This is a genomic window from Pseudomonas sp. 2848, assembly GCF_003253945.1.
Classification (GTDB): domain Bacteria; phylum Pseudomonadota; class Gammaproteobacteria; order Pseudomonadales; family Pseudomonadaceae; genus Aquipseudomonas.
Window position 1 is genome coordinate 165501 of sequence record NZ_QKZD01000009.1, and the last position, 57671, is coordinate 223171.

Here is a 57671-nt window from a genome sequence, read left to right on the forward strand (position 1 = left end):
GACTGCCCGACACCACCCGGACCTGCCGGTGGTGTCGTTCGACGACGCGCGCCAGGCCCTGGGCCTGCGCCACGGCCAGAACGAAGGCGCCGCCGCGCACTACGCCATCGACCGGGCCAAGGCGCTGCTGCGCGAGCGCAGGCCCTTCGTGTGGAACTCGACGCACTTGTCGGCGCAAATGCGCAGCCGGACGCTGGACTTGCTGTACGGCTACGGGGCGCAGGTGGAGATCGTCTACCTGGAGCGGCCGGAGGAGGAGATCATGCAGCGTAACCAGCGCCGGGATACATCGCTGCGCAATGACGATATACGGCGGATGATGTTCAAGTGGGAGGTGCCGTTGCCGACGGAGGCGCATCGGGTGAGGTATGAGGTGGTGACGGGGTGAGTGGCACCCGATCGATCAGTAGATGGCCACCGGGTTGATGTTGACCTGGGTCGAGCCCTTGTAAAGCGGCTGGCCCAGCACGAACAGGAACTCGAAGGCCTTGTCGCGCACCAGTGCGCGGGTGTCGATCAGCTCCAGGTTGTAGATGCCGCGCTTGGCGAGCATGAACTGATTGACTGGGAACTCCTCGCCAGTGGGGTTCGGGTAGACCTCCGAAGCCCAGGTGTCGCCGCCGAACGCGACGATGCCCTGGTCGGCCAGCCACTCGGCCGCCGGTAGGTCGATACCTGGTTCGGTCGCGAGAAACTGCTGGTTGTCCTTACCGATCAGCTCCAGCCAGCCCGTGTTGAACAGCACCACGTCGCCCTTGCGCAGGGTGATGCCTTGCCGTTTCAGCACCGTCTTGATGTCGTTGACGGTGAACGACGTACCGCCCGGCACGATGGCCTTGCCGTAATACGCGGTCATGTCCAGTACCACGCCACGGGTGACCATCGGCGGCACTTTTTCGACACCGAGCTTGGTCACGCCTTCGACGGTTACGAAGTCGGCGGCCTTGTTGCCGTTGTAGTAGACGTTGTCGATGCCGATATGGCCGATGCCGTTGAGCTGGGTGCCGACGCCGGTCCAGCCGTTGACCAACTCGTCGTTGAAGCTGAACGTGTTCTTGCCCAGGGTCTGGCCGGCCTGTTCGCCGGGCTGGATGTTGTAGAGGTGGAAGCTGCGGTGGCGGAAGGCGGGCAGGTCCTTGCTGACGGGGACGGCGAGGGGGTAGGCCTTGCCGGTTTTGACCAGGCTGATGGCTTGCTTGACCACCTCGGGGGTGAGGAGGTTGGCGGCGCCGATTTCGTCGTTTGGACCGTAGGGGGAGGATTGCCAGTTGGCGGCCAGGGTGGATTGGGTGGTGGCCAAGGCTAGGGTGAGTACCAGGGGTTTGAAATAGTGCAATTTGTGGGCTCCTGAACGGGGAATGGTGTCAGGGGCGGATTTTGGGTGGAGGTGGGGGCGAGAAAAAGTGGTGGGTGGGACAAGGAGTTTTGCGTGTGGGGCAAGGAAGTGGACATTGCTGGAAGCCGTTGCCACTCCAACCAGTGGACGCTTGATGTAAATGTGGCTCATTCGATGGCGGGGCGTGATTGTCGCCAAGATGAAGAGGTCGGCCAGGGGCAACGCTGGCGATTGCGGTGGGCCTGATCCCTTGTCATTTGCAATAGCTTAGGGCAGGGTCGATGCCAAGGACAACTCTGCCAAAGGAGCCACACCATGTCGAAGATATATCCCGCTATCGATCCCGAGGGGCTGGTCGAGTATTCGGTGGTCTACACGGACCGCTCGCTCAACCACATGTCCCAGTCGTTTCAGGGGGTGATGAAGAACATTTCAACCACCCTGAAACAGGTCTACAACGCCCAGGCGGTTGCGGTGATCCCGGGCAGTGGCACGTTCGGCATGGAAGCGGTAGCCCGGCAGTTTGCCACCGGCCAGCAATGCCTGGTGCTACGTAACGGCTGGTTCAGTTATCGCTGGAGCCAGATCCTTGAGATGGGCAATATCCCGGCGGCCACAACGGTGCTCAAAGCCCGGCCGGTTGAAACGGGGCGCCAGGCTGCCTACGCCCCGGCCCCTCTGGAAGAAGTGTTGGCGGCCATTGAGTCGCAGAAACCGCAGATTGTCTTCGCCCCCCACGTTGAAACCTCATCAGGGATCATCCTGCCCGATGAGTACCTGCGGGCCGTGGGCGACGCCGTGCATGCGGTGGGTGGCCTGTTCGTGCTGGACTGCATCGCCTCAGGCGCGATTTGGGTTGATATGGACAAATGCGCGGTCGACCTGCTGATCAGCGCACCGCAGAAAGGCTGGAGCGCCTCACCTTGCTGCGCCCTGGTGATGCTCAGCGCTTTGGCCCTCGAGCGCATTGAATCGACGCAAAGCACCAGCTTTGCCTGCGACTTGAAGAAGTGGCTTCAGATCATGCAGGCCTATGAGCAGGGCGGCCACGCCTACCATGCGACCATGCCCAGCGATGCCCTGGCGCGATTCAACGAAGTGATGAAAGAGATGCAGGCCTACGGTTTCGACAAGGTCTGCGACGAACAGCAGGCCCTGGGTGATCGGGTACGCGCGATGATGACCCGCAAAGGCATCAAGAGCGTGGCCGCAGCAGGCTTTCAGGCCCCTGGCGTGGTGGTGAGCTACACCGATGACGCCGATATCAAGAGTGGTAAGAAGTTTGCCAGCCACGGCCTGCAGATTGCCGCCGGCGTGCCGTTGCAATGCGACGAGCCGGCCGACTTCCAGACCTTCCGCATCGGCCTGTTCGGGCTCGAAAAGCTGCACAATCTCGAGCGCACGGTCAGCACCCTTGAGCAGACGCTGGACGAGGTGATGGTTAACTAAGCGCACGGTTGGAGAACCTGCCATGACAACTCTTTCAGGCAGTCATGGACAACGTCATGGTCCATCGTGCGCTGGCAACGTTGGATGTGCTGGTACTCGCGCTGGTACTGGTCGGTGTTCGGTGCTCAAGGGGCTGCGGAAGTACCTTTCAGCTCACTTGCGCAGTTCACCGAGCACCTGGAAACCATCCATCTGCGGCATGGTGATATCGAGGATGATCAGGTCGGGCAGGCTGCTCCTGGCCAGCAGGGTATATGGCTTGGCAGTGTGCGCGGTGGACATGGTGACGATGCCTGTTCGGACTTGAGCGGCAGGCAGCCTACCCCTGCGTCCCGGCCAACGACGTGCAGCGTTCGCGTAGAAAGGCCTGAAGGACCCTGACCCGTTCACTGACCTGAGCCCTGTGCGGGCACATCAGGTAGACCGGCGCAGGCTCTCCCTGCCAGTCGGCGAACAAGACGCGCAACCTCCCGGCACGCACATCCGTGACGACATCGAGCCATGCCTTGTACACGATCCCGTGCCCGGCAAGCGCCCAGCGCCTGGCAACTTCGCCATCATCGCTGCGATAGTCGCCGCGGACCTTGACCTCGCAGACCTCGTCACCACGGCTGAAACGCCAGACATCGTAGGGACGCCCATGACGCTGGTAGATGATCGCCGAGTGGGCGGCCAGCGTCTGAGGTGATGCAGGCTCCCCCTGACGGGCAAGGTAGGCGGGGCTGGCGCAGGCGACCCGATGATGCGCCTCCAGCACCGGCAAGGCCACCAGGCTTGAATCGACCGGGACGCCGAACCGCAGGGCGACATCCACCGGTTCGCCGAACAGGTTGTTGGGGCGGTCATTGAGCAACAGATGCATCTGCAGGTGTGGGTGCGAGACGCGCAACTCATCCAACCAACCCAGCAGTACACTGCGGCCGAAGTCTGAAGGTGCCGCCAGTTGCAATACTCCGGCCAGACCCTGCTGCCCCCCGCGAATCGCCCGTTCTCCTTCGTCCAATGCTGCCAGGGCAAGCCGCGCAGCCTCCAGATAGCGCTCACCCTCCACAGTCAGGCGCTGCTGGCGCGTGGAGCGGGCGAACAGGCGAACCCCCAGGCGCGACTCCAGGCGCTTGAGCGTGAGGCTGGCTGCCGCAGGGCTGATGTCCAGCTCACGCGCCGCGGCCGAGAGGCTACCGGCTTCGGCGGTTCTGACCAGCACTTTCAACTCAGCCAGCCCATGCATTTGTAAGCATCCCTTAAAAGTCATGTGCCAAAAGCCATATTTATCGCACATTTCCAATAATTGATCATGCAGACACCGACAGAGCGCGACGATGTCGCCCCATGTCTCTCGCTTTCAAGTTCGACCACATATGACTACCAGCACCCCAGCCAAGCCCCCCTCTGACCAGGAGCCTCCCATGTCCAGCCCGCAGCAACTCTTCACCCCATACGAACTCGGCGCCCTCACGCTGCCCAACCGCATCGTCATGGCGCCGATGACCCGCTCACGCAGCACCCAGCCTGGAGACGTGGCCAATGCGATGATGGCGGATTATTACGCCCAACGCGCCAGCGCCGGGCTGATCATCAGCGAGGCGACGCAGATCAGCCCCCAGGGCAAGGGCTACAGCTTCACCCCTGGTATCTACAGCGCCGAGCAAGTGGCAGGCTGGCGACAAGTCACCGATGCCGTGCATGCCAAGGGTGGGCGCATGTTCCTGCAGTTGTGGCATGTAGGACGGATGTCCCACGTCAGCTTCCACGACGATGGCCAGCCGGTGGCACCCTCCGCGCTGCGTGCCGATGCGCAGGTATGGGTGGTCGGTGACGATGGGGTAGGGCGGATGGTCGATGTCAGCGAGCCACGCGCCTTGAACCAGGAGGATATCCAGGCGGTGATCGAAGATTATCGCCTCGCCGCCCGGCATGCGCGCGAAGCCGGGTTCGATGGGGTCGAGATCCACGCCGGCAACGGCTATCTGATCGACCAGTTTTTGCGCACCACCTCGAACCTGCGCAATGACGCGTATGGCGGCAGCCGCGAGAACCGTATCCGTTTCCTGATCGACGTCACCCGTGCCGTCGCCGGGGAGATCGGCGCGCAATGTACCGGTGTACGCCTGGCCCCCTTTATCACCGCCCGTGGCATGAACTGCCCGGACGTGATCCCGACCATTCTTCAGGCTGCCCAGACGCTCGACACCTTGGGTATCGCCTATTTGCACCTGGCTGAAGCGGATTGGGACGACGCACCGCAGATTCCGCAACCCTTCCGGCATCAACTGCGCCGCGAATTCAGCGGTGCGATCATCGTGGCCGGGCGTTATACCCTGGCGAGCGGCCAGGCGCTGCTCGATGCCGGTCTGGTGGACCTGGTTGCCTTCGGCCGTCCCTTCGTCGCCAACCCTGACTTCCCCGCGCGGCTGCAACATGACTGGCCGCTGGCCGAGTTCGAGGGCAGCCGCCTGTTCGGCGGTGACGAAGTGGGTTACAGCGACTATCCCACCTATCAGTGACGTGGCGAACGAAGATAAGCGGTGCGTCGAGCCGGATGATTGTCACTTGTGCAATGAAAGTGTTCATGGGCAGGGCTGATTAATCCCGGGCACTGAGCACGCCAGACTCGACACGCGCAATGCCGGTCTTCAACACGATGTACCGGTGCGATGAGCCGCGTGTTCCAACGGCTCGCTTATTGGCATTACCCCCAATCCGGAGGATTTCATGGGCATCCTTAAACTCGACCATTTCACCATCCGCACCCCGCTCTGGGTAGAAACCGCAGCGTTCTTCGAGCACGTGATCGGCCTGGTGCCAGGGCCCCGGCCGGGGTTTCTTTTCCCGGGTTACTGGATGTATGCCGGTGACCAGCCGCTGTTGCACATCGCCAGTGTCCAGGGCGACCCAAAGGAACTGCAGATGTACCTGGGCGACAAGCCAGGCGGGTATGGATCGGGTTCGCTCGATCATGTGTCGCTGCGTTGCGAGGGATTGGAGCAAGTCCAGGCACGATTGCAATCCCTGGGTATTGCGTTTCGTGAACGCGTCATACCACAAATCGGCGAACACCAACTGTTTCTCGAGGACCCTAACGGCATAACCATCGAGATGATCTTCGACTACGTGCCGGGTAGCCGAATCGTTGGCCAGAGCATGCCGCACCTTGAGATTGAAGCGCCTCACACCGTCAGCCCAGATTGACCGCCGTTGGTTCGACAAGGATCTGCGGCGACCTGCCTCCTGCTTGAGTTTTCCTCGGCATGGCGTCCAGGCGCGCCTTGCGCGTGCTTGACAATAACAACAGCACAAGGACCTCACCATGAACATGCTCGACACGCCCGAATCACGCCTGCAAGCTGCCGGCCTGACTTTGCCCAGCCCGGCACCGGCACTGGGCAACTATGTACCCTGGAGCATTGTCGGCAATACGCTGATGACGTCTGGGCAGTTTCCCTGGGTCGATGGGCAATTGCAGTACCGAGGCCGCCTGGGGCGCGATCTCGACCTCGGCCAAGGCTATGCGGCCTGCCGCTTGGCGGCGTTGAACGCGATCGCACAGCTCAAGGATGCGGTGGGTGAATTGAGCCGGATCCGTCAGATTTACAGGCTCGAAGGCGTGCTCAATGTGGCCGAGGACTTCTACGATCATCCCAAGGCGCTGGATGGTGCTTCGGACCTGTTGGTGGAGGTCTTCAACGAGCGAGCCCGTCACACACGCATGATCTGGTCCAACCCCGTGATGCCCATGGACGGCTTCTGCCTGGTGTACCTGTTCGCTGAAATCGATGCCCAGTGAACGGGAGCCCTGATCATGATCCAGGCCAACAAACTGTTCTTCGCCAGTTGCCTGTTCCCGTTGATCAGTCGCGCTCGAGCCCGGCGAAGCGGCACGACAACCAGGCGTGCAACTGCCTCACCGCAGGCGACAACTGCTTGCGGTGCGGGCACACCAGGCTCAGCGGCATGATCGGCCCGGGGTGATCCTGCAACAGTACGACGAGTCGTCCGGCCAGCACGTCGTCGCTCACATCCAGCCAGGATTTGTAGGTGATCCCTTCGCCGGCCACGGCCCAGCGCCGGGCAATATCGGCATCGTCGCAGAGCAGGGCGCCACGCACCTGGACGGTCTGTGCCCCCAGTTGCCACTTGTCGTAGATCCGGCCCTGCTGCATGTACAGCAGGCACTGGTGTTCGCGCAGGTCTTCGGGGGCCTGCACCGCACCTTGCCGCGCCAGGTACTCGGGCGAGGCCACTAGCACCTTGCGGTTCCAAGGCGCCAGTGGCAGGGCGATATAGTTGGCGTCGGCGTTAAGGCCGTAGCGGATGGCGATATCCACCGGGTCACGGAACAGATCGGCGATCTGGTCGGAGAGAAAGAAGCGCAGGTTCAGCTGCGGGTGTTCGCGACGAAACGCCGTGAGCCAGGGCAGCAGCACGTTACGCCCCAGATCGGAGGGCGCGGCCACCTGCAATGTTCCGCTCAACTGGGCGCTTTCCCGATTCAGGTTGTCCCGCCCGTGTCGGAGGGCTTCCAGGGCCGCCAGGGCAGAAGGCAGGTACTGCTCGCCCTCGGCCGTCAGGCGCAGGCTGCGCGTAGTTCGGGCGAACAGCCGCACATCCAGCTCACGCTCCAGGCGCTTGACCGCCTCGGCCGCCTGGCCGGGCAACAAATCGGCCTCGTGAGCCGCCGCGGTAAAACTGCCCAGCGCGGCGCTGCGAACGAAGATGCCCAGGTCGTCGAGACGGATCATTATCACTCCTGCAATGAAAGTGTTCACGGGCAGGGCCCGTTTTTCCCAAGGACCGGACACGCCAGACTGGATTCACGAATCAAACCATATCCAGTAGCGAGTGCCTATGAAAGCGATCAGTTTCATCCACAACGGCTTGCCTATTGAAGACCCTGCGTCTCTTCAAGACATCTTTATGCCCAGGCCGAACCCAGGGCCAAGGGACCTTCTGGTCGAGGTCAAGGCCGTGTCGGTCAACCCCGTCGACACCAAGGTGCGCGCTGGCACTTTCACCCGTGAGCCGAAAATACTTGGCTGGGACGCGGCCGGGATCGTCCGTGAAGTCGGGCCGCAGGTGACCCTGTTCAAGCCAGGTGACCAGGTGTACTACGCAGGTTCCATCGCCAGGCCCGGCAGCTACAGCGAATATCACCTGGTCGACGAACGTATCGTTGGGCATCAACCACGCAGTCTGGGTGCAGCGCAGGCAGCTGCGCTGCCGCTGACAGCCATCACCGCCTGGGAACTGTTGTTCGATCGCCTGGGTATCGTGGAGGGCGGCGGAGAGGGCGATGCCCTGCTGATCGTCGGCGCCGCCGGCGGCGTCGGTTCGATGCTGGTGCAGTTGGCCCGGCAACTGACCCGCCTGACGGTTATCGGCACGGCCTCCCGCGCCGAGACCGCAGACTGGGTGCGCGAACTGGGCGCCCATCACGTCATCGACCACAGTGCGCCGCTGCAAGGGCAACTGCGTGCCCTGGGGATCGAGTCGGTCAGCCATGTCGCCAGCCTCACCCATACCGATCAGCACTTCGCGCAACTGGTTGAAGTGCTGCGGCCGCAAGGCCGCCTGGGTGTGATCGACGACCCGCAGACCCTCGATGTCATGCCGCTCAAGCGCAAGTCGCTGTCATTGCACTGGGAGTTGATGTTCACCCGCTCGCTGTACGAGACCGACGACATGGTGTGCCAGCACGCGCTGCTTGAGCGCGTGGCCGGGCTGATCGACCAGGGCATCCTGCGCACCACTCTGGGCGAGCATTTCGGAGCCATCAACGCCGCCAACATGCGCCGTGCCCATGCGTTGGTCGAGAGTGGCAAGGCGCGCGGCAAGATCGTTCTGGAAGGCTTCTGAAACCTATTTGACAGACAACGGCGGACCCGCCGATCCGGTCCGCCAGGAGCAAGCATGCTTAAACAAACCGTGTTTCTCTGCGCCGCACTGACGGCAGGTATGTCCTCTGCACAGGTTATCGATGCCAATGCGCTTTCTGCGCATGCGCCCGCAGAGCGGGCATTCGGCAAGCTCGAGCAGGTCCATGCATTCCATGACGCCATGCCGACAGGCGTCACCGTCGCCGAAACCGGGCGCATCTTCGTCAACTATCCGCGCTGGGGCGACAAGGTCCCTTTCACCGTTGGCGAGCTTCGTGACGGCGAGGTCCGGCCTTTTCCGGACCTGTCGTTGAATCAGGAGGACCCGAAGGACCCCGCAAAGGGATTGATAAGCGTGCAGAGCGTGGTGGCCGATGGCCGGGGCCGCGTCTGGCTGCTGGACACTGCGGCACCGGGGTTTCAGACGCCGCGCCCTGGTGGTGCGAAGCTGATCGCGGTCGACCTGGCGAGCAATCGAATCGTCAAGCGGCTGGTGTTCCCGGAAAACGTGATGTTGCCCAGCACCTACGTCAATGACATGCGCTTTGATTTTCGCCATGGCGCCGAAGGCACGGTCTATGTGACCGACTCCTCGCTGCGCGGTCCAGGGGCGATCATCGTGATGGACATCGCCAGCGGGCGTGCCGAGCGCCGTCTCAGTGGTGCCCTCTCGACCTCCGTGGCACCAGGCTTTGTTCCGGTAGTCGAGGGGACACCGCTGATGGCGAGCCAGCCGGACGGCACATCGAAACCATTGTCGGTGGCGTCCGATGGTATCGCCTTGTCAGCCGATGGTCAGACGCTCTACTTCACGCCGCTGTCGAGCCGGCACTTGTATGCCGTGTCCACCGCCTTGTTGCGCGACCCTGCCATCAGCGAGCAACGGCTTGCCGCAGCCGTGGAGGACCTCGGTGAAAAGGGCGCCTCCGATGGGATGGAGGCCGACGCCGAGGGCGCTGTCTATGCCGGCGATTACGAGCATAACGCCATCCGCAAGCGCTGGCCGGACGGGCGCTGGCAGACGCTGGTGCATGATCCGCGACTGCTTTGGCCCGATACCCTGTCGATCGGGCCGGATGGCTACCTGTACTTCATCGCCAACCAACTGCACCGCCAGGCGTTGTTCCAAGGCGGGCGGGACCTGCGGCAGAAACCCTATGCCTTGATGCGCCTGAAGATCAATGCGGCGCCGGCACCGACCCATTGAGCACTTGTTGATCGACAGTGAACCCAACTTGCTCTACCGCTATACCAGCAAGCCACGGGCGACACAGATGTGATCGGTATTTTCACTGCAGCCGTGAAAGTGTTGACGCGCAGTCCAGGTTACTCCGGGCGAGCTGCCCGCAGACACTGACACACACCTCGAGGCAGGCCTTACCGCGCCTGCCTTGGACAACCGACCAGGAGCACGATATGAACCGACAGGATCACCCCCTTGTTTCCCTTGCCATCCTCAAGGCCAGGCAGGGCCAGGCACCGGCACTGAAAGCGGCCTTGCTGGCCTTGATCGAGCCAACCCGAGCGGAGCCCGGCAACCGCGACTACATGCTGTTCGAACGCAGCGACGAGCCCGGGACGTTCTACATGCGCGAGGCGTTCGACCACCAGCAGGCCCTGGACACGCACCTGGCCACCGCACACTTCCAGCGTTTTGCCGAGCAGGCCGACCAGCTGTTGGCGGAGCCCTTGCAACTGATTTTTCTTGACCCGGTTTCATCTGCCGTTGCGCCCCATCCCTGAGGGGGCAGGCAATGCGACCGGTCAAGCGCAGACAATTCATCCAGGCCCTGGCCACTGTGGCTTTGCTGCCAGCGGCATTGGCGCGTGGGCACATGCAAGAGAGAGGGGCAAACATGGTCAGGCTCGGCGTCACCGACTTGTCTTTTCACCATGCAACAGCAGCGGTCGTGGCCCTGGTGTTGCAACGCATGGGCTTCGTGGTGAAGCGTTCCAGCGCGCCTCACGAGCGCAACTTCGAGCGGCTGCGCGAGGGCGCGATCGACATGCTCGCGTCGGCGTGGATACCTTCAAGCCATGGACTTTACAAGGCACAGGTTGAGGAACAGGTAGCAACCCGTGAGCTGGGGCTGCATTACACGCCCTATGCATTATGGGGGGTTCCCGATTATGTACCGGAATCGATGGTCGCGTCGGTAGAGGACCTGCTTGACCCCAGCGTCAGCGCACGCATGCACAAACAGATTCAAGGGATAGGGGCGGGCGCCGGCATTACCCGCTTCTCCCTGAAAATGATGGTCGACTATGACCTGGTGAGTGCCGGGTACAGTTTCCGTACCGGGACCCAGGAGCAATGCGTCGCCGCCTATGAGCAACTGGTGCGTGAGGGCAAGTGGGGAATAGTGCCGCTCTGGCACCCGCAGTTCCTGCATCACAGCTATCGGATCCGCGAGCTCAAGGACCCCAAGGGTTTGCTGGGCAGTGTTGACCGGGCCGTATTGCTCGCACGGGACGACCGGCTATCGGGTTTCAGTGCCGCACAGCTGCAGGTGCTCGACAACATCCGCCTGGACAACACCATCGTGGCCGAGCTCGACCACGCCATCAACCGCTGCGGCGCGAGCCCTGACGAAGCAGCGCGCGCCTGGTTCGAGAAGCACCCGCAGGTGCTGGCTTCGTGGTTACGGCCAGTGTCCTGAATCCAGGGGCGTTGCACGGCTCCTAATCGACGACACGGTTTTGACAGATCGTCCCCTGATACACGGATCATGCGCAACTGGCGTCGGGCCTTTCGGCGAGGCTGCAGAGGAGGGCGCTCAAGACCCGAATGGGGTGGCCGCTGCGCTATCAGCGGTGCATAGGACGGATGTACTAGGCACTGTACGAAAAGTGATGTTGTAAACACCGCCGCCAGCAAGCCAGCGCGACCATCGCAGCGAAGCTTTCCGCTAGCTTGCAATAGCGTGTACCCAGGTGGCGGTGCTCCTTCAACCAACCAAACAGCCGTTCGATAGCGTTCCGCTGCCGATACTTGGGCTTGTCAAAAAGGCGCGGTAGGCCCGGCTTCGGTTTGCGCTTCATGTCACGCAGCGGAATCACCGGCTGCATTCGATAGCGGTCGCAGTATTGCCGCAAGGATTCTGCGTCATAGCCTTTGTCGGCCAGGAGCCAGCGGCAGCGCTTGCGTGGCCTACCTCGATTCAAAGGGATGTGGACACTGTCAAGCAGTCGCTGAGCATGGGAGATGTCGCTGGCATTACCACCAGAGAGCGTGAAGTGGAGTGGGATGCCACGGGCGTCACTGACCATGTGAATTTTCGTCGTCAACCCGCCCCGGCTTCGTCCAAGTGCGTGGTCCGTTGGTTCGTCAGCCCCCCTTTTTTGCCTGCTCCGGCAGAGGCACGGGTGGCCCTCACGGCGGTTGAGTCGATGCACCAGGTGGTTAAGTCAATCTGGCCCTGTGCATTGAGTTTGAGGTGTAGCCGCTTGAGCATCTTGTTGAAGGTTCCTTGGTTTCGCCAGTCTCGAAATCGTTGATAGACCGTCGACCACGGCCCGAATCGTTCAGGCATGTCCCGCCAGGTTGCACCGGAGCACAGCACCCACAACACGCCGTTGAGCATCAAGCGATCGTCAACTCTTGGGCGTCCTGTACGTCGATGTGCGGTGAAGAGGTCTGCGACTATTTCCCATTCTGCGTCGGAAAGTTCGTATCGCTTGGACATGGCAGAATCCTTCGCCTAAAAAGCGAGAACTCTACGGAAAATCAGGCTTCCAGAGGCTCCGGTGAGGTTTCAAAGGTTTTCATACAGAACCTAGGAACGGTACGACATCGATCAACTAAACGGCGGCTTCTTCGCCATGGGTGAGGCCAGTCACTCGGCGGCCCTTGTCAGTGGGGCGCCGTCAGCGGCTGGGACATGGCGCAGGGCGCCTGGTGCATGGCAGACAAATCCGATTGATTTGCCCGCGCGCTCGAACGACTCGGTGCTGCTACTGCTGGTCTTTGGCGCTGTCATGGTGGTCGGGGCTGGGAAGTTTCTCCATTGATGGCTTACTCCTGTCCAGTAAATGGTTGCCAAGCTGGGCCAGGTGTCTTGCTGCGAGTCGCACCTGCAACGACAGTAGCAAAATGGCTTATTGACATCATTGAATTGACTTTGGCCTACTCGTGGCACCTAGTGACCGCCTCAAGCGTGATGTGAAAACGGCCCTCTCATTGCCGACTTCATGCTCAGGGTTTGATCTCAAATGCTAGAAAGGGAGTTCCCGCATGTTCCTGAATGACCAGGAAACAGCTACCGATCTGCTCTATTACGCCCCCATTGCCAAGACGGTTCAGCGCCTGCTGCGCGAGTCGCGGGGCACCCCAGTCACGATTGGTGTGCACGGTGACTGGGGGGCGGGTAAGTCCAGCGTCCTTAAGATGACTCAGCAACTGCTCAACGCTGAGAAGCGCGTCTGCTGCATTTGGTTTAATGGGTGGACGTTCGAAGGCTTTGAGGATGCGAAGACTGTCGTCATCCAGACCATTGTCGATGAACTACAGCGTGCGCGCCCTGGCTCAAAGAAGGTCGCCGACGCCGCGAAGAAGGTCTTGCGGCGCGTCGATTGGTTCAAGCTGGCCAAGCATGCCGGAGGGCTGGGGCTCACCGCCTTGACGGGTATTCCTAGCATTGACCAGCTCAAAGGGGCCGTGGAGTCTATTTCCGCCTTCGTGCAAGCCCCAGGCGAGCACCTGAGCCTGGACAGCCTCACCGGTCTTGCTGAGAAGGCCGGTGGCTTCATCAAGGATGCAGAAAAGGAATCCGAGCAGTTACCCGACCACATGCACAAGTTTCGCGCCGAATTCGAAGAGCTCCTGACAGCCGCAGACATTGACCAGTTGGTGGTTATCGTTGATGACCTTGATCGATGCTTGCCCAAGACTGCCATCGCCACGCTGGAGGCTATTCGGCTCTTCCTCTTCGTCAATCGGACAGCATTCGTAGTCGGCGCCGACGAGGCCATGATCGAGTATGCGGTACGCGAGCATTTCCCTGACCTGCCACAGGGCGCAGGGCCAGTAACCTATGCGCGCAACTACCTGGAAAAACTCATTCAAGTCCCGTTCCGTATTCCAGCTCTGGGCCTTGCTGAAACCCGCAGTTACATCACGCTTCTGCAATTGGAGAGCGTAATCAAAGCCGATGGTGAGCAATTCAAGAAGCTCTTGACCGCGGCTCAGAAGGACATGCTCCGGCCCTGGAAAAGCAGCGGCCTCGACCGCAAAGCCCTGATTGGCGCCTTCGGCGATCCGCTTCCAGATTATGTGCAGGAAGCACTGGATACCAGTGCATTGTTGGCGCGAATCTTGAGCGAGGGTACTCGAGGTAATCCCCGGCAGATCAAACGATTCCTGAACTCGATGTTGCTGCGCCATGCCATCGCCGAGGCTCGAGGGTTTGCTGACGATATCCGACGCCCAACACTTGCGAAAATCATGCTGGCCGAGCGTTTCCACCCCGATTTTTACGAGCAACTCGCCCGGATCGCGAGTTTGGATGCAGATGGAAAGGTTCCCGCTATCGCCGAGATGGAAAAACGGGCCAAGAAGTCTAAAGGGGATGCTTCAGAGTCGGAGGAGGGGAAAGGCTCTGGCAAGCTCAAGGCAGTGGCCAATTCCAGCGAAGTGAACGATTGGGAGAAGAGTGATTGGATCAGCAATTGGATGGCAATCGAGCCCGCACTGACCGACGTTGATCTGCGGCCCTACATCTTTGTGACTCGCGACAAGCGAAGCTCTTTGATGGGGCAGGTCACCGGGAGTCATTTGGAGGCGCTCGTCGAAAAGCTCATGGGTCCGCCAATGCACATCCGCCAAGCAGCAACCAAGAAGGATATTCTGGCGTTAGCTGAGCTTGATGCTGAAAATGTTTTTGACACACTCCGCGACAGGATAATCCAAGCGGATGACTTCTTGAACCAACCCAAAGGCGTCGTGGGGTTGATTGAACTCGTCAAACAGCGCCCCGTGTTACAGAAACGCCTGGTCGAGTTCGTTCGCTCGCTCCCCACTCCAAAACTTGGGATGTGGGCACCCGCCCCATGGTATGAGTGCCTCAGGGATACAAACGCCATCCAGGGAGTTGATGGCATTCTGAGGGGGTGGAGCCAGCAGATCGAAAACGAGAACCTTCAGACAGCAGCCAAGCGTGTACTCGAGCTCAGTGGGAAATCATAAGGATTGATATGGGTACCTCCAAAGGATATGGAGGCCCGAGCTCTGGCTTGGTGCCCTCCTGGATTGATGATGTCTCTCAGCCGGCTGCCCCAGCCGGTCAGCCGAATGGGCCAAGCCCATCAAATCCATCCCATCCCGGCACCGCCCCGTCAGCGCCGGTGAACAATGATGGTACCGGTTCGCTGCGGGGCGCCCGCAGCAGCTTCACTCGATTTGCTCGCACAGGAAGCCCCAGTGACTTGGGGAACGCTTTGTCTTCCTATGTGCGTAAAGGCGTAGGCGGTTCCTCTAGAGGTGCTCGACGCATGGGGACGTCACGTGCCACTGCGGCGAAACTGCTCAGTATCTTCGGAGATGTTCAGCGCAACGGTGCAGCGGAAACGCTGCGGCGATTACAGCTCACTGTGGCCCCGGGGCAACCAGCATCTCAAGTGTTGCTCACGCTGCTTGAGTTCATTTGCCCGCCAGGTGGCGCGATTGATGAAGGAGTTGCTCGTCAGGCTGCACTCAAGACGATCGTAGAACTGGATGAGGCAGGCACCGGCAGCTTCGAGGACATGACTCATGCAGACCGGCAGAACTTTTTCCTCGATTTTGTAGCAAACTCGATTGAAAGCATGATCATGGCGGACTTGGGGGGCAGGGGTATCACCCTGCCGGATGACGTGGATGCAGTTGAGCACCTCCAGTCCCAACTGAGCTCCTTTATCACGGGTTGTACACGTGGGCAGCTCGCCAACAGGCTGGAACAATGGCCAGCCCCCACTGACCAGGAGGTCAACCAGGTTACCTCCGCAATCTATGAGGCCGCGTTCGATCTGATCGCAACTGCAGCGGAGAATCTGGAATGAGGCATCACAGTCTTATCTGCCGGCTTGGCCAAACGGATGACCAAGATCTGGCTCTGCTCGAACCAGGCAGCGTCATCACCAACATCCCGTTTTTAGACGGATCTGGGCGGCTGCAGTTCGGTATTGGTCAAGCTATTGAGCAGCTGGCTGAATTGGGGCTGAGCCCAGGAGAAACTGCAGTCGACCTCGCACTCCTGGCTGCAACCCTTACCGCGGCAGACACCCGAATCTCAAGGAATACCGAATCGGAAAACGCTTGGACAAGAGAAATCGATCTCTACGTACCGGTCGCTGATCCTGCGTTATGGTCAGGGACGTCAAATCTTCTGGAAGCGACATTGAAGTTCCTCACCGGTGATCGCTGGCGCCTGGTGTTTCGCGAACGGCCCACCGATATCGATCGGCTCTCTCCCGCCCCGGAGAGCTTGAGAGCCGATGAATCGGATAGCGTCTGCCTGTTCTCTGGTGGTATGGACAGTTTCATTGGCGCTATCAACCTACTAGATTCTGGCAGTCAACCTCTCCTTGTGAGTCATTATTGGGACACTAACAGCACCAGTACCTATCAGAACGATTGCCGTGCTGCGCTGCAGGAGCGGTTTTCAGAAACTTCGATCAATCATGTGCAGGCCCGTGTGGGCTTTCCGCACGAACTGGTGGACGGTGGCGGGAGCGAAGATACGCTGCGAGCGCGCTCATTCCTGTTCTTCGCTTTGGCAGCTATGGCTGCAGAAGCGATCGGCGACTCGATCACAATCCATGTGCCTGAAAATGGCCTGATCTCTCTCAACGTCCCCCTGGATCCACGCCGCCTGGGTGCATGTAGCACCCGCACGACGCACCCGTATTACATGGCACGGGTGAATGAGCTCTTTGGGCGCTTGGGGTTAAGCACCAGGCTGTTCAACATGTTCAGCCATCTCACAAAGGGACAGATGGCGGAGCAGTGCGCAGATCCTGAATTCCTAGCGGATCATGTGCATCTTACGATGTCGTGCTCATCACCTGGAAAGGCGAGGTACAATCCTGACCCTTCAAATCGATCCCCTAAACACTGTGGTTCCTGCGTCCCCTGTATCATCAGGCGAGCTGCGATCCATCGCGGGTGCGGGCCAGATCAGACCCCGTATGTCATCCCGGATCTGCATGCTCAGACGCTGGACACGAACAAGTCTGACGGCGAACATATCCGCTCTTTCCAGCTGGCCATTGCTCGCCTCAAGCGTGCACCACACCGAGCAAAATTTGCGATCCACGAGCCCGGGCCGTTGATCGATCACCCTGACCGCCTCGATGACTTTGAACAGGTCTATCGGGATGGGTTGCTGGAGGTCGACGATTACCTCGAGGGCGTGACAGCCATACCGCTATGAAACAGCAGAAGAACTCAATTCCAAAGTGGGTGGACTTTCACTGCCATCTAGACCTCTATCCCGACCATGAGCACCTCATTGAAGAGTGCGATCAGGCAGAAGTCGCCACCTTGGCCGTGACCACCACCCCGAAAGCATGGCGACGCAACCGTGAGCTTGCAGCATCGGCTCGGCATGTCCGGGTTGCGTTGGGGTTACACCCTCAATTGGTTGCAGAGCGCGAGTCAGAACTGCCGCTCCTAGAACGCCTGCTTGAAGAGACCCGATACGTTGGAGAGGTGGGCCTCGATGCAGGCCCTCAGTTCTATCGAAGTTTTGAGGCCCAGGAGCGAGTGTTCAAAAGGGTACTCGAGGCTTGCTCGGAGCAGGGTGGGAAGATTCTCACTGTCCACAGCATCCGAAGTGTCGGTAAGGTGCTTTCTCATATCGAGCACCTGCTCCCGAGTGACCGGGGGACTGTGGTTCTTCACTGGTTCACCGGGTCGCCCAGTGAAGCCAAGCGGGCAGTCGAGCTTGGGTGCTATTTCTCAATCAACTCCCAGATGCTGACCTCAGCCAAGCATCGGAAGCTTGTCGCGTCGCTCCCGCCTGAGCGGCTTCTCACTGAGACCGATGGCCCGTTTGTGCAGCGCGATGGCCGCCCTACCAGGCCCGCCATCGAAATCCCCAAAACGGTACATGCGTTGGCGCAACTTCGGGAGCAAACACCCGAGCAAGCCGCCGTCCAGGTCATCAGCAACCTGCGGGATCTAGTTCGCACCTAAGGGCTCAACTGCTTGCGCGCGGATCTTCTTGAAGAGCGGGGGAAAGAGGGTCTTCAAGCAGGAAAACCATCTACTCCAAGGCAATTCCGGCGGCGCCGTGCGCTGGGGTTACCGATTTCGATGGTGCTTCTACGGCTTCTAATGAACGTGGCCTGATGCGAGAAGTGGAGAACTTCCGCTCTCACCCCCCGGCGGTGATGTTCGCTTGGGAAAACGCCTAAAGAAGTAACATCGGATCGAGCGCTCACCTGTGCAAGATGTATTTGGTATTTCTCCGATTAAGGTAAAGAACCTAGACGACTGGACGATATATATCAAATCATTTTCTGGGAAAAACCAATGTTTCCTCTCTGGCGTCTTGAGCTTCTGATAGAAGATTGCTTCAACGGTCTCAAAGCTTGTTACAGGTCAGCCCGGAATCGGGTACCTAGTTCAAATCTGATGCCTGCTCTCTCTCTGGCTGCCACTATTGGATCGACCGCGGCTGCCTTCTTGGCCTGGGACGCCGCACGTAATGCTAACCAAGTTGCGGCTGCCTCCCAGGCGCTGGCGCTGAAGGTTTACAACGATCAGGTTGCGCTCGGGCATCCTTCTATATCCGTGCTGTCTGGAGAGAGCAGCATCTCCCTTGAGCCCGCAAGAAGACATCGCGTAGAGGGTGTTCACGATTATGTTGCATCCATAATCTTAAGAAACTCAGGACAGCGCGACTCGCCACGGGTCTGGGTAGCGCTCTACGTCGATGGTTTTATCTCAACTCCAGCCAGAGCAACGTTGGCAACACTACCAAGCGGGTTAGACGTGAGTGTCCGCATCCCGCTAGGCAGCCCCTTTGGGGTCGATGGGGAAGAACATTCTTGGATTGTCGCGATCCTTTATCAGGACGAACTGCCGTTTGCTGGAGTAAATACTTCGACTGAGCTGTCTCCCTCCCAACAGCTACGCCTTGTATGCACCCCACCAGTTATCTTTCAAGGCACCTCATGGCCTAAAGAACACGGTTTAGACCCTGCAATCAGGGTGTTCTCGTCCGGTTCGCCCGTTGCTATTGAACCGCAGCCGTCAATGGTAAGTGGCGATTCAAATGCCCGAAAAGCCTGGGAGGCGAGAAAAGAGGTCATACGCGCAGCTCAGGTAACCAAAGCGTGTATGGAGGTTACGAACTAGCTATCCTTCACGCTTCTGGACAGAGGGCGAGCAGACTGTGATTAGTTTGTCATTGACATTGCGCTTCACGTACAAATGGCTACGTAGCCAGGCACAGGTAACTGTTCTGGAAGCGGCGGGGGCTATTAACCCCTGTCGCGCATACCGACGCCACGCACAGAGAGACTACGTTCTTGGTCATGCGAGTGGGAATAGACATTCTGAGTAGTGCTGAGACTGTTATGGCGCAAGTCCATCTGCAGATTCTTCGGACTACGCAGTGGCGCATCGAAAGTTTCAGAGTTATGCCGCAGCCAGTGCGCAGACGCCGCACGCAGGCTATTCATCTCGTGCTCTTCGCGCTCCTCATCGCGCATTCGCGCCACAGCGTTATCGAAGACTGATTGGAGGAGGGCGCGTACTTGTCGCCCTGACAGCCCTGAGCGACCTCGAAGCGTCATCCCTGACTGCGACCTTGCCGGCTTTGTTGCCTTTTCCGATCACGTGGTACCACCAGTTGCCCTCTGGATCCTGGCGAAAGTCACCCATGACCGGGGGCCAGTTCGGCCGGCCGACAATGTCGGAGACCCGGAGATACATCGCAAACAGTGTGGCGACGATGAATAGAGTGCGCTCGTGCCGCTCTGGCTCATCCTGGACCATCCGTTCAGCGGTCTCCAGCACATAGTCCCACTGCAAGGGCGTCAGGGCGCGATTGGAGCCTTCTTCTTGCGGCGCTCCACGGTTGAGGGTGCGCTTCTTGATCATCCGGAAAGGGTTAGCCGCAGCTGTCCCGTCTTCGATCATTTGGAAGTTCCCGGTTTTCGGGGGCTTCAGGGCTTTCTTGGTGAAGTGGGCGTATGGATTTTCCACTCATTGTTTTAAAGGATGGCCGCAAAATCTCAGGAAGCGCCGATTGGGCCGTACGGCGATCTCGCGTTGATTTGCGTTCAATTGAGCGTGATTTGGATTAGCAGGAGCGTCGGCGAGCATTGTTGTGCGCAATTAGGTGGATAAGGTTCAGGCCAAGAACCACGAGGGGTTGAGGGGATCTAGCAGTTTCAGATGAATCGGGTTCAGCGTGTTATTTTGGCTTCCGTCAGGGCTGCCGATTGCTAGATAGAGTACCTTGGGCGGGCCGGCGTTTTGATGGAATGTCCACTCATTACGTCTTAGGGATTGGTGGCTCGAAATGTCCACTCAAACCTTTCATTTCGCTGAATGGTCCGGCCGGTCCCGTAATACTCCATTTAACATAATATACATTATGCGTAGGTTCGTATTGAGCACCATGCCCAGAGGGAGGCCAGATTTCAGCCTCCATCAAAGCCCCATTGCCAGTCCAGCTCACTGGTACGTCAATTCCTTCGGTACTCCATACCGACCGCCGTCATAATCCAGGCTGAACGTCTTCGTCCTCGACTTGACCTCCATTTCTTCACAGTCATCCTCGCCCTTGAGAACGGCCTGCCTGCCAGTCGAAACCTCGGTAACCCGCAATCGGCTGAATCCATCCTTGCCAGGTTTGCCAATCGCCAGGGTCCGCTTCGTCTCGCCGAATTCACCGGCGCAGACACCGTCCCATTCGCCATTGCTCTCGCTTACCACCAACTGCCCCATGATCTGCCGCAACTGCGAACCGTCGGTTACGTAGAGATTCAGGGTTTCGCTGCCGAACGGATTGACCCGTGACGAGCCTGTATGACTGATGCGCACGCCAAATGCCCGCAGTCCGGGCGCGACCTGGTAACGTGCGGTGTCCAGCGTCAGGCCTGAAAACCGCACCGCGTCGGAAGCGATCGCAGCCTCCTGGTAACTGTGGGCTATGACCTTGCCGCTGGCGGCATCGGCCACCAGCACATCCAGGCCGTAATCGCCTTGCCCGTATTCATCGACGTTCACCATCAAAGGCAAGACTGCCAGCACCTGACTGGCGTCTGCGGGATTGACCTTGCAGACCACAAACTCGGTGGCGAGCTCCAAGGTTGGATGCAGGTCTTGGGCCCAGGTTTGCAGGTGCTGCGTGCAATCGCCCCAGGCGATCATGGGGGCAAGCAACAGCGGTAACACGGCGAATCGACGCATGAAGATGTCTCATTCCTTTGATGTTTTTGCCAAGGTAAGCGAGTTGGGCGAAAACTTCACACGCTTGATAGATTCCAGCAACACGTCCCTGCGCCCTGCTCAGTTTTTAATAACCGTAAAGTATAACTCAACTAAATAAACATTTAGTTGAGTTATATGCATAAACCAGGAAATTCTGAAGCCGTGACATGAGCCTACTGCCTACCCTCCTCCACAGACCTGTTCCGGCCAGCGAAATACCTCCAACCATCTATGCTCACCAAACCCACCCCACGGAGCTTGTTCGAAAATGGACATTCGCCAGAAAACCATCGGGTTCGGTCTGGTCAGCATCCTCGCCGCCCTGTTGCTCGGCGGTAGCGGCCTGCTCGCCGAGCATGACCAGAACCAGGCGTTGCAACGTAGCGAGGCCAGCATGGCGGCCCTGCGCAATCATATGGAAGGCGACATGATGCACGATGCGCTGCGCGCCGATGTGCTGGCCGCCCTGCTGGTCAAGCCGGGCGATACAGACACCGCCAACCAGGTGCTGGCCGACCTCGACGAGCACGCCAAGTGGTTCCGCAGCGTCGTGCAAAGCAACCTGGAACTGCCTCTGGACACTGACCTGCACCAGGCCATCAACGACCTGGGCCCCCTCCTCGACCACTACATCGCCAGCGCCACCTCGATCATTCAGTTGGCATTGCAGTCGCCTGAACAGGCCCAGGCGCAGCTACCTGCCTTCGTCGCCGCCTTCAAGGAGCTGGAGCAGCGCAACAGCACCCTCAGCGACTTGATCGCCGGCAATGCCGACAAGAGCCGCGAACAGAGCACCGCCACCCTGCATCAGGGCATCAGCGTGCTGGTGGCCGGTATGATCCTGGCGACCCTGGCGTTGGTGCTGTGCACCTTCCTGCTGCTGCGCTCGATCCTGCGGCCATTGAGCCAGACCATGGCGGTTGCCGAGCGTATCGCCCAGGGCGACCTCACCACCGCGATCGAGGTCCACGACCGTGATGAAACCGGGCATCTGTTGCGTTCGCTGGCGGACATGCGTGACAGCCTGGGCAACATGATCAAGGCCATCCATGAAGAGAACCTGCTGCTGCGCGAAGTGGCCGACGAGCTGGGCCAGGCCTCCAGTAGCCTGGTGCAGCGTACCAGCCAGCAGTCCGACAGCGCCGTGAGCATGGCCTCGGCCACCGAGCAGATGATCGCCAGCCTGGCGCGGATCGCCGACCACGCCCGCGATGCGCAGGCCATTTCCGGGCAGTCCGAGCGCCTGGCCAGCGACGGCGGCGAGGTCATCCTCAACGTGGTTGGCGGTATGCAGGGGATCGACGAAGCGGTCAACCGTTCCTCTGAAACCATTACCGTGCTGGGGCAAAGCTCGGAAGAGATCCACTCGATCATCCAGGTGATCAACACCATCGCCGAGCAGACCAACCTGCTGGCCTTGAACGCGGCCATCGAAGCCGCCCGTGCCGGCGAGGCCGGGCGCGGGTTTGCCGTGGTCGCCGACGAAGTGCGGGGCCTGGCCGGGCGCACGGCGCAGTCGACCCGGGAGATCACCGGCATGATCGAACGTATCCGGCAAAGCACGGGCAACGCCGTCGACAGCATGCAGACTGGTGTCACTCGGGTGCGCGCCGGCGTGGAGCTGGCCACTCAGGCCGGGGCGTCGATCCAGCAGATTCGTGAAGGCGCCCGCCGCGCCGCGTCGGTGGTCGAAGAAATCTCGCAGACCATCGGTGAGCAGACCCGGGCCAGCCAGGATGTCGCCCAGCAGGTCGAGCTGATCGCCCGCATGTCGCGGGACAGCACCGACACCACGCGGCAGCTGGCCTCGGCGGCTCAGCGCCTGGGCGAGATTGCCCAGGGCATGCAGGCGAGCGTGTCGCGGTTTCGCGTGTGATTGGGCAGGCGCTTTCCAGCGCCCTGCCCTCGCCCGGCGCTACAGGCTCAACGCCTTGCCCACCGCGTTGACGAATACCGCCTGCTCGTCATACAGCGAGCCGGGGCTCTCGGCGTTCTTCCAGGTCGACCACTGCACCACTACCAGACGCTCCGCCGGATTGATGGCGATGCTCTGGCCGAAGATGCCCAGCGCCCAGAACGTCTGGCCGCTGGTGGCGGTGCGCTTGGGTTCGGCATCGCTGTCTGGGGCCGGCGCGTTGTACCACCACTGGTAGCCGTACTGACCCTTGGCTGCGGCGGCCGTCACTGAGCCCTTGGCCTGGGTCCAGTGGGTGGAGCGCGCGATCCAGTCGTCCGGGAGCAGCTTGTCGCCCGTTGGCAATTGTCCGCCACTCAGCACGAACTGGCCGAACCGCCCCCAGTCACGCAACGTGGCATTGAAGCCGTGGCCGCCCATGTCCACCTTGCCGGGCACCAGCGCATGCCAGACCCCGGCCTGTTGCATGCCGTAGCGGCTCCACACGCGGCTCTGCAGGTACTTGGCAATGGTCATGCCGGTGGCATTCTCCAGCACCCGACCGACCAGCCAGGCGCCACCGGTGTTGTATGACCAGGCTTCACCTGGCTTGACCCCGGGCTTGCGCTTGACCGACCTCACCAGTTCGAGCACGCAGTGATAGGGATCGGCGGTGGCCTCGCACTGGGTCATGTGCGAAAAGTCCGAATCCTTGGAGGCGTAGTTCTCGTCCCAGATTACGCCCGAGGTGTGTTGCAACAGCTGGTGCAAGGTTACGTCCTGCCATTCGGAACCCTCCAGTTCCGGAACATAGCGGCTGATTCTGTCGTCCAGCGACTGGATCTTGCCTTCCTTGACAGCGATGCCGACCAGCACGCTGACCACCGACTTGGCCACCGAGCGGGACGTCCACAAGGTCTGCGGCGTGTTGCCCTTGCCGTAGTACTCGTAGGCGATCTTGCCGTCCTTGAGCACCAGCAGGCCGGTCACGCTCTGGTTGGCCAGGTATTGCGCCAGGTTGTGCGTCTTGCCGCCCAACTGATACTGCACGTCAGTCAGTGTGTGGCTGGCCGGCGGCAAGGGAAATGGCGTGGCGCCGTTCGGGGCGAAGACATCGCCACCGTAGAGGCGGTAGGTGTTGCGAAAGCCCACGACCCGGGTGTCCTGGTCCCAGGTGAGCATATCCCTAGCAGCCGGGAGCACCTTGTCGAAGGGCTGCGGGCAGGGTTCAAGCTCTGGCACGCCGCAGGCCCCCTTGTTGTCGGCCGCCTGCGCCGCGCCAGCCAGGGTGGCGAGCGTCAGGGCCAGGATGGAAAGACCGTTGAACGACTTTTTTATTGTTGTTGGCCGCATCGGAGGGCTCCTCGTAAAGCGCGGAAATACGCCGTCCCGAGTGTCGACAACTTGAACGGGCGGGAAAAGCACAATAAATTTGCCTTCACTATTAAAAAAACTAACAGCCAGGAGCGTGCCCATGGCCGAAGACCGACTGCCCCCGCTCAACGCCGTGCGTGCTTTCGAGGCCGCCGCCCGCCTGGGTAGTTATGTCGCGGCCTCCCAGGCGTTGCACGTGACCCAGCCGGCGATCGGTCGGCATGTGAAGAACCTTGAGGCCTGGCTGGGCGTGCGCCTGCTCGAGCGCTCCCCTCGCGGCGTGACCCTCACCCTGCCCGGCGCCCATTACTACAAGGCCGCAGCCGAAGCACTGCAGATCCTTGCCGATGCCGGTGCACGCCTGGCGCAACGGGGAGACGAGCGCTGGCTACGGATCCTCTGCGTGCCGGCGTTCGCCTCACGCTGGCTGACACCGCGCATCGACACCTTGCGCAGCCTGCGCCCGGACCTGAGGATCGCCATCGAGCCCAATGCCACGTTCACCAGCGTGGATGCCCGCCAGGCGGACCTGGGCATCGCCTTCGGCCTGCCGGGTGAGCTGAACGGTGTACGCGAGGTGTTGATCCGCCCGAAGGTGTTCGCGGTATGCGCGCCGAGCTACCTGGCGCAGTTGCCCGCAGGGCTGAGCGCTGCCGACCTGCCCGCCTTGCGGCTGATCCATGTCGATGACGGCACCTGGTGGAACAGCTGGTTCGCGGCCAATGGCCTCAGGGTGCGGGTCAAGGCCGATACCTCGCATATCAGCAACGATATCGTGCTGAACCTGGCCCAGCGCGGCCACGGCATCGCCCTGGCCACCGAGGTGCTGGTCGGACGTGAACTGCGCGAAGGCAGCCTGGTGCGTTGCGTGGAACAGGCCGTGGCGCTGGAGAGCTACCAGTTGCTGACGCCGACTCAGCCGCCGAGTGCCGATGCGTTGTGGTTCATGGATTGGCTGGGTGGCAGCCTGCGCGAGGAGTTTCCGGATGCGCTGTGAGTCTGGCATCGGCTGCGCTGGTGGTCGCGGGGCAAGTCGCATCGGCTCGCCGCCGCTCTCACGCAGCCAGTGTGGGGTTGGCTAGAAATCCACCGAGGTAGAGAACAACAACGACCGCGGCGTGCCCAGCCCTCCGGACAGGCCGCTGCCGTCGCCGCCGTTCCACGAGCCGATCCAGTAGGCCTTGTTGGTCACGTTCTGCACGGTGGCACGCAAGGTGACCGGCTTGTCCGAGACCTTCAGGGTATACCGGGCCCCGAGATCGAAAATCGTGTAGGACGGCAGCGACAGGTTGTTGGCATCGGTGGCGTAGCGCCGGCCGGCATAGTTGGCGTTGCCGGTCAGGGTCAGCCCGGGCATCTCGCGCAGGTCGTACTCGACGCCGAGCTTGGCCAGCACCTTGGGCACGCCGGTGGCCTGGTTGCCTTCGTTTTCCTTGCGTATCGATTGGGTCAGCTCGGCCTTGGTGTAGGACGCACCGCCCAGCAGGCGCAGGCCCGGCTCGAGCTCGCCGAAGAACGACCATTCCAGACCACGGTTGCGCTGCTCGCCGTACACGCCGTAGATCTGCGTGAGCGGATCGGTATAGGCGCTGGGCTTTTTCACCTGGTAGACACTGACCGTGTGCGCGAAGGTGCCCAGGTCGAGCTTGGCGCCCAGTTCGTACTGCTTGGTCTGGTACGGCGCCATGATCGCGCCGGCGTTGCGCGCGTTGTCCGGGGCGATGCCACCCTGGCTCAGGCCTTCGATGTAGTTGCCGTACAGCGACAGCTCGTCGGTGACCTTTACCAGCAAGGCCGTGGCCGGCGAAACCCGGCTTTCATCGTAGGGCTTGGAGGTGCGCTGGTGGTTGCCGTCGTAGTTCGACGCGCGCACGTTCTGGTGGCGTGCACCGACGGTCCACTGCACCTTGTCATCGAGGAACGACATCGTGTCGAGCAAGGCTTCGCTGCTCAGCCGGGCGCGCATGCGCGAGGTGACGTTGCCGTACTCGCCGATCTCCGGGCGCGGGCCATAGTCCACGTTGTAGTAGTTGGTGAGGATGCGTGTCGGCAGGCGCTTGTCCTTGAAACTGTTCTCGGAGTCGTAGCGGGTGGCCGCCAGCGACCAGGCGTGGTCGGCCGGGCCGGTGGCGAAGCGCCCGCGCAGGCCGACCTCGCCGGACTTCTGCTCGCCATCTCGAGCCGAGCGGATCGGTGTGGCGGAGATGTCGCCGGCATCATTGAGCAGCATGCCGCTGGTCATCAGCGCGTTGTAGCCCCCTTCCCGATGGCCCCAGCCGGCGAATGCGGTGAGCGAGTCGTTGAGGTCGTACTCGCCGCGCAGCACCACGGTGTCGGTGTCGTTGACGGTGTAGCCCCACTCCGGGGCCAGCGAGTGATCGCCCTTCTTGGCCTTGGGCAGGTGGGTCACGCCGGGGCTGATCGAGGCGATGCCGAAATAGTTGACCCCGTCCATGCGTTCGCGCTGGTGGTAGTAGTCCAGCGACGCCCTCGCCCGCTCGCCGCGCCAGTCCAGGGCCAGGGACGACAGCTGCATGCGGTGCTGCTGGTCGTCCACCGGGGTGTCGCCGTCGCGGTAGACGCCATTGAAGCGCACGCCGAACTGCTTCTGGTCGCCGAAGCGGCGGCCGATATCGGCATGCATGCCAGCCAGGCCATCGGACTCGTAGGAGGCGGTCAACCGGGCCAGGGGGTCGTCGCCGGCACGCTTGGGCACGATATTGATGCTGCCGCCAACGCTGCCGTCTGGCGGCATGCCGTTGAGCAGCGCCGACGGGCCCTTGAGCACTTCGATGCGCTCGGCAAGCTCGGTGGAACCGCGCATGTTCGGCGCCATGCTCGGCAGGCCGTTGAAGGTGATGTCGTTGCCGGTGCTGTATAGGCCACGAATGAAGAAGGTCTCGAAGATGCCGCGCTTGCTCGGCACGTAGACCGACGGATCGGTGGCACCGATCACCGCGCCGATGTCCTGGGCCTGGCGGTTCTCGATGTATTCCTTGGTGTAGCTGATGGCGTTGAACGGGGTTTCGCTGAAGTCCTTGTTGCCCATCAGCCCTACCCGGCTGCCCGAGCCAACCTGGCCTCCGGCATATTCCGGTGGCGGGGCGCCAAGGGCGTCACGGGTTTCCTGCACCAGGGTTTCCGGCAGGGTCAGGCCCTCTTCCTTTACATCGGGGGTCTGCTGCTGCGCCGAGGTGGTGCTGCGTGGCGGTTGCGCGAAGGCATTGCCGGCGATGGCGGCCATGCCCAGCAGCACGGCCATGCGCAAGGCCCTGCGGGGTAGTTTCGGTGCCTGGGGATGTTGCAGTGGAGGCATGAGGGATTCCTTTCGGGGCAGAATGGTAATGTTTCTCATTAGTCATTCCGTACGAGTCGGCGAATCCCTCAACAGAAATTACAGTCACTTGGCCACTATCGGCTTAACCACCACAGGGACCAAAGCGTGGGCTCAGCCCTGATATCCCTTCACCACCTCGTCCGCCACCCGCTCCAGGCAAGTCACGCTGGCGGTGCACAGGTACCAGGTCTGCGGATCGACGAACACCACATGGCCGTTCTTCCACGCCTTGGTCTGGCGCAGCAGTGGGTTGTCCAGGGTCTCGCGGTCCAGCGCGGCGCGGCGCTCCATCACGGCGGTGCGGTCGATCACATAGAGGATGTCCGGGTCGGCCTGGTGGATGAACTCATTGGAGATAGGCTGACCGTGCAGGCCGGCCTGCATGTCGTCGCTGGCCGGCTTGACCCCGAGGGTGTCGAAGATGAAGCCGTAGCGTGAACGCACGCCGTATGCGGTGAACGCGCCGTTGTTGTGCAGCACCACCAGCGCCTTCTCCGGGCGGCCGTCGGTCACCTTGCGCACCTGGGCGACCTTGGCATCGATGCGCGCTGCGGTTTCCCGGGCCAAGTCTTCCTTGCCGAGAATGTGCCCGACGGTCAGCAGGTGCTGCTTGGCGGTGTCGATGACATTGCCCTGGCGGTTGTCCATGTCGATGTCGTAGTGCACCGTCGGGGCGATCTGGCTCAGTTCCTGGTAGCTCTGCGCCTGCAGCGGCGAGATCAGGATCAGGTCGGGCTTGAGCGCATGCAGGCGCTCGAGGTTGGGCTGGATGGTGGTGCCGACGTCCGCCACCTTGGGGTCATCGCGGTATTTGGCCAGGAAACCCGCCACATAGTCCTTGGCGATGCCGACCACCGGCGCGCCGAGCTGGTCAAGGGTGTCCAGCTCGCTCATGTCGAAGGCCACCACGCGCTGCGGCTGGTGTTCGACCAGCGTGGTGCCCAGGGCGTGTTCGACCTTCACCGGGGCGTAGTCGGCGCTGGCGGCGCGCGCCTGCTCCGGCGGGGCCTGGTCGCAGCCCGGCAACGCGGCCGCCACGGCGGCGGCCAGCAGTATCTTGCAGATTCCGTTCATACCAGCTCTCTCGATAGTGATGGGTTGAAGTAGTTGCAGACGAAACCGTGTGCGCTCGGCAGGATCTCGAACGCCAGGCCGAACAGCGCGCGCAGGTTGGCCTCGGTGACCACCTCGGCGACCGGCCCATGGCTGTGCACCGCGCCCTGTTTCATGGCGACGATGTGGTCGGAATAGTTGGCGGCAAAGTTGATGTCGTGCACCACCAGGATCACTGTGCGCCCCTGCTCGTCGCAGAGCCTGCGGATCGCCTGCATGATCTGCACCGCGTGCTTCATGTCGAGGTTGTTCAGCGGCTCGTCGAGCAGCAACAGGTCGGTGCGCTGGGCGATGGTCATGGCCAGGAAGGCCATCTGCCGCTGGCCGCCGCTGAGTTCGTCGAGGTAGGCGCGGCGCAGCGCTTGCAGCCCCAGGAAATCCAGCGATTCGTCGATTACCTGGTGGTCGTCGGCGGTCAGCAGCCCGCGGCTGTAGGGAAAGCGGCCGTAGGCGACCAGTTCCTCGACGGTCAGGCGCAGGTTGAAGTCCAGTACCTGGCGCAGGGTGGCCACGCGGCGGGCGTAGTCGGCGATGGCGATGCGGCCGATGTCCTGGCCGTCGAGCAGGATGCGCCCGCGGCTGGCCGGCAGCAGCCGGGCCATGCACATCAGCAAGGTGCTCTTGCCGGCGCCGTTGGGGCCGATCAGCGAGGTAACCTGGCCGGCCGGGAACGTCAGGCTCACGTCTTCGAGCACGGTCTTGTCGCCATAAGCTTTGTGCAGGTGTTCGAGGGTGATCATGGGGTGCCTCGGGTACGGACCATCAGCGCGAGGAAGTACGCGCCGCATACCAGGTTGACGAGGATGCTCACGCTGGTCCGGTAGTTGAACAGATGCTCGACCAGCAGTTGGGCGAGCAGGAACATGCCGATGGCCACGGCGCAGGCCAGTGGCAGGGTCACCTGGTGCCGGGCGCTGCGCGCCAGGGCATAGGCGATGTTGGCGACGAACACACCCATGAATGCGGTCGGCCCCACCAGGCTGGTGGACACCGCCACCAGCACGGCGATCAGCGCCATCTGCAGGCGCAGGCAGCGGCCATGGTCCAGGCCCAGGGCAATGGCTTGGTCGCGACCCAGCGCCAGCACGTCAAGCACCCGCGTGCCGCGCGCCACCAGCACTGCCACTGCCGCCACCAGCAGGCCTGAGTACAGCACCTGGGCCGGCTGGGCGCGGTTGAACGAGGTATAACCCAAGCCTTGCAGGATGGAGAATTCCCCCGGGCTGGTCTTGAGCTGGATGAACTGGGTGAAGGTGCCCAGCACCATGGTCAGCACCAGCCCCAGCAGCAACAGGCGGTAGACATCCCCGCGCCCCTCGCGTAGCAGCCAGCGCTGCAGCAGCCACGAGTAACCGAGCATCAACGCGATCGACAGCAACGCGTTGCCCTGCGCGCCGAGCAGCGCCACGCTGCCGGTGCCCAACCAAAGCACCAGCACGGCCTGGAACAACAGGTAGATGCCTTCGTAGCCCATGATCGCCGGGGTCAGCACCCGGTTGCCGGCCAGGGTCTGGAAGATCACCGAGGACAAGGCGATGCACACCCCGGCCACCACGATCGCGCCCAGGCGCACCAGGCGCTTGGGGATCACGTAGCTGAAGTCCAGGCCCGAGCCCAGCAACAGGAACGCCAGCACCAGGGCCGGCAGCAACAACCAGGCGGCGCGGCGCATCATTTGCACTTCCACAGGATCAGCACCAGGAACAGCACACCGCCGACACTGCCGGCGGTCAGGCCGATGGGCACTTCGTAGGGGTGGATCAACAACCGGCCAAGTATGTCGCAGGCCAGCAGCAGCGCCGCGCCGCACATGGCGACGATGGGCAAGGTGCGCTTGAGGTTCTCGCCGTAGCGCAGCGCCACCAGGTTCGGCACCACCAGGCCGACGAAGGGGATCGCGCCCACGGTGATCACCGTGGCCGACACGGTCACCGCTACCAGCACCAGGCCGAGGATCGCGGTGGCCGCGTAGTTAAGGCCGAGGCTGGTAGCCATGCCCTCGCCCATGCCCAGCACGGTAAAGCGCTGGGCGTAGAGGTAGGTGAGCACGACGATCGGCAGGATCAGGTAGATGATCTCGTAGTTGCCCTCGATCACCCGCGAGAAGTCACCCAGCAGCCAGCCCTGCATGCTCTGCAGGATGTTGTGGCGATAGGCATAGAACTCGGCAACGGCACTGAGCACGCTGCCGTACATCAGGCCGATCACTGGCACCAGCACCAGGTTGGTGAAGCGGATGCGGCGGATGATCGCCACGTACACCAGGCTCGCCAGCAGGCAGAACACCAGGGCGAACAGCATGCGCCCGGTAGCCCCGGCTCCCGGCAGCACGGTCAGGGCCACCAGGATGCCCAGCTTGGCCGCATCCAGCCCGCCACAGGTGGCGGGTTCGACGAAACGATTACGCACGATCTGCTGCAGGATCACCCCGCAGATCGATAGGCCGACACCCGTCAGCACCAGTGCCGCCAGGCGTGGCAAGCGGCTGGCGGTGAGGGTCAGCCAGGCATCATCGGAGGCCGACAGCAAGGCCGACCAGGACATCTGGCTGGCCCCGACCATCAATGAAGCACCACACAAGAGCAACAACAGCGTTGGCAGCAGCACCCGACTCAAGCGGTCACTCCATCGCCTGCGGCCTCACCGATGCGCCAGCCTTTGGCGGCCCGGCGCTGCTCGAGGAAGTGCGCGTACAAGCCACCCTCGGCAGCCAGCTGGGCATGGGCGCCCTGTTCGCGGATACGCCCTTCGTCCAGCACCACGATCTGGTCGGCCATGGCCACCGTCGACAGCTGGTGGGCAATGACGATCAGCGTGCGCTTGCCGCGCAACCGCGCCAGCGCTTCGGCGATGGCCGCCTGGTTCTCGGCGTCCAGCGCCGCGGTGGCCTCGTCGATAAGCAGGATCGGCGCGTCCTTGATCAGCGCCCGCGCAATCGAGATGCGCTGGCGTTCGCCGCCGGACAGACGCGCACCGCCCTCGCCCACCGGCGTGTGCAAACCTTCGGGCAGGCGTTCGAGGATCTCCTGCACCCCGGCCAGTCGCGCCGCTTCGAGCACTTCGGCCTCGCTGGCGTCGGGTTTGCCCAGGCGGATGTTGTCGGCGATGCTGCCCTGGAACAGGTAGGCGTCCTGGAAGATCTGGCTGATCTGCCCGGCCAGCTGTTCGGCGGACATCTGCCGCACATCCACCCCGCCGACCTTGACCCGGCCGTGGGTAACGTCGAAGAAACGGGCGATCAGGCGCACCAGGGTAGTCTTGCCCGACCCCGACGCGCCGACCAGCGCTGTCATGCTACCGGGCGCGATATCCAGGCTGACCTCGCGCAGCACCTCGGGCTGGTCGTCGCCGTAGCGGAATCCGACCTGCTCCAGCTGCACCGAACCGTCGACCGGTGCCTGCGGTGCGGCGGGCTCGGGCAGCGGCTTGACGGCCAGCAGCTCGGCCACCGCCTGCAGCTGGCCCCGGGTGCCGCGCAGCACCTCGCTGTAGCCGGCCACGTCCAGCAGCGGGTCGATGAAGCGGGTCGCCAGCACCAGCGCAACCAGGGTGCCGATCACCGTTGCGTTGTCGAAGCCTGCGCCGGCCTGCTCGCCAAGCCACAGCGTGGCGACCACCAGCAAGGCGGCGAAGCTGGCCTGCACCGCCCAGACGTTGAGCACCGATGACAACGCCGACAGCTGGATCAGCTTGCGCGCCGCCTGCTGTTGCTGGGCCACGGCCTGCTCCAGGAAGCGCGTTCCGCCCTGCTCGCCATTGAACGCGCGCAGCACCGACTGCGCCTGGGCGAACTCGACCATGCGCTGGCTGGTCTGCGCGGTGTCGCGCTGGTAGCGCTGGTCGGCGCGCTGGCCAAGGCGCATCGTCGCCAGCATCACCAGCGCCAGCAGCGGCAGGCTGAGCAGGGCCACCAGGCCCAGGCGCAGGTCGACCAGCAACAGCGCAACGAGGATCACCAACGGCGTCACCACCCCGGTGAACAGCGGCGTGAACACATGGGCCGGCAATTGCGCGATCTCCATCATGCCCTGGGTGGTGACATGGCTCAGGCGCGCGGTGTTGGCGGCATTGAACCAGCCCACCGGCAACGTGCCGACATGCTCGCCCAGGCGCTGGCGGCCACCGCGCAACACGGCAATGCCCACCGCGATGCCGGCCTTCTCCACCCGGCGCCGCAGGTACCAGCACACCACCACGCCCAGGGCCAGCAGTGCCAGCCACTGGCCGGCGGCCTCCAGCTGGTTGCCCAGCAGGTGGCGCAGGATCGGCACCAGGGTGACGATGGTCAGCCCACACAGCACGCCATACACCAGCGCCAGGCGGATGTAGCGGCGCAGGAACACGGCGTCGTCGCCGAGCAGTCGAACGAAAGTCCCCAACATGATCAGTGCTCCTCCACCTGCGCGGTCGCCCGCGTCTTCGCATAGCCGCCGGCGGCCCACAAGCGGGCATACAGGCCGCGACGGGCCAGCAGTTCGTCGTGATTGCCGCGCTCGGCGACCGTGCCCTGGTCCAGCACCAGGATCTGGTCGGCGTGCATCACCGTGTCCAGGCGATGAGCGATCACCAGCAGCGTGCGCCCCTGGGCGAAGCGCGACAGCGCCTGTTGCAGCTTGACTTCGTTCTCGGCGTCGGCCGCCGCGGTGGCTTCGTCGAGCACCAGCACCGGCGGGTCGAGCAGCACCGCGCGGGCAATGCTCAGCCGTTGCAGTTCGCCGCCGGAGAACTGCACGTCCTCGCCGATCACCGCGTCGTAGCCGCGCGGCTGGGCGAGGATGCGCTCGTGGATATTGGCGATGCGCGCCGCCGCCTCGATCTGCTCCTGGCTCGCCGAAGGCCGGCCCAGGGCAATGTTCTCGCGCACGCTGGCATGGATCAGGCGCACGTCCTGCAGGACGAAGCCGATGCGTCGGTACAGTTGCGCGCTGTCGATCTGCCGCAGGTCGACGCCGCCCAAGGTGATACGCCCGGCACTGGGGTCGAAGAAGCGCAGCAGCAGGCGCGCCAGGGTCGACTTGCCGGCGCCCGAGGCGCCGACCACCGCCGTGACCGTGCCCGGTTCCAGGATGAACGACACCTCGCTCAGCACCGGATTGCGCGGGTCGTAGTGATAGCCCAGGCCCTGCACCTCGATGCGTGCATCGGCCGGCAGCTTGCCAGCACCCTGGCCCTCGGTCTCCAGCACCGGCGTATTCAGCAGCGCCTGCACGCGCTGGGCGGCACCGGTGGCGTTGTTCAGGTCGTGGGTGATATAGGCCAGCAACAGCAGCGGCGCACAGATGCCCGGCGCCACCAGGGCGAACGGCAGTACCTGCACCGGGGTGATCCAGCCCAGGCCGACGAACAGCGTGCCGAACGCCAGCACCACGCCCAGTACCGATACCGGCGCGATCATCGCGTTGGCATTGGCCATGGCGCTGACCAGCGGCCGGGTGAAGTCGGTGAAGGCCGCGGCGAAGGCGTCCACCGCCTCGCGGTAGCTGCCATGGGCCTTGCGCTGGCCACCGAAGGCCTTGACCACCGGGATGCCGTTGACGAACTCGACCACTGCCTGGTTGATCCGCCCCATGCCGGCGCCGAAGGCCTGCATGTTGCGGGCGCTGGCCTGGTGGGCACGGGCGAAGAACAGGAAGAACAGCGGGAACGGCAGCATCGACACCAGCGCCATGCGCCAGTCCATGGCGAACAGGTAGACGATTGATGCCAGCACTGCCCCGGTGCTGCGTCCGAGGGTGGTGTAGAAGTGCGCGGTGAGGCTGTGCAGGATGCCGATATCGTCCTGCATGGCCTGCTTCACCTCGCCGGAGGCGCGGCTGGTGAACCAGCCCAGCGGCACCCGTGCCAGGCGGCGGATGATCGCCAGGCGCAGCGTGCCGGTGATGTGGTTGTCGGCCAGGTGGGCCACCAGGTCGCCCAGCGAAATCAGGGCCATGCCGACGAACAGGCAGCCCAGCCCCAGCACGATCACCGGCCAGGCCTGCGCGACGCCCTGCCCTTCGGCGAGCGCCAGCCGGGCGACCTCGGCGATCGCGGCCAGGGGCGCCAGGCTGAGCATGGCGCCCAGCGCGGCGAGCAACCCGGCGACGATCAAGCGCCCGCGAATCGGTGCCAGCACTGCGGCGACCGGCCCCTTGGCGGGCTGCTGCACCGCCACCCCTTGTTCAACACTCATGAATGCTCCTTTTCAGCACGAAGAGCAGGCCGGGCAGCCACTTGGGCGCCCAGCCCGCCAATCCTTCTCAACCTGTATTCCGCACGAGGCGGGCAAACCCGCAAAAAAGAATGCCCACGCTCAGGCGCCACTGCCGATGCGGTAGCGCCTGCAGGTGCGCACGCCGGCGGCGATGTACTTCTCGACCGAGGACACCGATACCCGCAACTCGGCGGCGATGGCGCGATGGGCCATACCGTCGAGCCGGCACAGCAGCAGGGCCTGGCGGGCCTTGGGCGAATGCCGTTGCAGGGCGCTGTCGATCGCACCCAGGGCTTCGATCGCCAGTGCCCGCGCCTCTTCCGACGGCACCCGCGGCTCGGGCTGCAGGCCATGGTCCTCGAGGTAGCGGCTTTCACGTTGGCGGCGGCGATACAGGTCGATGACCTTGCCGTTGGCGATCTGCGTCAGGTGGCAGCGCGATTGTTCCGCCGTCGGTACCTGGCCCCTGTTCATCAGGTGCAGGTAGATATCGTGGGCCAGGTCCGCCGCATCCACCGCGTTGCCCAGCTTGCGGCGCAGCAGGTCGCACAACCAGCCGTGATGATCCTGATACAGCTGTTGCAGCTGTTGACGAAGCGCGAACGTTCCGTTGTCCACGGTACCTCTCCCTGAGCGTGGTGCATTCCAGACGGCTTCCTTTGACGTGCGCCAATCTAGATGATAATTATTTGCATCATTCTCACCATAACGAATCCTCGGGATTCACGCAATGCACCCCGGTGGTGCGACCCCTCTGCGCGGCCACTCACCGCGATCCACGGATGGCAGTGAAGGCCGACGCGGGCCTTGATCGATCGAACAGCAGGAAGCTAACCATGTTGGAACGCAACACCACCCCACCCTCGCCCCAGGCCCTGGATGAACACGAAGAACTCGCCTGGTTCGCCCAGCAGCAGCAACCCGAGCAGCTGCACCGGCAACTGGGCGCCTGGCGCCTTGGCCCCCAGGCCGACCTGTCGCTGCTGGCCCTGGCCGTGCAGGCGGTGGTCGAGGCCACGCCGGGCCTGAACAGCCGCTACCACTTCAGTGACGACGGCGACCTGTACAAGGCCCAGGAGCCCGGCTGGTACCCGTGCCTGCGTATCGAACGGAGCACGGCCGAGGGCATGGACGCCCTGCTGCGGGCGCGCCAGGCTGCGCCCTGGGATTCCACCACGCAGCCGCCATTCGAGGCCCTGCTGCTGGCCGGTGATCACCAGGCCGCACTCGGTCTGCTCTGCCATGCGGTGCTGCGTCAGTCGCCGCAAGCCCTGCTCGAACGCATCCGCGCCGCATACGACGCCCAGGCCGGCGACCAGCCACTGGTGCTCGAACCGTTGTCGCAGGCGCCTTCGACGGACATCGCGCAACGCATCCTCGATGCGTTCCGCCAGGCATTGGCGGAGCCTGGCATGACCCTGGACGATGACTTCTTCGACATGGGCGGCCACTCGCTGCTGGCCACCCGGATCATCGGGCGCTTGCAGGGCGAGCATGGCATCGAACTGCGCTTCAGCGACTTCTTCGCCTCGCCCAGCGCCTCGGCGCTGGCCACACGGGCCAAGCTGAGCCAGGGGCAAGCCAGCCAGGGCAGCGATCAGGCCGGGGATATCCAGCAGGCGCCGATGGCCCTGGCCCAGGCGTCGTTGTGGCGCGCCTGCGCGGCCTTCGACTACGGCACTATCTTCAACCTGCCCTTTGCCCTGGACTTCCACGACCCGGTGGACGAGGCGCTGCTGCAGCAGGCCTTCACCGACCTGCTGGAGCGCCATGCCAGCCTGCGCACCACCTACCATGGCGAGGGCGACGACGCCTGCCAGCGCATCGTGCCGCTGACCGAGCTGGACCGTTTCAAGTGGTTCTGGAACAGCGCCGAAAGCGCTGGCGCGAGCCTGGCCAGCGAGGCGAAGCACCGCTTCGACCTGGCCCGCGAACTGCCACTCAGGCTGCGCATGCTGCGTGACCCGCACAGTGGCCACCAGGTGCTGTCGTTCCTGGTCCACCACATGGCCATCGACGAGTGGTCGCTGAACGTGATCATGGCCGAACTGGCCGAGGCCTACCTGGCCCGCGCCCGGGACCGGGCGCCGCAATGGCCCGCGGCGGCGCGCACCTTCCACGAATTCGCCCTGGCCCAGAGTGCCCAGGGCCCGAACCCGCGCCACCTGGCGTACTGGACCGAACTGCTGCGCGACGCCACCCGCGGTCTCGCCCTGCCCGCCTGCGATGACGCCACGCTGCTGCCCGCCGACCAGGCGACCACGCGTGCGCGCTGGCTGGAGCTGCGTCCCGAACCCGGCATGCTGGAGCAACTGGGCGCCAGTGCCCGGCTGCATCAGTCATCGCTGTTCAGCGTGATCTACACCGCCATCGCCCTGTCGCTGCACAAGCTCGGCAACCTCTCGGACCTGGTGATCGGCACCTCGGCGTCCGGGCGCACCGATCCTGCGTATTTCGACACCGTCGGCTACTTCACCACCATGGTCGCCCACCGCGTGCAGTTCGCCCCCGAACAGTCGCTGGCCGGGTTGCTGGGCGAGGTGACGCGGATGATCAACGACTCGATGGCCTATGCCGACGTGCCCATGGAGACCATCCAGCAGGCGCTGGGCATGACTCCCGCCGAGGGCCTGATGTTCGATGTGTATGTGCAGATCCACGCCAACAACGCCCTCAATGGCGCGCTGCAGGCACCCGATGGCCGGGCTATCCGCTACAAGCAGATCGACCCGGACAAGAGCGAGTCGATGTTCGGCCTGCAGTTCGAGATCATGGAAGATGTGTTCGATGGCCAGCGCTCGCTGCGCCTGGTGATCACCTACCGCAGCGATCGCTACAGCGGTGCTCAGGTCGAGCGCCTGTGCGCGATGATTTCGGCGGCGTTCGGTGTGTTGGCCGAGGTGGATGGCGGCCGGCGGGCGCTGGGCGACGTGGAGTTGTAGCAACCAGGGGCGCTTTGCGCCCCTTTTCCCGATACAGGGAACTGTGCATCCGTGGGAGCGGGCTTGCCCCGCGATCACCGGCGAAGCCGGTGCCATGCATGGCATCGCGGGGCAAGCCCGCTCCCACGCCGTTCTGGTTAAAGCCCCATCGTTCAGTCCTCCGGCAACCCATAGCGCTGGAACGACGAGCGTTGCGGCACCCGGTACTGCGCCCGACCCAGCAACTGGTTGACGATCACCGCATTGCGCACCGGCCCCAGCCCCAGGTCCGGCGAGCCGACGCCATGCTGGAAGATCTCGGCGTTCTGCACGAACACGCGGCCACTGCCGCCATCGCAACGCTGCGCGGTGAAGTCCTCGCCGACGATGCAGTCACCGTGCGCGTCGGTGGCCAGCACCGTGCCTTTGAGCTGCTCGAACCACTGCGGCCAGGCATGGGCATAGCCGGTCGCCGCGACGACCGCGTCGGCTTCCAGCGTTGCCCGTTGCTCCAGCTGGCTGTGCCGGAAGGTCATGCGCAGCCCCGCCGAGCCCAGCTCCTCGACCGTCTCCACGTCACAGCTGGACAACAGCGTCAGCCCAGGTTCGCGCCCGCCGATGGAGCGTTCGTAGATCAGGTCGTAGATCGCGCCGATGGTCGAGAAGCTGATGCCTTTGTACAACAGGCCCTGCTGGGCGACGATCTCCCGGCGTTTGTCCCGCGCCAGGGTGTGGAAGTAGTTCATGTACGCCGGGGTGAAACACTCCTGGCCGAGCTTGGAGTACTCCATGGGGTGGAAGCCTCCCGAGCGGGTGATCCAGTGGATCGACGCCCCCGCCTCCACCTGCTCCGGGGTCAGTGCGTTGAACAGCGCCAGCACGCACTCCGCGGCGCTCTGTCCGGAGCCGACCACCACCACGCGCCGGCACTGCTCCAGCTCGCCCTGACGCTTGCCGAACTCTGCCGAGTGCAGCAACGGCGCCTGGGTGCGGGTGCGCGCCCAGGCCGGCAACCATGGCCGGGTACCGAGGCCGATGGCCAGGTCGCGGCTGCTGTAGCGCCGCTCCAGGCCCGACACCGACACGCTGTCGATGACGAAGCGTTCGCTGGCGTTGTCGTAGCGCACGCCCGTGACCTCCTCGCCGAAATGGCAGCCCGGCAATTGGCCCGCCGCCCAGCGGCAATAGTGGTCGTACTCGCGCCGGGGCACCTGGAAGTGGTCGTAGTAGTAGAACTGGAACAGGCGGTCGTGCTGGTGCAGGTAATTGAGGTAGCTCAGCGGGTGACACGGGTCGGCCAGGGTCACCAGGTCGGCCAGGAATGGCACCTGCAAGGTGGTGCCGGGCAGCAGCAGGCCCTCGTGCCAGCGGAACTGCGCCTTGCGCTCGAGGAACGCGCAGCTCAGGTGCGGGTGGCGCGACAGCAGCGCGGCCAGGCCCAGGTTGAACGGTCCGATGCCGATGCCGGCGATATCCAGGTGTGCGATGTCCATATGCTCGATGATTTCCCAAGAACGATGATTGGCGCCCCGGGCCAGGCCCAGGGCGATTGATTCAGGCCGGTGGTTTCACATGGGGGCGCTGACGAGCAGGCGCTCGACCTCTTCCACCGTGCGGCACGGCAGCAACTGCGCGGGCGACAGGCGCACCGCGAAGGCTTCGCCCAGGCGCGCCGCCAGCGGTTTGAGGTGCTGCGGCCGCAGGCCCATGGCCAGGAAATCCCTGGCCGGCTGGGTGGCACCGAGCACCTGCTGGTAGATCGCCAGCACCTGGGCATGACGCTGCGGGTCGCTGGGCACAGCCGCCGGTATCGGCGCCTGCTCGGTGTCACCTTCAAGCAAGGCGCGGGCGAGCCTGCGGTCCGGCTTGCCGTTGGCGGTCAACGGCAAGGCGTCGACCTCGACGAACCGTGTGGGCACGTGGGACTGCGGCAGCAGGGCCCGGGCATGCTCGCGCAACGCCAGGGCGCCGGGCGGCGCACCGTTGCGCCTTACATACAGCGCGCCGATGCAGGCCTCGCCCTGTTGCGTGTCGCCATAGTCCACCACCAGCACCTGCTGCACCGCCGGATAGCGGATCAGCTCGATCTCGATGTCCGGTAGCGACACGCGCACGCCACGCACCTTCACATAGCCATTGACCCGGCTGTCGAACAGCAGCACCCCGTCCTCGCGGTAGCGGCCCCGGTCACCGGTACGGAAGGCACGCACTGGCGCGCCGTGCTCGTCGAGCACATTGACGAAGTCGTTCTGCACCAGTTTGCCGTCCTCCAGGTAGCCCAAGGCCAAGCCCACCCCACTGGTGTGGATACGCCCGGCGACACCCTGCGGGCAATGCGCGCCGTGCTCGTCCAGCAGCCAGTAGCGGTTGCCTGGCAGTGGCCGGCCATAGGGCACCCTGGCGCGGTCCTGTTCACCGATTTCGTGCCAGATGCTCCAGATGGTGGTCTCGGTCGGGCCCCCCAGGGACACCAGCCGCGCCTCGGGCAGTAGCTCGCGTAGTTCGGCGATCACCGCCGGCTTGATGTAGTCGCCGCCCTGGGCCAGCAGGCGCAGGCTGCGCAGACCATCACCCTGACGGCAGGCCAGGAGCATTTCGAGGATGGCCGGCACCGAGCACCAAAGGCTCACACCGTGCTGCCTGACCAACTGGTTCCAGCGCAGCGCATCCTTTTCCTCGCCGGGCTCGGGCAGCACCAGCGCCGCCCCGGCGCACAGGCTGCCGAATACGTCGAACAGCGACATGTCGTGGTGCAGCGGGGTCACCGAGATGAACACATCGTCGCGGCTGACCTGCCACTGCGCCAATGTGCTGCCGATGACATTGGCGGTGGCGCGGTTGTTCAGCACCACGCACTTGGGCTTGCCGGTGGTGCCGGAGGTGTACAGGTAGTAGGCCGGCGCGGTGCTCGCCGACAAGGCCGCCAGCCCCGTCAGGTCCAGGGCTGCCGGAGGGCTGGCCAGCAGTGGCGCGACGGCGTCGACCACCAGCGCCGGCTGGCAGTTGTCCAGCAGATAGCGCAGGCGCTCCTCGGGCGCCGCCGCGTCGATCGGTACCCAGACCAGCCCGCTCAGGGCGCAGGCCAGGGTCGTCATGGTGTGCTCAGGACCGCGTGGCAGGCAAATGGCGACCACCTGGCCGGGGCGCAGCCCGCGGGCCTGGAATGCCCCGGCAATGCGCTTCACACCCTCCCCCAGTTCGGCATAGCTGATGCGCCGTTCGCCATGCAGCAAGGCGATGCGTCCATTGTCCGGGCCGAACAGGTTGTGGGCGATGCGCCCAAGGAAATCGACCGGCTCGGCCTGCGCCTCGCTGCTGTTCAGGCGGTAGTGGCCAAGGTCGATGAACTGCCGTGCGTGGACTTCGAATGCAGCCTGCCCGGCCAAATGCGCCACCGCCTGGTTCAAGGCTGCGAGCAACTGCCCGACCCAGCGACCATCGACCGCTTCACGGGCATAGTCGATCTCGAACGCCAGCCCGCCCTCGGCGGTGTTGCAGAATCGGATGTCCATGGCCACCTGCGGCGTCTGGGTCAGGCCCGCGCTGAGGGTCATCGGGCCATCGACCGCGCCCACTGGCCAGGACAGGCCGTTGGTCAGCACCACCGGTAGCGCCGGGCCTGGGCCGTTGCTGTCGTACAGCAGGCGGGCCAGGTCCACGCCGGAGAACGCCAGATGCTGCAAGCCCTCCAGCACATCGGCCTGCAGGCGCTTGGCGCGCTCGGCCAGGCTGGGCAGGCCGCGCTGCCAATCGACGGCGATGAAGCTGGAGCGGTTGGCAAATGCGCCGTCCTGGGGCGGCGCCACCGGCACCGCCACGCACAGACTGCCTTCGTCCAGCCAGTGGCCGAGCACTTCCAGCACCACGGCCATGATCGTCGAGTTCTTGAACAGCCCCTCACGCGCACCGGCGCGGCTCAATGCCTTGAACGCTTGGGCGGAGACTATCTGACGCTGGCGGGCGTATCGGGCCACGCCGACCTTGTCCAAGGCTTGGCGCCACGGCAGCCTTGGTGCGCCGTCGACCTCGGCCAGCTTTGCCTTCCAATACTCGGCATCCGCCTTGCGCACCTCGCTCTGGTCGATGATAGCTGTCGTTGGCTCGCTGGCCGTCAGCGGCTGGCAGTGACCGTCGAACAACTCGACCATCAAGGTAGCGATGGAGCGTCCATCGAGAATCAGCGCATCGAAGCGCACGAACACCACCAACTCGCCTTGTGGCAACTGGAAGGCGGTCACATTCCAGGGCGGCCCGGCCAGGTCGAACAGCGCATGGGCATAGTCCTCGCGACGGACCTCAAGCTGCGCCTGGGCCTGCTCGGCCGTCAACCCGTGCAGGTCGATCACCTCCAGGTTGACCTGCACCTGGTCGCTTATCGACTGGGTCAATGCCTGGGCATCGATACGGGTGCGCAGGCTGTCGTGGCGGCGCACCATGTCCGTGAGGCGGCTGCGCAGCAGCGCCAGGTCCAGGCGCCCGCGATACTCGCGAAACTCCTGCATGGCCACGCCGCCCAGCGGCAGGTGCTCGCCACGCCCCAGTAGGTAGGCCTGTTGCAGAGCGTTCAGTGGTCGATCCCGGCTCGCCGCGATCGCCAATGGCTGGTGCAGCCCGCCCATGTCGGTAGCCACCGCCACAGCCAGGGCGATGAAGCGTTCGAACAGTGCCTGGACCCAGTCAGCGGGCAATGCGTCCAGGCGCACGTCCCAATTGATCAGCAGGCCGCCGTCGGCCCGCGCCACCTGCGCGTCCAGGGCCACCTGCGGGCCCTGGGAGATCACCCAGCCCATCGGCCCGAACACCCGGCTCACCCGCTCGGAGAACAGCTCGCCGCCAGGCAAGTCCAGCCCTGCGGTGAACACCACCGGTGCCAGTTGCGGCGTACCGTGATGGCGCGACAGGTCGCGCATCAGGTCCACGCCCGGATAGGCGCTGTGTGCCAGACGCTCCACCAGTTGCCGATGCAGGTCCCGGCACAGCGCGGCAAGGTTGGCGACTCCGCTGAAGTCGACATCCACCAGCACCAGGTTGGCGAACTCGCCAACGATGCGCTGCACAGGCTCCAGCAGCGGTTCGCGCCAGAACACTGGGACGTTCAGGCGCAAGCGCCGATCGCCGGTGTGCTCACCCAGGGCGGTGGCGAACAGCCCGAGCATCAACGCCGACGAGGTGATCCGCTGTGCCCGCGCCGCGTGCTGCAAGGCACGATACTGCGCAGGTTCAAGGCGAGCGGCAAAGCGCTCGCTGCGTGCCGGCCCCGCAGGGAGCAAGGGCAACGAGGGCGCCGGGGCGATCTGCGCCAGGCGTGCTCGCCACCAGGCGCGGTCGTGGCCGCGGGCGGCACGCAGGTCGGCATCGGCACGCACCTGGTCCAGCCAGTCGAAGTAGCTCGGCGTGCTCGGCAGAATGCTTTCAGGCGACTCGTACAGCCGGGCCAGGTCTTCCATCAGCACCCGGAAGCTCGACGGGTCCACCGCGATCATGTCGGTGTCCACATGCAACCGGCAGGCATTGCCCGGCAGCAGGCTCACGCCGAAGCGCGCACCCTGGCCAGCACCCAGGTCCAGGCGTTGGTGGCCCCATTGGCGACGTTTCTCCAACAGGCGCCGCTCCACGGCTGGACCATCCAGATCGCTGAAATCCTCCAACTCCAGGTGGGCACGTGGCGCCTCGTCGACGGTCTGCCGCCCCTGCCCGTCGATGCGCAGGCTCAGCATCGGATGCGCCCGGTACAGCCCCTCAAGTGCGCCGGCAAGGCGCGCCACATCGATGGCCCGGCCATCGAACTCGGCGTACAGGTGCGCGCTGACGCCACCCAGTGCCGCATGTGCATCCCGCCCGATCCAACAGGCGGCCTGCATCGAAGTTAACTCTCTCATCGCTTACCCGCGTAGTTGACAAATCCATGTGTTTCGCGTCCTCATATTTACTAACGAGAATGATTATATTTCAAGGCTTTCTTTCTCACCCATCGCCAAGGAGGCAACCCATGAAGACAGGCACCCTGCGTTTGCAAGACAGGGACACCGTGCCGCTCAGCCAAGAGGACTCGAGCTTTTCATTCACATCCGGCGAGCGCGAGCTGAGCGTCAGCGGCCTGCGCGAACGCATCGACACCCCGGCTCACGGTAGCCATTTGGCCGGCGGCGCACTGCGGCGCAGTATCGACCAGGCCTTCGAACGCGCCCGCCAGGCCGGGCAGGAAAATCCCATCGTCGTCGGCGCGATTCCCTTCGACACCACCCAGGCTTCCAGCCTGTACGTTCCCGAAGCCTATACCTGGCAGGCGCGCACCGCGGCTCCTGTACAGCCCGGCTCGCTGCCTGCTCTGCTCAGCCAGGCCAACATCCCCGACGAACAGGGTTTCAAGCGCGCCGTGCGCCACGCCATCGTCAACTTCCAGCACAGCGATGTGCGCAAGGCCGTGCTCTCGGTGCAGCGCGACCTGCACTTTGCCGCGCCCGTGGACACGGCCCAGGTGCAGGCCAACCTCAAGGCACTGAACCGCGAGGGCTACCACTTCCGCGTGCCCCTGGTCGACGGTTCCACCCTGCTGGGGGTGAGCCCGGAACTGCTGGTGCACAAGCAAGGCACCGCCTTCGTCAGCAATCCTCTGGCCGGCTCCGTGCGACGTATGACCGCTCCAGAGGCCGACCGCGCCAACGCGCAATGGCTGGCGGCGTCGGAGAAGGACCACTACGAGCACCGCCTGGTCACCGAGGACATCGCCCAGCGCGTCGGCGAGCTGTGCAGCCGCCTGCAGGTCCCCGAACGACCCTCGCTGATCAGCACTGCGGCGCTGTGGCACCTGTCCACGCGTATCGAGGGTGAACTGGCCTCGGCCGATATCGACGCCCTGCAACTGGCCTGCCGCCTGCACCCGACCCCCGCCGTCTGCGGTTACCCCACCGAGCGCGCCCGCCAGCTGATCCGCTTCGTCGAGCCCTTCGAGCGTGGCCTGTTCACCGGCATGGTCGGTTGGTGCGACGCCCAGGGCAACGGCGAGTGGGTGGTGACCATCCGCTGCGGCACCTTCAACGGCCAGCGCGTGCGCCTGTTCGCCGGCGCCGGCATCGTCGAGGCCTCCAGCCCCGACAGCGAATGGAACGAAGTACAGACCAAGCTCGGCACCATGCTGCGCGCCTGTGGCCTGGACCATTGACCTCAAACCCGCTTTCCGAGACTCCCATGACCATCGAATTCACCCCCTGGCCCGCGGACCGGGCGCAGCGCTATCGCGCCGCCGGCTACTGGAACGACCAGCCGCTCAGCCAGTTGCTGATCGCCCGCGCCGCCGTGCAGCCGCAAGCTCCGGCGATCCTCTGCGGCGAGCGCCGCATCAGCTATGGCGAACTGGACCGCCGTGCCTCCAACCTGGCTTCGCGCCTGGCCGCCCATGGCCTGGGCCAGGGCGACACGGCGCTGGTGCAGTTGCCCAACGTCGCCGAGTTCTACATCGTGCTGTTCGCCCTGCTCAAGGCCGGCATCGCCCCGGTCAACGCGCTGTACAGCCACCGCCAGCACGAGCTGGGCGCCTTTGCCCGGCAGATCCAGCCGGCCCTGCTGATCGCCTCGGCAGAACATGAGGTATTCCGCAACGACGCGTTCCTCGACGACTTGGCCAAGGAAGGCCTGCGCCCGAAGTTGACGCTGATGCTCGATGCCCTAGACGACTGGAGCGCCAGCGCCGATGTGCGCGGCACCCACTACGCACCCAGTCCGCCCGGCGAGGTGGCGTTGTTCCAGCTGTCCGGCGGCAGCACCGGGACCCCCAAACTGATCCCGCGCACCCACAACGACTACGCCTACAGCGTGCGGGCCAGCGCGCAGATCTGCGCCCTCGACAGCGACACGCGCTTCCTCTGTGCGCTGCCGGCGGCGCACAACTACACCCTCAGTTCCCCCGGTGGCCTGGGCGTGCTGCACGCCGGCGGCTGCGTCGTCATGGCGGCCAACCCGGAGCCGTTGCACTGCTTCGCCCTGATCGAACGCCACGCCGTGACCATGGCCGCCCTGGTGCCCAGCGCCGTGGCCCTGTGGCTGCAGGCCGCCCCCGGGCACGCCGCCAAGCTGCGTAGCCTGCGCCTGCTGCAGGTCGGTGGCGCCAGTTTCGCCGAGGCCTTGGCGCGCCAGGTTCCCGAGGTGCTGGGCTGCAAGCTGCAGCAGGTATTCGGCATGGCCGAGGGCCTGGTCAACTACACCCGCCTGGACGACAGCGACGAGCAGGTGTTCACCACCCAGGGCCGGCCGATTAGCGAGCTGGACGAGGTGCGCATCCTCGACGAACAGGGCCAGCCGGTCACCGACGGCGAGCCCGGCATGCTCGCCACCCGTGGCCCCTATACCTTCTGCGGCTACTACAAAAGCCCCGAGCACAACGCCCAGGTGTTCGACCAGGACGGTTTCTACCACTCCGGCGACATCGTCCAGCGCAGCGCCGACGGCAACCTGCGGGTCGTCGGGCGGGTCAAGGACCAGATTAACCGCGGCGGCGAGAAGGTCGCCTCGGAGGAGATCGAGAACCTGATCGTCATGCACCCCGATGTGACCCACGCCGCCCTGGTGGCACTGCCCGATGAACTGCTCGGCGAAAAGAGCTGCGCCTTCATCGTCTCGCGCAACCCGCAACTCAAGCCGATCGCCCTGCGCCGCCACCTGATGGGCCTGGGCATCGCCGAATACAAGCTCCCGGACCGCATCCGGCTGATCGACGCCATGCCGCTGACCGCGGTGGGCAAGATCGACAAGAAGCAACTGCGCGCGCTGCTCGCCGTCGCCCCGACCGCCTGACCGTCCAAGGACCCGACATGACCATTCCAACCATCCACGACTATCCCATGCCGCAACCGGCCAGCTACCCGGCCAACAAGACCACCTGGCAACCCGACCCGGCCCGCGCCGTGCTGCTGATCCACGATATGCAGCGCTACTTCCTGCGCTTCTACCAGCCGGACGGTGCCCTGCTCACCGCGCTGGTGGACAACCTGTCGCGGCTGATCCAGTGGGCTCGCGCGCAGGGCATCCCGGTGGTCTACACCGCCCAGCCCCATGAACAACCGCCGGAAGACCGCGCCCTGCTCAACGCCATGTGGGGCCCGGGCCTGCCGGCGGCGAGCCCCGAGCAGCAACCGATCATCGACGCGCTTTCGCCACAGCCGGGCGATACCGTGCTGACCAAGTGGCGCTACAGCGCTTTCCAGCGCTCCGACCTGCTCGAACGCATGCGTGGCTGGCAGCGTGACCAACTGCTGATCGGCGGCGTGTACGCCCATATCGGCTGCATGATCACCGCCGCCGACGCCTTCATGAACGATATCCAGGCCTTCCTGGTGGGCGACGCGGTGGCTGATTTCTCCGAGGAAGAGCACCGCCTGGCCCTGAAGTACGTGGCCACCCGCTGCGGCCATGTCACCGACACCGCCACCCTGCTGACCCAGCCGGCGGGCGTGACCACCCGTGACTGGCTGCACGGTCGAGTGCGCCAGATGATCGAGGACGACAGCGAGCTCGACCCTCAGGAAAGCCTGATCTTCTACGGCCTCGACTCGCTGCAGGTGATGAAACTGGCCGCTGAGCTCAAGCAGCGCGGCATCGCCGTCAGCTTCGAGGAGCTGGCCAACGCGCCGACCCTGGACGGCTGGTGGTCGCTGGTACAAGCGCGGGGGGCTGCCTGATGGCCATGGCCCGCTTCACTGGGCGGCGCGTGCTGGTCACCGGCGCCGCCAGCGGCATCGGCCGCTGCGTGGCGCAGCGCTTTGTCGAGGAAGGCGCCGAGGTCATCGGCCTGGATTGCGAGGAGGCCGACGTGCCGTTCCCGCTGCTGCATGTCGACCTGACCGACCCGGCCGACGTGCAACGGGTCTGCGACCGGCTCAAGGAACAGGCGCAGTATCTCGATGTGCTGGTCAACGTCGCCGGCGTGCTGCGGCTCGGGCTCAGCGACGAGGTGTCCTGCGAGGACTGGCAGCGTTGCCTCGACGTCAACGCCAGCGCGCCGTTCTACCTGATGCGCCAATGGACCCCGGTGTTCCGCCGCCAGCGCCGCGGCGCCATCGTCAACGTCGCCTCCAACGCCGCCCATGTGCCGCGCCTGAACATGGCCGCCTACTGCGCCTCCAAGGCCGCGCTGGTCAGCCTCAGCCACTGCGTGGGCCTGGAGCTTGCGCCCTACGGCGTGCGCTGCAACGTGGTCTCGCCAGGCTCGACACGCACGCCGATGCTGGCCGGCATGCTGGGCGATCCGGCGGCAGAACGGCAGTTGATCGACGGCCTGCCACAGCAGTTCAAGCTCGGCGTGCCCCTGGGCAAGATCGCCACGCCCGAAGACATCGCCCATGTGGTGCTGTTCCTCGCGTCCGAGCAGGCCGGCCACGTGACCCTGCAGGACATCGTGGTCGACGGCGGCGCCACCCTGGCCGCCTGAGCCCGACACGACCACCGACAAGGACTTTCACCCGCAACGCGCCCGGCCCAGGTCGGCCGGGCGCGCTCCATGGAGCTGGACATGACATTCTCACCTGCCGACCACGCACGTCTCGAGGGGTTCTGGCGCTACTGCCTCACACACCAGTACTTCAATGTCGGCTACCCCGAATCCGCCGATTTCGACTACAGCCTGCTGCACCGTTTCATGCGCTTCTCCATCAACAACTGCGGCGACTGGAACGAGTACAGCAACTACCTGCTCAACTCCTTCGACTTCGAGCGCGAGGTGATGCGCTTCTTCGCCGAACTGTTCCACATCCCCTTCGAGGACAGCTGGGGCTATGTCACCAATGGCGGCACCGAAGGCAACATGTTCGGCTGCTACCTGGCCCGCGAGCTATTCCCCGACGCCACGCTCTACTACTCCCAGGACACCCACTACTCGGTGGCCAAGATCGTCCGCCTGCTGCGCATCAAAGCCCAGGTGGTGGCGTCCCAGGCCAATGGCGAGATGGACTATGACGACCTGGTCGCACGGATCGCGGCCGACGGCGAGCGCCACCCGCTCATCTTCGCCAACATCGGCACCACCTTGCGCGGCGCCACTGACAACATCGCCACCATCCAGCAACGCCTGGCCCAGGCCGGCATCCGCCGGGAGGACTACTACCTGCATGCCGACGCGGCACTCAGCGGCATGATCCTGCCCTTCGTCGACGCCCCCGAGCCTTACTCGTTCGCCGACGGCATCGACTCGATCTGCGTCTCGGGGCACAAGATGATCGGCTCGCCGATGCCCTGCGGCATCGTCGTGGCCCGGCGCGCCAACGTCGAGCGCATCTCGGTGGAGGTCGACTACATCAGCGCCCGCGACCAGACCATCAGCGGCTCGCGCAACGGCCATACGCCGCTGATGATGTGGGCCGCCCTGCGCAGCCGCTCCATGGACGACTGGCGTGAGCGCATCCAGCGCTGCCTGGACCTGGCCCAGCATGCGGTAGACCGGCTGCGGGCAGCCGGCATCGAGGCCTGGCGCAACCCTAACTCGATCACCGTGGTGTTCCCCTGCCCCTCGGCCAGCGTGTGGAAGCGGCATTGCCTGGCCACCTCGGGGGATACCGCGCACCTGATCACCACCGCCCACCACCGGGACAGCACGCAGATCGATGCCCTGGTCGACGAGGTGATCGCCGATCTCAAGGCCCGTGGCAAGCCGCCGGCCAGGCAACCGTTGCAAGGCGCCCTGGTCGACGGGCTGGCCACTCGCACCCAGGTCTACAGCACTGCCGGCCAGCCACTGCGCGTGCCTGCACCGGGCCTGGGGAAACCTGAACCGCAACGCATCATCGCCCATCCCAAGGGCAGCGATAGCTGAACGCCGAGTCGTCATTTCGGGCGTAAGCATGTAAGCCTGTGCCTACAACACATGACCCTGGAACCTGGCGTGCCGAAAAACCGGGGGCGGGCTGATCCGCCCCTTGCCCGCCCCACACAGGCCACCGCGCAGGCGACCCTCCGTGCGCGTTTGACAGCCCATGGCATGGCTCTATAGTCGGTTTCCTGGCAACGGGAAGGATTTCTGTTTGCCTCGGACAAGAACCCCGCCATGTACAGGAGTTGCGTAATGGCCACGCTCACGGATGACGCTCCGTTCAAACCCGCCCTGCCTCGCCTTTTGCTCGCCCCCGCCAGCCCCGCCGTCAACCGACGACATCCTCGCCACTGACCGCAGCGCCAAAACCGACACGTACCCGTGACCTGCCCTGGGCGGTCACTGCCTTCGTTCGCCTTCAATAAAGACAATAGGTGCGTCATGACTGCAACCCGTTCACCGCAAACGGCCGTTGCGCCGTTGCCGGAAACCGAAACACTGCGCTATCGCCCAGCCAACCCCGCCGATATCGAAGCCCTCGCCGCGCTGTTCCAGCAGGTCTATGGGCAGACCACCCACCCCTGCCAGAGCGCGTCCTACATCCGCTACTCGATGAGCAGCGGGCAACAGCAGTGGTTCGTCGCCGAGGCCGAGGGTAACCTGGTCGGCTGCTGCTGCATCGCCCGCCGCCCGTGGAACCAGTCGTGGGAGGTGTGCCACGGTGTGATTCACCCTGACGCGCGCAGGACCGGCGCCATCTCCAGCCTGGTCCGCCTCGGTTTCGAGACGCACCGGCCAGCACCCATGGAGCTGGGCTTCTACATTACCCGCAACATCGCCAGCCACGGCGTCATGAAGAAGATCCGCCCCGCCGTGCTGGTGGGCCATGACGGTGGCCCGGACAAGGTCGATGGCCTGCGCGAGTATCACCTGACCGCCATCCACCCCGTACCCCAGGCCCGCTTTGCGCACGTCGCCCCCTGGTACGTGACCACCCGCGCCGCCGACTATATCCGCAGGCTGCTCTACCCCGCCCTGCAGCTTGCCGTTGCCACCGGCAGCTACCCGGACACCTACCTCAGCGGCCCGACCGGCGCCGAACGCCATGGCCAGCTCAGCTACAGCCACGACCCGCAGGCCGCCGCGCTAATGCTGTCGGGCCAATGCGGCCACTATGCCTCGACCCATGTCGTGCTGACCGAGCTGGGCGCGCTGCTGCGTCAGTATTCCCAGGCCGAGTACGTCGGCCTGGTGATCCTGGCCGACAAGCTGGAGCTGCTGGCCAGCCTGCGCCGCCTGGGCTTTGCGATCACCGCCTACCTGCCGGCCTGGCACCTGGAGAACGGCAGCCGCTACGACTGCATCCAGCTGGTGTTCCAGGACTTCGCCGTGGCGCCGCGCAGCCACGGTTTCGATGATGACATCGCCCGCTTCGACCTGGCCTACGCGCACCTGGCCAACAACCTCTGCAGCCTTCCCGCGGCCCCGGCTTCCCGGGCCGCCAGCTAACTGATCGGAGTTTCAGCAAGTGACCAAGGACCAATGGCTTAGTGTAAGAAAACAGATCCCCGACGGCGCCCGGGAACCCTGGACCGTGATGTTGTGGGTCGCCGACCTGCTGCTGCTGGCGGTGGCCTGGAACCTCTGGCTCGCCGACTCCACTGCCCTGCAGTTGCTGGGCCTGGCGCTGGCAGGTCTGGCCACCGTGCAGCTCTACCTGATCATGCACGAGGCGACCCACGGCGCCGCCTCGGCCAACCGCCGGTTCAACGACTTCATCGGCCACTGCAACGGCTGGCTGATCGCCCTGCCGTTCCTGGTCCGCCGGCGCTTCCACATGGCCCACCACACCTGGACCGCGCACCCGCTGAATGATCCGGAGAACCGCGGCATGATCGAGCGCTTCTCGGTGATGACCAAGAAGCAGGAGCGCACCCTGGAGTTCGTCTGGAAGCACTGGATCCCGATGATCGCCGCCAACCACTTCCTGCTCAACTGGCGCGCGCCCTTCATCGCCAAGGCCAAGGGCGACAGCTCGCCGCGGATCCTCAAGGAGATCCGCTTCGCCCGCCTGTACCTGGCCGGCTACCTGGCGGCGGCGGTGCTGGCCTGGAGCCTGGGGCACCTGCTGGACCTGGTGCTGTTCTACCTGATCACCTGGGTGTTCCTGTTCTTCATGGTCGAGCTGCTCAACCTGCCGCACCACGCCGAGGCCCCGCTGCTCGCCCGCGATGCCGATCGCCTGCAGTTCTGGGAGCAGGACGGCGTGTCCCACGACTGCAAGAGCCTGCCGCTGTGGTCGCGCTTCGTGATCCTCAACTTCAACCTGCACATCGTCCACCATGCCTTCCCCTCGGTGCCCTGGTACCGCCTGGCCAAGGTGCAGAAGCTGCTGGGCGAGCATGAGCTCGGCCATGCGCCGTCGCAGACGCATGAATGGGAGTTCGCGGTGAAGAACCGACGCCGGCCGTTGTTGCAGCTGATGGGGCATTTCTTCGATCAGCGGGGTTGAGCTGCCCCCTCTGAAGTAGCACGGGGCTGCGTGGGAGCGGGCTTGCCCGCGATGGCGCTAAAGCTATCGCGGGGCAAGCCCGCTCCCACAGGTGCCATGCTCAGTTGGAAAAATGCCGGTTCGGCACATACCGCAACCCCAGGTTCTCCCGCAACGTACGCCCCTCATACTCGCGCCGGAACAAGCCCACCCGCTGCAACTCTGGCACCACCTGCCCGACAAAATCATCCAGCCCGCCCGGCAGATGGGTAAACAGCAGGTTGAAGCCATCCGCCGCCCCTTCCTCGAACCAACAGGCCATCTCCTCGACGATCTGCCTGGGTGTGCCCACAAGCAACCGGTGTCCGCCTGCGCCGAGCCTGGCCAGCAGTTGTCTGGCGGTGGGCCGTTCGCGGCGGATCAGGTCCACCACCAGCTGCTGGCGGCTCTTGTGCCGTTCGGTCACTGGCAACGGGGCCGGCAGCACAACCGGGGCATCGGGTGGCAGCCGCTCCAGGTCGATGCCGATATCCAGCAGGAACGACAGTGCCTTGAGCGCCGCCTCCGGATCCACCAGCGCCTGCAGTTGCTCGTGCTTCTCCTGCGCTTCGCTGGCCGTGCGCCCCACCACGGGCGCCAGGCCCGGCAACACCAGCAATGATTGCGGCGGCCGACCGGCCAGGGCCAGGCGCTGGTGGATGTCCGCATAGAATGCCCGGCCTTCGGTCAAGGTCTGCTGGGCGGTGAACACCAGCTCGGCGCTGCGCGCCGCCAACGCTCTTCCGGCTTCAGAGGAGCCGGCCTGGGCGATCACCGGCCAACCCTGCAACGGCCGTGGCGCATTCAACGGGCCACGCACGCGAAAATGCTCGCCCTGGTGGTCGAGCACCCGCATCCGCGCGGGCTCCAGCCAGGTGCCGGAGGCCTTGTCTAGCGGGAAGGCATCGTCCGCCCAGCTGTCCCAAAGCCCGGTGACCACGTCGAAGAATTCCCCAGCACGGGCATAGCGATCGGCATGGGACACGTGCGCCGCGTGGTTGAAGTTCTCGCCGCCGATCAATCCGGTGACCAGGTTCCAGCCGGCACGACCAGCGGACAGGTGATCGAGGGACGCGAAGGTGCGAGCAATGTTGTACGGTTCGTTGAAGCTGGTGTTGGCAGTGGCGATCAAGCCAAGGTGGCGGGTCACCACCGCCAGTGCCGGCAGCAGGGTCAGCGGGTCCCAGCGCAGGCTGTAGGCGCTGCTGCGCAGCACCCGTGGATCCAGCTCGCCGACGGCGACGTTATCGTTGAGGAACAGCGCGTCGAAACAGCCGCGCTCGAGGGTCTGGGCGTACTGTCGATAGCGCTCGAAGTTGATCGAGGCATCGGCGTCGGCCTGCGGGTGTCGCCAACTGCCGGCGTGGGCGCCGGCGCCGGAGAGAAAAGCCCCCAGTCGCAGGCGGCCGTCACGCCTTGCCATGGCTGGGCTCCTGGGCAGGCACCGGCGCTTTTGTCGTGCGCAGCAGCAGGGTCACCGCGCCCCAGACCAGCAACAGACTGACGGCGAGGAACACCATCAACGCCTGGTAGCCGTCGAGAAACGCGGCATGCACCCAGCCCTGCAGGACGTCGCCGCCCTGCCCCAGGTGCTCGCCCAGCAGGGCCGCGCCCTGCTCCGGCGCCGCCGCCGCCCTGGCCAGCCAAGCGGTCTGCGCAGGTACGCCCGTGGCGCCGGACAAGGTATCGGCCGCCACCGCCCGGTACAGCCCCACCCCGACCGCCAGGCCGAGCCCACCGCCGACATTGTGCAGGGTCATCAGCGAACCCATGGCCACCGAGCTCACCTGCTGCGGTACCGAAGAGATCCCCAGCACCGTCGAAGGCCCGAGGATGCACGCCCAGCCCAGCCCCATCACCGCGAAGGCGCCGAGCAGGTGCAGCAACGAAGTCTGCTCACCGAATGCCGCCTGCAGCACGGCGGACAGCACGAACAGCAACAGCCCCACCTGCACCAGCAATGCCGGGCCCTTGCGGTCCACCAGGCGCCCCACCCACGGCGACAGCAACGCCACGCCGAGGGTGGTCGGCAGCAACAGCAGGCCGCTGGCCTGCACGCTCTCACCACGGACCAACGCCAGGTACAACGGCATCACGAAAAATGCCACGCAATAGAACACTGCCAGGCCGAAGCTGGCGGTGACCGCCGCGACGAAGCGGCGGTTGGCGAACAGGCGCAAGTCGATGATCGGCGCCTCGACCCGCAACTCGACCGCGACGAAGGCCAGCAGGGCAAGCAGCGCCACCCCCAGCAGGCCCAGGGTATTGGCCGAGGTCCAGCCCCAGTCGGCGCCCTGGACGATGGCCAGCACCAGGCTCGGCAAACCCAGCAGCAGCAACGCCGCCCCCAGCCAGTCGAGCCGCGCGCCGTCCTCGCCGGCCCGCGACTCGTCCGCCGCCACGGCGATGATCGCCAGGCTGAGCAACACGAACGGCACGTTGACCAGAAAGATCCACTGCCAGCCGAAGGCGCTGGTAATCAGCCCGCCCAACACCGGCCCCGCCGCGAGGCCGATGCCATTGACGCCAAACAGCACGCCGAATGCCTTGCCTTGTTCCTCGCTGGCGAAGGTGGCCGCGACGATCGCCCCCGACGCGGTGTACAACACCGCGCAGGCCAGGCCCTGGGCGATCCGCGCGGCCACCAGCGTATCGATGGTGGTGGCCAGCCCTGCCGCCAGCGAGGCCAGCCCGAAGACCGTGAGCCCCAGGTTGAGCACCCGCCGGCGGCCTTTCAGGTCGGCCAGCCTGCCCACCAGCACCATGCTGCTGGACAACGCCAGGATGAAGCCGTTGATCACCCATTGCAGGCTGCCCACCGAGGCGCCGAGGTCGGCCTGCAACGCCGGCAGCGCGGTGTTGACGATGGTGAAGTCGACGCAGCCGAGAAAACTGGCGATGCTCACACCGAGCAAAGCCCACCATTTGCGTTGCTGTTGCGCAAAAACGCCCATGGAAACTCCTGTTCCGGATTTCAGTGTGAAGGCCATCGTCCGTGTGGCGTGGGGCCTGCGAGGCTAAAGGTCAGATGGCAATGGCGCTGGCGGCCCAGGCCGGATGCACCACCCCTGGCAGGGTGAAGGGAATCGGAATGCCGCGTTTCTTGAACTTCAGCGGCAGCCAGTGCACGCGGTCTGGCGCGTGAGGCTCGACCAGCAGGCGCCGGGCGGTCGCCATGGCGTCGGTCATCTGCTGCGGGTAGATCACGTAGTCGTACCCCTGCTCGGCCCACTGCGGCAGGATGATCGGCACTTCCTCGAGGATGTACTCGCGGCACTGGGCGGCGGCGCGCTCCAGGTCCGCCTCGGGGTCACGCAAGCGCAGACGCTCGATGAACACGCCGATGGTCGCTTCGATGGCGCCGCGCAGGTCCTCGCTTTCACGATAAAGCTGGTTCACCTGCTGGCGCAGCTCGGCGTAACGGTCCGAGGCCAGCTCCTGGTTCCAGCGGCTGATGCTTACCGGCGCCTCCAATCCGGCCAGGTACTTGCGGTTGCGCGCCAGCCACGCGTCACCATCGCGAATCGACGCCGACAGCGCCTCTCCCGGCGACTTGCCGTGCTTGTTGTGGCGCTGCAAGGTGTCGGCCACCACCACCTTCACCTGGCTGAAGCCGGATTTGTTGATCAGGTGCACGGTGGAGCTGAGTTTCTGCTCCTCGTGGTATTCCTGGCCCACGCTGACTGCCAGCACGCAGCGCTTGCCGGTGAAGTCCAGCGCTTCGCCGCCCTTGTTGAAATAGGCTTTGAGGTTGATCGCTTCCACATTGCTCATGTTGCTTAGCTCCAGTAGGCCAAAGGCTGGTCGTCGCCGAAATAACCGATGAATACGCCGAGGGTGACCCGGGTGCTGGTGGCCGAGGGACGCACCGCGTGGATCAACCGCGGGTTGAGAAAAATCAGGTCACCCGCCTCGGGCTTTACCACCAGGTCCGGTGGCGGCAGCAGGTGGCGCTCGATACCGTAGGCGCGCTGGCCACGCAGGCGTTCGTACTCGGCCTCGTCGGGGTGCAGGTTCCAGATCTCCAGCTCGCCGCCGTCCTCGGGGATCTGCAGGTAGATGTTGGTCGACAGCTGGGTGAGCAGCCGCGGCTGGTGGTCGGCCGGGGCATTGCGGGCCAGGTCGTCGGTATGCGGCGTGAGGTCGACGTTGTTGCCCTGGAAGCGGGCGATGCCGACGAAGCACTTGCGCCCGTTCACATCCAGCAGCCGCGCCCCTTTGGGCCAGACCTCGTCGAGCAGCAGGCGCAAATGGTCGATGGGCGATGCCAGCGGGCCGAAGGCGCTGCGGATCTTGCGAATATTGGCGATGGCCTGGCCGTGGTACTCGGCGCGACTGGCCTCGTCCCTGATCTCGATGTAGGCCTTGCCCAGGCGCACGAACTCGGTCTGCTCGCTGAAGGCACCACGCAGCTCGTGATGACTCAGGCGCTCCAGGGCCAGGGCCACGGTATCGGCGGGTGCGAAGCCTTTGATCAGGATGCCCAGTGTGCGGGCGTGAATCACATCGTCTAACTGTGCGGCGGTCAATTCCTCGACCGTGGTAATCGTCAGCATGAACACTCCCTCGCCTATTCCTGAACGGTTTGACTGCACCTGTGATTGGCGGCTAACCGGCGACTTCCGATGGTCGCCAGGCCATCTTCAACAAGCGGCAAGCACTTGTGAAATATCGTTTTTCTCTAGCCTAAAAACTTTTTTCAAAATATTACTGAACAACTTCAGCCATTATCAGCAATGCGCATGAACATTATAAAAATTACAACTTAAGTTACGCGCAGCGGACAACTTTCACTGAACTTCCGGTGCTTCATTGAACTGCTCGTCCACCTGTTGTTTGGCAACGAAGCCCGGGGTGATCACCCCCTCGTCCTGGTACAGCCGGGCGGTGTCGGCCAAGTCCCTGACCAGCGCGTCGTCCACCGCGACCCTGCGTGGCTGTGAAAAGCGGTTCGAGCGTAGGTGCACCTCCAGCGGCAGCCCGCTCTGGCGGGCCTGGATCGCCGAAAACTGCTCGACATGGGCGTTGGCCCAGTCCCAGGCGCGGCCAACCCGGCGCAGGAAATCCCGCAGTTGCGCCGGCTTGTCGCGGATCGCCGCAGGGTTGGCCACCAGAAGCATGTTGCCGGCGAACAAGCCTTCGCCGCTGACCAGCACCCGCGTGCCGCCTTCGAGCTGGACCATGCTGGTGTACGGGTCCCAGGTGGCCCAGGCGTCGGCGCCGCCGTTGGCCAGCAGGCTGCGCGACTCGCCTGGTTGGAGAAACACGAACGTGGCGTCGCGGCCGCTGTGGCCAGTGGCGCGCAACGCTGCCAGCGCCAGGTAATGGCCGATGGAGCCACGGGTGGTGGTGATGCGCCGGCCCACCAGCGACGCCGCGTCGCTCAGCGGCGATGCTTCGGGCACGACGATCGCCACCGCCGTGGGCGTC

46 protein-coding genes and 1 pseudogene (2 of these 47 cut by a window edge) are annotated in these 57671 nt (G+C 64.2%); 23 read left to right on the plus strand and 24 right to left on the minus strand.

Annotated elements, in window-relative coordinates; translation table 11 throughout:
* Positions 1-388, plus strand: partial view of an AAA family ATPase gene (locus tag DFS21_RS18930; protein WP_110704369.1) — the end only. It extends 758 nt beyond the left edge of the window; 388 of the gene's 1146 nt are visible here — the last part of the coding sequence; the start codon falls outside the window, past its left edge; the stop codon is at positions 386-388.
* A 15-nt stretch (positions 389-403) separates the two neighbouring features.
* Here the strand turns inward: DFS21_RS18930 and DFS21_RS18935 are convergent, their stop codons facing one another.
* Complete coding sequence (locus DFS21_RS18935; RefSeq protein ID WP_110704371.1) at positions 404-1336, minus strand: cyclase family protein; 933 nt, start codon at positions 1334-1336, stop codon at positions 404-406.
* Positions 1337-1651: 315 nt separating this feature from the next.
* Between DFS21_RS18935 and DFS21_RS18940 the strand changes: the two genes are divergently transcribed.
* Positions 1652-2785, plus strand: coding sequence for an aminotransferase class V-fold PLP-dependent enzyme (locus DFS21_RS18940; RefSeq protein ID WP_110703462.1), 1134 nt, complete (start codon positions 1652-1654; stop codon positions 2783-2785).
* A 153-nt stretch (positions 2786-2938) separates the two neighbouring features.
* On the opposite strand, the gene DFS21_RS18945 is transcribed toward DFS21_RS18940, so the two are convergent.
* Together DFS21_RS18945 and DFS21_RS18950 are read right to left on the minus strand one after the other, a co-directional pair.
* A complete protein-coding gene (locus DFS21_RS18945; RefSeq protein WP_111532842.1) occupies positions 2939-3067 on the minus strand; it encodes a response regulator in 129 nt (42 codons plus the stop codon).
* Between the two features lie 37 nt (positions 3068-3104).
* Entirely contained in the window at positions 3105-4013 is a 909-nt protein-coding gene (locus DFS21_RS18950; protein ID WP_110703459.1) for a LysR family transcriptional regulator, read from the minus strand.
* A 178-nt stretch (positions 4014-4191) separates the two neighbouring features.
* Here DFS21_RS18950 and DFS21_RS18955 point away from each other — a divergent pair, with 178 nt between their 5' ends.
* The 3 genes from DFS21_RS18955 to DFS21_RS18965 all read left to right on the plus strand — a co-directional run bounded on the left by DFS21_RS18955 (position 4192) and on the right by DFS21_RS18965 (position 6569).
* Positions 4192-5289 carry an alkene reductase gene (locus DFS21_RS18955; RefSeq protein WP_111532843.1) on the plus strand — a complete coding sequence of 366 codons (1098 nt, stop codon included), beginning with the start codon at positions 4192-4194 and terminating at the stop codon, positions 5287-5289.
* 208 nt (positions 5290-5497) lie between these two features.
* The gene (locus tag DFS21_RS18960; protein ID WP_110703454.1) at positions 5498-5974 is read left to right on the plus strand and encodes a VOC family protein; all 477 of its coding nucleotides are present in this window, start codon (positions 5498-5500) and stop codon (positions 5972-5974) included.
* A gap of 118 nt (positions 5975-6092) precedes the next feature.
* Positions 6093-6569 (plus strand): Atu1372/SO_1960 family protein, encoded by a 477-nt coding sequence (locus tag DFS21_RS18965; RefSeq protein WP_214501678.1) that lies wholly within the window; start codon positions 6093-6095, stop codon positions 6567-6569.
* Positions 6570-6633: 64 nt separating this feature from the next.
* Here the strand turns inward: DFS21_RS18965 and DFS21_RS18970 are convergent, their stop codons facing one another.
* Positions 6634-7524: a LysR family transcriptional regulator gene (locus DFS21_RS18970; RefSeq protein WP_110703451.1), complete on the minus strand. Its 891-nt coding sequence runs from the start codon at positions 7522-7524 to the stop codon at positions 6634-6636.
* Positions 7525-7630: 106 nt separating this feature from the next.
* On the opposite strand from DFS21_RS18970, the gene DFS21_RS18975 reads away from it, so the two are divergent.
* The 4 genes from DFS21_RS18975 to DFS21_RS18990 all read left to right on the plus strand — a co-directional run bounded on the left by DFS21_RS18975 (position 7631) and on the right by DFS21_RS18990 (position 11318).
* On the plus strand, positions 7631-8638 hold the full coding sequence (locus tag DFS21_RS18975; protein WP_111532844.1) for a zinc-binding alcohol dehydrogenase family protein: 1008 nt from the start codon (positions 7631-7633) through the stop codon (positions 8636-8638).
* Positions 8639-8692: 54 nt separating this feature from the next.
* Positions 8693-9865 carry an L-dopachrome tautomerase-related protein gene (locus DFS21_RS18980; protein ID WP_110703446.1) on the plus strand — a complete coding sequence of 391 codons (1173 nt, stop codon included), beginning with the start codon at positions 8693-8695 and terminating at the stop codon, positions 9863-9865.
* A 209-nt stretch (positions 9866-10074) separates the two neighbouring features.
* Positions 10075-10401: a putative quinol monooxygenase gene (locus tag DFS21_RS18985; RefSeq protein WP_110703443.1), complete on the plus strand. Its 327-nt coding sequence runs from the start codon at positions 10075-10077 to the stop codon at positions 10399-10401.
* A gap of 11 nt (positions 10402-10412) precedes the next feature.
* On the plus strand, positions 10413-11318 hold the full coding sequence (locus DFS21_RS18990; RefSeq protein ID WP_111532845.1) for a glycine betaine ABC transporter substrate-binding protein: 906 nt from the start codon (positions 10413-10415) through the stop codon (positions 11316-11318).
* 172 nt (positions 11319-11490) lie between these two features.
* On the opposite strand, the gene DFS21_RS18995 is transcribed toward DFS21_RS18990, so the two are convergent.
* Together DFS21_RS18995 and DFS21_RS26995 are read right to left on the minus strand one after the other, a co-directional pair.
* A protein-coding gene (locus DFS21_RS18995) for an IS5 family transposase (RefSeq protein WP_111532846.1) occupies positions 11491-12344 on the minus strand; the annotation gives its coding sequence in 2 pieces (ribosomal slippage) (positions 11491-12000 and positions 12003-12344; 852 coding nt in all).
* 118 nt (positions 12345-12462) lie between these two features.
* A pseudogene (locus DFS21_RS26995) lies at positions 12463-12605 on the minus strand (type 1 glutamine amidotransferase domain-containing protein); the annotation flags it as partial.
* 287 nt (positions 12606-12892) lie between these two features.
* Here DFS21_RS26995 and qatA point away from each other — a divergent pair.
* The 4 genes from qatA to qatD are packed head-to-tail and all read left to right on the plus strand — an operon-like array spanning position 12893 to position 17830.
* Entirely contained in the window at positions 12893-14842 is a 1950-nt protein-coding gene (gene qatA / locus DFS21_RS19005) for a Qat anti-phage system ATPase QatA (protein ID WP_111532847.1), read from the plus strand.
* Between the two features lie 8 nt (positions 14843-14850).
* The gene (gene qatB / locus DFS21_RS27115; RefSeq protein ID WP_305888034.1) at positions 14851-15693 is read left to right on the plus strand and encodes a Qat anti-phage system associated protein QatB; all 843 of its coding nucleotides are present in this window, start codon (positions 14851-14853) and stop codon (positions 15691-15693) included.
* Positions 15690-17066 carry a Qat anti-phage system QueC-like protein QatC gene (gene qatC / locus DFS21_RS19015; RefSeq protein ID WP_111532849.1) on the plus strand — a complete coding sequence of 459 codons (1377 nt, stop codon included), beginning with the start codon at positions 15690-15692 and terminating at the stop codon, positions 17064-17066. Before qatB ends, qatC begins: the two co-directional genes overlap by 4 nt.
* Positions 17063-17830: a Qat anti-phage system TatD family nuclease QatD gene (gene qatD, locus DFS21_RS19020; protein WP_111532850.1), complete on the plus strand. Its 768-nt coding sequence runs from the start codon at positions 17063-17065 to the stop codon at positions 17828-17830. The genes qatC and qatD overlap by 4 nt, the downstream gene beginning before the upstream one ends.
* Before the next feature lie 1536 nt (positions 17831-19366).
* On the opposite strand, the gene DFS21_RS27000 is transcribed toward qatD, so the two are convergent.
* Entirely contained in the window at positions 19367-19783 is a 417-nt protein-coding gene (locus tag DFS21_RS27000) for a hypothetical protein (RefSeq protein ID WP_256591431.1), read from the minus strand.
* A gap of 540 nt (positions 19784-20323) precedes the next feature.
* Positions 20324-21061 (minus strand): hypothetical protein, encoded by a 738-nt coding sequence (locus DFS21_RS19030; protein ID WP_102681988.1) that lies wholly within the window; start codon positions 21059-21061, stop codon positions 20324-20326.
* Positions 21062-21350: 289 nt separating this feature from the next.
* Between DFS21_RS19030 and DFS21_RS19035 the strand changes: the two genes are divergently transcribed.
* Positions 21351-22958: a methyl-accepting chemotaxis protein gene (locus tag DFS21_RS19035; RefSeq protein ID WP_110703433.1), complete on the plus strand. Its 1608-nt coding sequence runs from the start codon at positions 21351-21353 to the stop codon at positions 22956-22958.
* Between the two features lie 39 nt (positions 22959-22997).
* Here DFS21_RS19035 and DFS21_RS19040 read toward each other — a convergent pair whose 3' ends face one another.
* A complete protein-coding gene (locus DFS21_RS19040) occupies positions 22998-24329 on the minus strand; it encodes a serine hydrolase (protein ID WP_111532851.1) in 1332 nt (443 codons plus the stop codon).
* 121 nt (positions 24330-24450) lie between these two features.
* Between DFS21_RS19040 and DFS21_RS19045 the strand changes: the two genes are divergently transcribed.
* On the plus strand, positions 24451-25347 hold the full coding sequence (locus DFS21_RS19045) for a LysR substrate-binding domain-containing protein (protein WP_111532852.1): 897 nt from the start codon (positions 24451-24453) through the stop codon (positions 25345-25347).
* Positions 25348-25428: 81 nt separating this feature from the next.
* Here the strand turns inward: DFS21_RS19045 and DFS21_RS19050 are convergent, their stop codons facing one another.
* From DFS21_RS19050 to DFS21_RS19085, 8 genes are all read right to left on the minus strand, one after another.
* A complete protein-coding gene (locus DFS21_RS19050) occupies positions 25429-27666 on the minus strand; it encodes a TonB-dependent siderophore receptor (RefSeq protein ID WP_111532853.1) in 2238 nt (745 codons plus the stop codon).
* Between the two features lie 132 nt (positions 27667-27798).
* Entirely contained in the window at positions 27799-28761 is a 963-nt protein-coding gene (locus DFS21_RS19055) for a siderophore ABC transporter substrate-binding protein (protein ID WP_110703421.1), read from the minus strand.
* Complete coding sequence (locus DFS21_RS19060) at positions 28758-29540, minus strand: ABC transporter ATP-binding protein (RefSeq protein ID WP_110703418.1); 783 nt, start codon at positions 29538-29540, stop codon at positions 28758-28760. The genes DFS21_RS19055 and DFS21_RS19060 overlap by 4 nt, the downstream gene beginning before the upstream one ends.
* Positions 29537-30472 (minus strand): iron chelate uptake ABC transporter family permease subunit, encoded by a 936-nt coding sequence (locus DFS21_RS19065; protein WP_111532888.1) that lies wholly within the window; start codon positions 30470-30472, stop codon positions 29537-29539. The genes DFS21_RS19060 and DFS21_RS19065 overlap by 4 nt, the downstream gene beginning before the upstream one ends.
* Positions 30472-31416 (minus strand): ABC transporter permease, encoded by a 945-nt coding sequence (locus DFS21_RS19070; protein WP_110703415.1) that lies wholly within the window; start codon positions 31414-31416, stop codon positions 30472-30474. The genes DFS21_RS19065 and DFS21_RS19070 overlap by 1 nt, the downstream gene beginning before the upstream one ends.
* Positions 31413-33182 carry an ABC transporter ATP-binding protein gene (locus tag DFS21_RS19075; protein WP_111532854.1) on the minus strand — a complete coding sequence of 590 codons (1770 nt, stop codon included), beginning with the start codon at positions 33180-33182 and terminating at the stop codon, positions 31413-31415. Before DFS21_RS19075 ends, DFS21_RS19070 begins: the two co-directional genes overlap by 4 nt.
* A gap of 2 nt (positions 33183-33184) precedes the next feature.
* The gene (locus tag DFS21_RS19080) at positions 33185-34972 is read right to left on the minus strand and encodes an ABC transporter ATP-binding protein (protein ID WP_111532855.1); all 1788 of its coding nucleotides are present in this window, start codon (positions 34970-34972) and stop codon (positions 33185-33187) included.
* A gap of 120 nt (positions 34973-35092) precedes the next feature.
* Positions 35093-35611: a sigma-70 family RNA polymerase sigma factor gene (locus DFS21_RS19085; protein ID WP_110703406.1), complete on the minus strand. Its 519-nt coding sequence runs from the start codon at positions 35609-35611 to the stop codon at positions 35093-35095.
* 218 nt (positions 35612-35829) lie between these two features.
* Here DFS21_RS19085 and DFS21_RS19090 point away from each other — a divergent pair, with 218 nt between their 5' ends.
* Entirely contained in the window at positions 35830-37935 is a 2106-nt protein-coding gene (locus DFS21_RS19090; protein WP_111532856.1) for a condensation domain-containing protein, read from the plus strand.
* Between the two features lie 152 nt (positions 37936-38087).
* On the opposite strand, the gene basC is transcribed toward DFS21_RS19090, so the two are convergent.
* Both basC and DFS21_RS19100 read right to left on the minus strand, forming a co-directional pair.
* Complete coding sequence (gene basC, locus DFS21_RS19095; protein ID WP_110703400.1) at positions 38088-39407, minus strand: putative histamine N-monooxygenase; 1320 nt, start codon at positions 39405-39407, stop codon at positions 38088-38090.
* A gap of 75 nt (positions 39408-39482) precedes the next feature.
* On the minus strand, positions 39483-43775 hold the full coding sequence (locus DFS21_RS19100; protein ID WP_256591434.1) for an amino acid adenylation domain-containing protein: 4293 nt from the start codon (positions 43773-43775) through the stop codon (positions 39483-39485).
* Between the two features lie 128 nt (positions 43776-43903).
* Here DFS21_RS19100 and DFS21_RS19105 point away from each other — a divergent pair, with 128 nt between their 5' ends.
* From DFS21_RS19105 to DFS21_RS19135, 7 genes are all read left to right on the plus strand, one after another.
* Complete coding sequence (locus tag DFS21_RS19105) at positions 43904-45076, plus strand: isochorismate synthase MenF (RefSeq protein WP_111532858.1); 1173 nt, start codon at positions 43904-43906, stop codon at positions 45074-45076.
* Positions 45077-45102: 26 nt separating this feature from the next.
* On the plus strand, positions 45103-46704 hold the full coding sequence (locus tag DFS21_RS19110) for a (2,3-dihydroxybenzoyl)adenylate synthase (protein ID WP_111532859.1): 1602 nt from the start codon (positions 45103-45105) through the stop codon (positions 46702-46704).
* 17 nt (positions 46705-46721) lie between these two features.
* Entirely contained in the window at positions 46722-47588 is an 867-nt protein-coding gene (locus tag DFS21_RS19115; RefSeq protein WP_023632374.1) for an isochorismatase, read from the plus strand.
* The gene (gene dhbA / locus DFS21_RS19120) at positions 47588-48337 is read left to right on the plus strand and encodes a 2,3-dihydro-2,3-dihydroxybenzoate dehydrogenase (protein WP_110703388.1); all 750 of its coding nucleotides are present in this window, start codon (positions 47588-47590) and stop codon (positions 48335-48337) included. The genes DFS21_RS19115 and dhbA overlap by 1 nt, the downstream gene beginning before the upstream one ends.
* 81 nt (positions 48338-48418) lie before the next feature.
* Complete coding sequence (locus DFS21_RS19125) at positions 48419-49714, plus strand: histidine decarboxylase (RefSeq protein WP_111532860.1); 1296 nt, start codon at positions 48419-48421, stop codon at positions 49712-49714.
* A gap of 438 nt (positions 49715-50152) precedes the next feature.
* On the plus strand, positions 50153-51220 hold the full coding sequence (locus DFS21_RS19130) for a GNAT family N-acetyltransferase (protein WP_110703381.1): 1068 nt from the start codon (positions 50153-50155) through the stop codon (positions 51218-51220).
* A gap of 88 nt (positions 51221-51308) precedes the next feature.
* Positions 51309-52223: a fatty acid desaturase gene (locus DFS21_RS19135; protein WP_225933185.1), complete on the plus strand. Its 915-nt coding sequence runs from the start codon at positions 51309-51311 to the stop codon at positions 52221-52223.
* A gap of 100 nt (positions 52224-52323) precedes the next feature.
* Here the strand turns inward: DFS21_RS19135 and DFS21_RS19140 are convergent, their stop codons facing one another.
* The 5 genes from DFS21_RS19140 to DFS21_RS19160 all read right to left on the minus strand — a co-directional run.
* Complete coding sequence (locus DFS21_RS19140) at positions 52324-53664, minus strand: LLM class flavin-dependent oxidoreductase (protein WP_178082042.1); 1341 nt, start codon at positions 53662-53664, stop codon at positions 52324-52326.
* Positions 53651-55195, minus strand: coding sequence for an MFS transporter (locus DFS21_RS19145; RefSeq protein ID WP_111532861.1), 1545 nt, complete (start codon positions 55193-55195; stop codon positions 53651-53653). The genes DFS21_RS19140 and DFS21_RS19145 overlap by 14 nt, the downstream gene beginning before the upstream one ends.
* A gap of 70 nt (positions 55196-55265) precedes the next feature.
* Positions 55266-56015, minus strand: a complete 750-nt coding sequence (locus tag DFS21_RS19150) for a tRNA-dependent cyclodipeptide synthase (RefSeq protein WP_111532862.1) — start codon at positions 56013-56015, stop codon at positions 55266-55268.
* 5 nt (positions 56016-56020) lie between these two features.
* Positions 56021-56797 carry a 2OG-Fe(II) oxygenase gene (locus DFS21_RS19155; protein ID WP_046857791.1) on the minus strand — a complete coding sequence of 259 codons (777 nt, stop codon included), beginning with the start codon at positions 56795-56797 and terminating at the stop codon, positions 56021-56023.
* Positions 56798-57031: 234 nt separating this feature from the next.
* Positions 57032-57671 carry the 3' portion of an aliphatic sulfonate ABC transporter substrate-binding protein gene (locus tag DFS21_RS19160; protein ID WP_111532863.1) on the minus strand. Its footprint extends 311 nt past the window's final position, so 640 of the gene's 951 nt are visible here — the last part of the coding sequence; its start codon lies beyond the right edge, outside the window; it ends in the stop codon at positions 57032-57034.

Coding starts and splice junctions, on each gene's coding strand:
- qatC (WP_111532849.1), top strand. CDS start 15,690: ATGAGGCATCACAGTCTTATCTGCCGGCTTGGCCAAACGGATGACCAA.
- DFS21_RS19040 (WP_111532851.1), bottom strand. CDS start 24,329: ATGCGGCCAACAACAATAAAAAAGTCGTTCAACGGTCTTTCCATCCTG.
- DFS21_RS19080 (WP_111532855.1), bottom strand. CDS start 34,972: ATGAGTGTTGAACAAGGGGTGGCGGTGCAGCAGCCCGCCAAGGGGCCG.
- DFS21_RS19055 (WP_110703421.1), bottom strand. CDS start 28,761: ATGAACGGAATCTGCAAGATACTGCTGGCCGCCGCCGTGGCGGCCGCG.
- DFS21_RS19030 (WP_102681988.1), bottom strand. CDS start 21,061: ATGCGTCGATTCGCCGTGTTACCGCTGTTGCTTGCCCCCATGATCGCC.
- DFS21_RS19075 (WP_111532854.1), bottom strand. CDS start 33,182: ATGTTGGGGACTTTCGTTCGACTGCTCGGCGACGACGCCGTGTTCCTG.
- DFS21_RS19155 (WP_046857791.1), bottom strand. CDS start 56,797: ATGCTGACGATTACCACGGTCGAGGAATTGACCGCCGCACAGTTAGAC.
- DFS21_RS19140 (WP_178082042.1), bottom strand. CDS start 53,664: ATGGCAAGGCGTGACGGCCGCCTGCGACTGGGGGCTTTTCTCTCCGGC.
- DFS21_RS18960 (WP_110703454.1), top strand. CDS start 5,498: ATGGGCATCCTTAAACTCGACCATTTCACCATCCGCACCCCGCTCTGG.
- DFS21_RS19130 (WP_110703381.1), top strand. CDS start 50,153: ATGACTGCAACCCGTTCACCGCAAACGGCCGTTGCGCCGTTGCCGGAA.
- DFS21_RS18945 (WP_111532842.1), bottom strand. CDS start 3,067: ATGTCCACCGCGCACACTGCCAAGCCATATACCCTGCTGGCCAGGAGC.
- DFS21_RS18970 (WP_110703451.1), bottom strand. CDS start 7,524: ATGATCCGTCTCGACGACCTGGGCATCTTCGTTCGCAGCGCCGCGCTG.
- DFS21_RS19115 (WP_023632374.1), top strand. CDS start 46,722: ATGACCATTCCAACCATCCACGACTATCCCATGCCGCAACCGGCCAGC.
- DFS21_RS27000 (WP_256591431.1), bottom strand. CDS start 19,783: ATGATCGAAGACGGGACAGCTGCGGCTAACCCTTTCCGGATGATCAAG.
- DFS21_RS18955 (WP_111532843.1), top strand. CDS start 4,192: ATGTCCAGCCCGCAGCAACTCTTCACCCCATACGAACTCGGCGCCCTC.
- DFS21_RS19065 (WP_111532888.1), bottom strand. CDS start 30,472: ATGCGCCGCGCCGCCTGGTTGTTGCTGCCGGCCCTGGTGCTGGCGTTC.
- dhbA (WP_110703388.1), top strand. CDS start 47,588: ATGGCCATGGCCCGCTTCACTGGGCGGCGCGTGCTGGTCACCGGCGCC.
- basC (WP_110703400.1), bottom strand. CDS start 39,407: ATGGACATCGCACACCTGGATATCGCCGGCATCGGCATCGGACCGTTC.
- DFS21_RS18940 (WP_110703462.1), top strand. CDS start 1,652: ATGTCGAAGATATATCCCGCTATCGATCCCGAGGGGCTGGTCGAGTAT.
- DFS21_RS19135 (WP_225933185.1), top strand. CDS start 51,309: ATGTTGTGGGTCGCCGACCTGCTGCTGCTGGCGGTGGCCTGGAACCTC.
- DFS21_RS19035 (WP_110703433.1), top strand. CDS start 21,351: ATGGACATTCGCCAGAAAACCATCGGGTTCGGTCTGGTCAGCATCCTC.
- DFS21_RS19110 (WP_111532859.1), top strand. CDS start 45,103: ATGACCATCGAATTCACCCCCTGGCCCGCGGACCGGGCGCAGCGCTAT.
- DFS21_RS19090 (WP_111532856.1), top strand. CDS start 35,830: ATGTTGGAACGCAACACCACCCCACCCTCGCCCCAGGCCCTGGATGAA.
- DFS21_RS19145 (WP_111532861.1), bottom strand. CDS start 55,195: ATGGGCGTTTTTGCGCAACAGCAACGCAAATGGTGGGCTTTGCTCGGT.
- DFS21_RS19125 (WP_111532860.1), top strand. CDS start 48,419: ATGACATTCTCACCTGCCGACCACGCACGTCTCGAGGGGTTCTGGCGC.
- qatA (WP_111532847.1), top strand. CDS start 12,893: ATGTTCCTGAATGACCAGGAAACAGCTACCGATCTGCTCTATTACGCC.
- DFS21_RS18965 (WP_214501678.1), top strand. CDS start 6,093: ATGAACATGCTCGACACGCCCGAATCACGCCTGCAAGCTGCCGGCCTG.
- DFS21_RS19060 (WP_110703418.1), bottom strand. CDS start 29,540: ATGATCACCCTCGAACACCTGCACAAAGCTTATGGCGACAAGACCGTG.
- DFS21_RS18985 (WP_110703443.1), top strand. CDS start 10,075: ATGAACCGACAGGATCACCCCCTTGTTTCCCTTGCCATCCTCAAGGCC.
- DFS21_RS18990 (WP_111532845.1), top strand. CDS start 10,413: ATGCGACCGGTCAAGCGCAGACAATTCATCCAGGCCCTGGCCACTGTG.
- DFS21_RS19105 (WP_111532858.1), top strand. CDS start 43,904: ATGAAGACAGGCACCCTGCGTTTGCAAGACAGGGACACCGTGCCGCTC.
- DFS21_RS18975 (WP_111532844.1), top strand. CDS start 7,631: ATGAAAGCGATCAGTTTCATCCACAACGGCTTGCCTATTGAAGACCCT.
- qatD (WP_111532850.1), top strand. CDS start 17,063: ATGAAACAGCAGAAGAACTCAATTCCAAAGTGGGTGGACTTTCACTGC.
- DFS21_RS19150 (WP_111532862.1), bottom strand. CDS start 56,015: ATGAGCAATGTGGAAGCGATCAACCTCAAAGCCTATTTCAACAAGGGC.
- DFS21_RS19100 (WP_256591434.1), bottom strand. CDS start 43,775: ATGCAGGCCGCCTGTTGGATCGGGCGGGATGCACATGCGGCACTGGGT.
- DFS21_RS18980 (WP_110703446.1), top strand. CDS start 8,693: ATGCTTAAACAAACCGTGTTTCTCTGCGCCGCACTGACGGCAGGTATG.
- qatB (WP_305888034.1), top strand. CDS start 14,851: ATGGGTACCTCCAAAGGATATGGAGGCCCGAGCTCTGGCTTGGTGCCC.
- DFS21_RS19050 (WP_111532853.1), bottom strand. CDS start 27,666: ATGCCTCCACTGCAACATCCCCAGGCACCGAAACTACCCCGCAGGGCC.
- DFS21_RS19045 (WP_111532852.1), top strand. CDS start 24,451: ATGGCCGAAGACCGACTGCCCCCGCTCAACGCCGTGCGTGCTTTCGAG.
- DFS21_RS18950 (WP_110703459.1), bottom strand. CDS start 4,013: ATGCATGGGCTGGCTGAGTTGAAAGTGCTGGTCAGAACCGCCGAAGCC.